Genomic DNA, 55,041 nt, shown 5'->3' with positions numbered 1-55,041 from the left:
AGGCGCTCGGGGTGAGTTTCGGCGAGATCTGGTTCAACGGCTACGTGCATCTGAGCGCCGGTGGGGTCGTCCCGACTCGCGAGTCGCCCGACATCCTCGGCCCGGAGCAGGGTGAGCAACTCACCGAACTGATCGTCGGCGCCGATCCGCGCAAGTGGAACGCGGTGGTCGGTGGCGGCGCGCTGGTCGTCCCGCCGACCGGGCCGCTGCAGCCGCTCGTCCGGCTGCCCGGCGGCATGCAGCTGACGCTGCTCTCGCCGGGCCAGGAGCAGCTCGACCGTCTGAAGCCGGTGTGGGACTCGGCGTGTCGCAAGGCCGGGATCACCCCCGGTGCGGCGACCGCCGCCGACAGCGAGCGTCTCGGCGAGGTCGGCACGCGCGGGGAGGAAAGCGATCTGCTCGGGGATCCGGATGTCGTGCAGCTCGCCTCGGCGCCGTTCGTCCCCGACCGGGCGCGGCCGAACGGGTCGAGCATCGCGCTGCTCGCCGAGTACGGCGGCCGGCGCGTGCTGCTCGGCGCCGACGCGTACGCGGCGGTGCTCGGCGCTTCGCTCGCCCGCCTGCCCGAGGCGGCCGGCGGACGAATCGCCGTCGACGCGGTCAAGCTCGCGCACCACGGCAGCAGTGGCAACACGAGCAGCGAACTCGTCCGGGCGCTGAAGTGCCGCAACTGGCTGGTGTCGACGAGCGGGCAGCAATTCGGTCACCCCGACCAGGAGGCGATTGCCCGGCTGATCCGCGACGGCGGCTCCGGGGTCGGCCTCGTTTTCAACTACCGCAGCGAATTCAACGAGGTCTGGGCTTCGGCCGGGCTGCGCCGCAAGTACGGCTACACCGCTTCATACCCGGCCGCAGGAACGGCCGGAGTGGGCTTCGACGTCGGCCGGGCGAAGCGCTGAACCGAACGAATCCGGATGCCTCAGCCGCTGGCCGGGGGTGCGCCGCGATCGACGCGCAGCGCTGTCGGGATCGCCGTCAGCTGGAGCACGGCGATGCCGACGAGCACGGCGGCGAAACGGCCTTCGTCCATCAGCACGCCGAAAACGATCGGCGCGAGCGCGAGGCCGGCGTCGAGTCCCGAATAGACGAAGCCATAGACGCGACCGTACGCCGCCTGGCCGAAGCGCGTCGTCGCCGCCCGGCGGACGAGCAAGTCGCGTGACGGGCCGGCGAGGCCGGTACACCAGCCGATCGCAGCCATCATCGGGAGCACGCTCCAGCCGGGCAGCGGCAGCAGCGCCAGGCCGACGGCGAGCGTCGCGGCGCTGCCCAGAGCGATTGCGATCAAGCGTTCGTGTCGCGCCTTCCGCGCGAGGAAGCCGCCGCTGAGCACGCCGGCGGCGCCGCCGACGAGATACGCCGAGAGCGCCGTCGCGCCACCGGCGACGCTCATCCCGTGGAGATTCTGGAGGATCGGCGTGGCAAAGTTCTGGATCGCTCCGAAGGCGGTGGTGATCAGCAGGAAGAAGGCGAAGCAGAGCCAGACGGCCGGCGAACTGAGGAAGGCGAAAGGCGAGGGCGCGACGGTGGAGGCGCCCGGAGCGTTCGGCGCGCCGACTGTCGGCGCTTCGGCGAGCGCCTGCCGGCGCCAGGCGAGCAGGGTCAGCGCGAGCACGGCGACGGCAGCGGCGGCCAGCGCAGCGCTGCGCCAGCCGGCGGCCGCGGCGACGCCGGTCAGCAGTACCGGCGCGAGCGCCCAGCCGAGGTTGCCCGAGACGCCGTGGATCGAGAATGCGTGGCCCAGGCGCGAGGGCGAAACGCGCCGGTTGAGCACGCTGAAGTCGGCCGGGTGGAAGACGCTGTTGCCAAGGCCGGCGAGCGCGGCGACCAGTGCGAGTCCGGCGTAGTCTCTGGCCAGCGCGAGCAGCAAGGTGGCGACCAGGAAGCAGCCGATGCCGCCGGCGAGCACGCGCGCCGCGCCCAGACGATCGACGAGAAAGCCGGCGAGTGCCTGCCCGAAGGCCGAGACGACGAAGAAGACGGTCATCGTCGCGCCGATGCCGGTGAAGCTCAACCCGAAGTCGCGCATCAGCCAGGGAAACAGCGGCGGCAGGAGCAGGTGGAAGAAGTGCGAGACGCCGTGCAGGAAGCCGATCAGCGAGATCGTCTCGAGGTCCTGCCCGACCGCAGCCGGTTCTGCGGCGCCGCTCATCGTCTGGTCCCGCCGCGCGGTCGAGCGGCCGCGGCAACATCGCCGGTGACTGCCGGCTCGAGGGTCTGCTGGCGCGACGGGCTCATCCGTAGCGCTGGCGGATCGCGTAGCCGCCGCCGGCGACGGTTTCGACGAGCGCGTAACATCCGACCTGCCAGCGGAGCGCCGGGGGATCCTCGGGGGGCAGTGCGCCGGCAGCCGAGCGGGCGAGCGTGACGTGGGGCAGGAAGGCGCGGCGTTCGGTCGGCAGGCCGAGCGTGCGCAGCGCTTCGCCGAGCCGGGTGTGCAACTCGCCGAGCGGACCGGGCACCACGGGGGCGAGCAGTACGGCGAGACCGCGCGACCAGATCGCCGCCCGGGTCAGCGCGAGTTCGCAGGGCGCCAGCCCGACTGCGAGTCCGGCGCCGATTTCGGGCAGGCGCGGCCGCGGCACGGTACCGATGAAGTGCAGCGTCAGGTGGATCCTCTCGCTGCGCACGCGCGCCGCGGCGGCCGGCCACGACCAGCGGCGCTGGTAGTCGTCGAGCGCGGCGACCTCGTCGCCGCTCGGCCAGATGGCCAGGAAGAGGCGCGCGCTTCCACCGGCCTCGCGCACAGTCCGGCGCGAATCTCCGCGTCGCACAGGCCGGTCAGAGTCCTGCGCGGCGAGCGCGCCGCCCGGGGCGTGACGGTCGGCCGCTGCGGCCATCAGAAGAGCCTCATCCCGACACTGCTCGGCTTGCCGCCCGCGGCCTGGAGGTTCTCGCCGACGACGACCGTGTCGCCCTCGCTTAGATCGCCGCCGACGATCTCGCTGTTGCGGTTGTCGGTGATCCCGAGCTGAACGCTGACCGGTCGCAGTCCGCCCTTTTCGAGACGATAGACCGTCCCGCTGGCCGTGTCGCGCTTGCGCCCCTTGGCGCGCGCTTCGGCGCCGCCTTCGGCGCCGCGCTGCGCCGCCGGCTGGCCGCCGTTGGCCGGTCGTTGCCCGCCGTTGCCCGCCGCGGGGCGTTCGCCCGCGCCGGCGCTTTCGGGGGGACGGAAGCGCAGCGCCGCGTTCGGGACGAGCAGCACGTCCTTCCGGCTGGCGACGGCGATCGTCACGTAGGCGGTCATTCCGGGTAGCAGGATGTGCTCGGGGTTGGACAGCGAGACGCGGACGTTGTAGGTCACGACGTTCTGCTGTGTCGTCGGGTTCAGCCGGATCTGTTGCACCTCGCCCTGAAAGCTGCGGTTCGGGAAGGCGTCGACGGTGAAGCGGACCTTCTGGCCCTCGCGGATGCTGCCGATGTCGGCCTCGGCGAAACTGGTGTCGATGCGCATCTCCGAGAGATCCTGGGCGATCTTGACCAGCGTCGGCGTCTGCAGGCTCGCGGCGACGGTCTGCCCGAGGTCGACGACGCGGTCGACGACGACGCCGGAGACCGGCGAGCGGATCACCGTGTAGCCGAGATTGACCTGGTCCTTGTCGGCGGCTGCCCTGGCCTGGGCAAGCTGGGCCTCGTTCGAGCGGCGTTCCTTGATCGCCTGTTCGAGTTCCTGCCGCGAAACGTACTCCTCGGCGAACAGCGCGCGCATCCTCGCCTCGTTGGCCTGGGCGAGTTCGAGCGCGGCGGCGACGTTGCGCACGTTGGCCGCCGACTGTCGGGCCTGCGCGGCGAGCAGCGAATCGTCGAGCGCGAGCAGCGCCTGACCCTTCTCGACCGAGTCGTTAAAGTCCACGAACAGCTTGCTGACCGTTCCCGAGACCTGCGTCCCGACGTTGACCAGGACGACGGGGTTGAGCGTGCCGTTGGCCGACACCGTCTGGGTCAGGTCGCCGCGTTCGATGGTCTGGAGGCGGTAGCGCTGTTCGGGAGATTCGCCGGCGCTCTGGCGCCAGGCGTAGAAGCCGCCGGCGGCGAGGACGACGGCGAGCAGGGCGACGAGGATTCGCGAGCGGAGACTTTTCATCGGAGCGTGGTTTCCAGCAACGAGCCGTCGAGCGCGCCGAGCGACCGGGCCAGCGTGGCGCGCGAGACCTGCCAGTCGAGCGTCGCCTGGATGCGCTGCAGGCGTGCGTTGGCCAGTGCGCTCTGCGCGTTGAGCACGTCGAGGATCGTCCCGACTCCGGCCTTGTAGCGGCCGAGCGCGACACGCTCGGACTGTTCGGCGCTGGCCAGCAGGTCGGTACTCGTGCGTGTCGTCTGGGTCGCCGTCTGCAGGTTCTGGTACGCCTGCCAGACGTCGAGCGCGACCTGCAGGCGGACGTTGTCGAGGCGTTCGCGGCTCACATCGCGGCGCGCGCGCGCCGCGCGAACCGAATAGAGCGTGTTGAAACCGCTGAAGATCGGCACGCTGAGGGTCAGCCCGATCGAAGCGTTCTGGCCCGAGACCAGCGCCGGGTCCTGCCACTGCCGGAGCGCGTTGACCGAAAGCGTCGGCAGCCCGGAGGCGAGCGCGTAGTCGATGTTCGCCTCGGCGGCCTTCACGTCGGCCTCGGCGGCCTTCAGTTCCGGACGGCGCTGCCGGGCTTCGGCGATCAGCGCGGCAACGTCGCTTTCGAAGCCGGAGTTCGGCTCGCGCGCCGGCGGATCGTCGAGGACGACCGGATGGTTGGCGTCGAGCCCCATGACGTTGGCCAGGCGCCCAAGGGCGTTCCGGGAGACGCCTTCGGCCCGGATCCGCGTCAGCGTGGCCTGCGACCACGCCGTCTGCGCCTGCAGCCGGTCGGCCGGAGTCGCGGTGCCGACCCGATAGCGAACCTCGGCGGCAGTCAGGCTTTCGCGGCTGGCCCTCTCCGATTCGCTCGCCGCGACGACCGCCGCGCGCGCTGCCTGAGCTTGGTAGTAGGCCTCGACAGCGGCGAGGAAGACCGTCTGGACGGTGCCGTCGAGCGTCGAGACGGCTGCCGCCAGCGTCTGGCGCGCGGCTTCGAGGTTCGCCGAACGCGCGCCGAAGTCGAAGAGCAGCCATGAGAAGCCGACGTCGGCGCTGCGCCGCGAAGTCGTCTGCGCCTGGCTGCGCAGACGACTCGCCGTCGCGGCGGCGTCGAGCAGCGGCAGGAACTGGCCTTGCGCGAGGCCCACCTGGGCGGCCTCGACGCGAGTTGCCGCCCATACTTCGCGAGTCGTCGGGTTCTGGCAGAGCGCCAGGTCGACGACTTGGGCGAGACCGTACGCGGTCCCCGGCGACGGTTGCCGACACGGCATGACCTGGCCGTCGACGCGCAATACCGGACGCGGTGGCGTCACTGTGTCGGTATCCAGCGGGTCCCCGAGCGTGAAGGCGAGCGCATCAGGAGCCAGCACGGCGAGCAACAGCGGCAGCGAAAGGTACCGGGTAGCGCATGCGGCGGGTGCGTCCGGCGCGGTCAGGCGGAAGCAGCGGAAGATCATCGCCGCCAGTATACCCGGGTCGCGCGGCGATCTCGTGCCGGCTGAGCTGCGCACGCCGGATTGACGACCGGGAACGGATCCGGGGATACTCCGGAAGTTGCCCACCTCCGGCCAAGCGACTGGCATGGTCATGACTGCCGACCCGAATAAGCCTGATCCGTCGCCACCGTCACTCGTCGCTTCCGGAAGTCCCTGGTACGTGTGCTTCACCAAGCCGCGTCAGGAGGCTGTTGCCGTGCGCAAGCTCGAAGAGCAGGGTTACGAGGTCTTCCTGCCGACCTTCGTCGAATGGATCAGCGGCCCGAAGGGCTGGCGAACGAGACGGCAGGCGATGTTTCCGCGTTACGGTTTCGTTCGCTGCGGCCGGCCCGGGCAGAGTGTGGCTCCGATCCGCAGCACGCCCGGGGTCACCGGGCTGGTCCGCTTCGGTTTCATCCTCGCGACGCTCGACGAGCGGACCGTCGCCGCGATCCGCTCGCTCGTCGAGCGCCTCGAGCGCACGGCGCAGAACCGATCGACGCCATTCGCTGCCGGTGACGTCGTCGAAATCCGCGACGGGCCGCTCAAGGGGCTTCCGGGAATCGTTTCGGCGGTCGCCGCCGAGCGCGTCATCGTCCTGCTCAGCCTGCTCGGCCGCGAAAAGCCGGTGGCCATTCCGATGGCTCACGTGGCGCGGAGCGCAGGCAGCTGACCGTAGCGCCTGCGGCGTCGATGGTCGGTCCCGGAGAGCCAGTCATCGGCTGCGGGATCGGCCCGGGGGACGCTTTTCGGCAAGGATCCAGCGGAGCGAGAGGCGAAACGGGCCAGCCTGGCGGTCGGCGATCAGCAGACCGACGCAGCGGATTCGGGCCGGGTCGAGTGGCGGCGCAGCGACCGGACGGCCCCGGCAGCGCGCACGAAAGGCGTCGAGCGGGAGTACGATCTCGGCCCACGCATCGGTCGGCGGCGTGAATGCCGCGTGCCAGCTGATCCCGTCCGGTGCATCGTCGGTGCGGAGTGTCAGCCGGTAAGTCCGCCCGTCACCGCGAGCGCAGACGCGCACCTCTTCGGCTCCGGGCGCCGAGTAGTCGAGCGCAGCCGTGCGGACCGAAGCGAAGCCGCCGTTGTTGGCCAGCGACACGCTTCCGGTGAATTCGGCGTGACCGCCCGAGTGCACGAGGCGGCTGTTCGAAAGGCCACCCATCACGACGTCGTCGACGGGCGACCAGACGGCCACGCTGGCCGGGTCGTCGAAACCGAGATGCAGAGCGGCGTGTTCTGCTTGGCCGCGGCTCGCGCCCTCAGGCATCGGGTCGGTCCTGGGTCACCCAGATCAGTTCGTCGGTGGCGAAGCCGAGACGCCGCGCAGTGTCGACCAGTTGCTCGCGCACGCCGGGCGGCAGGCTCCGCTCACGGGCGAGGATCCACAGGTAATCCCGGCTCGGCCCGACGACGAGCGACCAGCGATAGCCGGTCTCGTCGAGCGCGGCGACGTGATAGCCGCCGTAGAACGGGCCGAAGAAAGAGACTTTCAGCGAGCCGACCGTCTGATCGCCAATCGGCAGCGCCCTGCCCACGGCCTCCTTCCACTCGCCACGGGCAGCGCTGTAGCCGCGGTTGATGACCTCGATGCTGCCGTCCGGGAGCAACCGGTACTCGGCAGAGACGTCGCTGAGGCCGCGCTCGAAGCGGTGGTCGAGACGGGCGATTTCGTACCACTTGCCGAGGTAGCGGTCGATCTGGAAATTGCCGACCGGGGCGACTCCTTCGGGGACGCCGGTGCACGCACCGAGCAGGAGGATCGCACCAATCGACAACAGGCTGCGCAGGGCGGACATCGGCATTCACCGGGAACAACTAGAATTCGGAAGACAGCGCCTGGCCGATGAAGTTCCAGTCATCCATCGCCGGCCCGCTGGAAGACGGCAGGCTCCGGCGCACCCTGCGTGCTAGAATCGCTGCCCATGGAAATCCTGATCAACGGCCAGCCGCGGCAGTTTGCCGGGCCTCTGACGGTCCGTGAACTCGTCGATGCGCTGAAGCTCGCCGGCAAGCGGATTGCCGTCGAACGCAACGGCGAGATCGTGCCGCGCGGAAGGCATGCGCAGACGGTGCTCGCCGACGGCGACCGGATCGAGGTGGTCGTCGCGGTCGGCGGCGGCTGAACTGTCGCACGGCGCCCGACCGGTCCGCACCGAGCTGCCGTGAATCACTGATGGTCAACACCGATGCCTGCTGATCCTTCCCCGCACAGCCTGACCGTCGCCGGCCGGACCTATCGCTCGCGCCTGCTCGTCGGGACCGGCAAGTACCGCGACTTCACCGAAACCCGCGCAGCAATCGACGCTTCGGGGGCCGAAATCGTCACCGTGGCGATCCGCCGCACGAATATCGGTCAGAAGGAAGGCGAGCCGAACCTGCTCGAGGTGCTGCCGCCGTCCGAGTTCACGATCCTGCCGAACACCGCCGGGTGCTACAACGCGAGCGACGCGGTGCGCACGCTGCGTCTAGCCCGCGAACTGCTCGACGGCCACAGCCTGTGCAAGCTCGAAGTCCTCGGCGACCCGACGACACTGTTTCCGAACATGCCGGAAACGCTCGCGGCGGCCAGGACGCTGGTCAGCGAGGGTTTCCAGGTGATGGTCTACTGCGCCGACGATCCGGTCCAGGCGAAGATGCTCGAAGAGATCGGCTGCGTCGCGGTGATGCCGCTGGCTTCGTTGATCGGCTCGGGAATGGGCATCGTCAATCCGTGGAATCTGCGCCTGATCATCGACAACGCCCGCGTGCCGGTGCTCGTCGACGCCGGAGTCGGGACCGCTTCGGATGCGGCGCTGGCCATGGAACTCGGTTGCGACGGCGTGCTACTGAACACGGCCATCGCCCATGCGCGAAATCCGCTGCTCATGGCCAGCGCGATGAGGAAGGCCGTCGAGGCGGGCCGCGAGGCCTTCCTTGCCGGGCGGATGGCCCGCAAGTACTACTCGGCCGACCCGTCCTCGCCGACCACCGGGCTCGTCGGCTCGTAGCCATGGACGACGAGGGCGTCTACACGGCCGGGCGCGCCGGGCACATCCGCAGCTTCGTGCGCCGCCAGGGAAGGCTGTCGAACGCCCAGGAGCGCTATCACGAGCAGATGATGGGCACGATCGGCGTGCCCTACGTCGCCCGCATGCTCGATCTCGACGCCGTTTTCGGCCGGCGGGCGCCGAGGATTCTCGAGATCGGCTTCGGCATGGGCGAGACCTCGGCGGAAATCGCCGCCCGCCATCCCGAGAACGACTACCTCGGCGTGGAAGTGCATACGCCGGGAGTCGGCAGCCTTTGCAAACTGGTCGCCGAGAACGGTCTCGGCAACGTGCGCATCGTCCAGCACGACGCCGTCGAAGTGGTCCGCGACATGATCGCTCCCGGGTCGCTCGCCGGCGTGCATCTGTTCTTCCCCGACCCGTGGCCGAAGAAGCGCCACCACAAGCGGCGTCTGCTCCAGGCACCTTTCGTCGCGCTGCTCGTCAGCCGGTTGCAGCCTGGCGGCTACGTCCATTGTGCGACCGACTGGGAAGACTACGCGCAGCAGATGCTCGCCGTGCTCGCCGCCGAGCCGCTGCTCGAGAACACCGCGGCCGACTTCGCCGCACGTCCGTCGGGTCGCCCGCAGACGCGCTTCGAGGCGCGCGGTCTGGGTCTCGGGCACGGTGTGCGCGATCTCGTCTTCCGCCGGCGGGCGGGGTCATTCGAGCCGGAAGACGACGGGCAGGATCAACTCGCGTGAATGGGCCCAGTTCACCCGGCCCATCTTCTGCGCAGCCTTGAGCGCAGCCTGGTCGAGGATCGCGTGGCCGCTGCTCGCCGCGACGCTGACGTCGACGATCCGGCCGTCGTCGGCCAGCGTCAGGAGCAGGCGGACTTCGCCTTGGATGCCGCGGGCGACCGCTTCCGGAGGGTAGTAGAGGTGCTCGGAGATCTTGCGCTGCGCGGCTTCGACCCGTCGTCTGGCGGTCTCGCGGTTGGCCGGGCCCGGACGCAGCACGGGCGGCGTCGCGACCGGCGGGCGATCGCCAGCGTCGAGGGTGTTCTTGAGCAGCGCGTCGTCGCGTTCGTGCCGGGCCGGCTCGGGCAGGCGCAGATCCCCGGCGATCACCCGGGGCGCCGGCGGGGGGCTCAGTCTGATCGCGTTCCAGAACAGCAGGCCAGCGTGCATGACGAGCGAGCAGGCAAGGGCGAGGAGCAGGCGGGATGACATCGACCGACATTTTGAAGCAAAAAGCGGCGCACGAGGGCGGCGTTCCGGTCTGCCGGTGCGCTTCGCGGCGGTCTCCGGAGAAGATCACGGAGGGACTCTTCGCCACGCTGGCCCGGTGGCTCGTCGGGCTCTGCTGGTTGATCGCCGCCGGCGCGTCGGCACAGGTCCCGGCGCCCGACCCGTTGAGCTTCGAGTTCGCCATCGAGCGCGGCGATCTGCGCAAGGTCCGCGACTGGCTCGACGCCGGGCTCAACGCCGAATACCAGGCCGCGCACATCGGCACCGGCCTGATGGTTGCCGCCTGGTACGGCAACATCGAGATGATGGCGCTGTTCGTCGAGCGCGGCGCCGACGTTCGGCGGGCCAACCGCTACGGCGAGCAGCCGCTGCAGCTCGCCGCCTGGAACGGCCATCACGACGCCGTCCGCTGGCTGCTCGATCATGGTGCGCCGCTCGAACGCGAGGGACGGCAGTGGGGAGCGCTGCACTACGCGGTGTTCAACGGGCATGGAAAGGTCGCCGACGACCTGCTGGCGCGTGGCGCGAACGTCAACGCGCGCGCGCCGAATGGCGCAACACCGCTGATGCTCGCTGCGCGCGAGGGACAAGAAGCTCTGGCCCGGGTGCTGCTCGAATCGGGTGCCGACGCGAAGCTGCAGAGCGACTGGGGAGACACGCCGCTGACCATGGCGATGCGCTACGATCACCTGCGCATCGCCAGGATGATCTCCTCGCCCGAGGAGTTCGCGATCGCCGTCAAGGCGCCGAAGGAGAGCTTTGGCGAGGCGACGCGCTCGGCGGCGGTGCCGGCGGCCGTCGAGGCGATTCTGCGCGAGATCCGCCTCGCCGAGTCCGAAGGGCGACCGAGCGAGGAGCTGCACCGCAAGCTGCGCGAGGCGATGAGCGAACTGCGCCGCGCGTCACCGGCAGTCGTCCAGCGGCCGATGCCGCGACCGTATCAGCCACCGTCGATGGTCATCACCGCGCGCCGCGCGCAGCCCGGTGCCGAGCGCGCGCAGCTGGTCGTCGACGGCGCACCGGGGGCCGTCCCGCGCGCTGCGCCTCCCGGCAAGGCGACCGACCCGGCAGCGGTCGCGCGCACGGCGGCCAGCGCCCGGGCGGCCGAACTGCTGCGGCAGATCCGTGTCGCCGAAGCTCAGGGAAAGCCGACCGACGAACTCAGGCGGCAGCTCGCCGAGACCGTCGAGACGCTCAAGCCCTGATCCCTGCCGATCGTTCTACGGGCGATCGGCGAGGAACAGCTGCAACAGCCGGTTCAGGAAACGTCGCCCCCGGTCGGTCGGCGCGATGCGCTGTTCGCTGCGCGCGATCAGTCCGGAGCTTTCCGCTGCGTGCAATTCCTTCCCGATCTGTGACAGCGGGAGTCCGGTACGCTGCTCGAAGAGGGCCGGAGCGAAGCCGTCGATCAGCCGCAGCGCGTTGAGCATGAACTCGAAGGGCAGGTCCTCGACGGCGACGACCGTCTCGTCCTGCAGCGGCGCGCCGCCGGCGACCCGGCTCAGATACTGCCCGGGATTCTTCCAGCGCATCTGGCGCAGGATCCGGTCGTGGAGCGTCAGTTTGCTGTGGCCGCCGGCGCCGATTCCCAGGTAGTCGCCGAAGTGCCAGTAGTTCAGGTTGTGCCGGCATTGCGCACCGGGTCGGGCGAACGCCGAGGTCTCGTAGTGGACGTAGCCGGCCTCGGCGAGTCCTGCCTCGATCGCCTGCTGCATCTCGGCACCGGCATCGTGGTCGGGGAGGGCCGGCGGCCGCGCGGCGAAGGCGGTGTTTTCTTCGATGGTCAGCTGGTAGCACGACACGTGCGGCGGCGAGAAGGCCAGCGCCGCTTCGAGATCGGCGACCGCGTCGTCGACAGTCTGCCCGGGCAGGCCGTACATCAAGTCGAGGTTGAAGTTGTCGAAGTGGCGCCTGGCGAGGTCGATCGCCCGGCGCGCTTCGCGCTCGTCGTGGATCCGTCCGAGGGCCTCGAGTTGCCGGCCGGCGAAGCTCTGGATGCCGAGCGACAGCCGGTTGACCCCGGCTGCGCGATAGTCCGAGAAGCGGCTGGCCTCGGCCGTTCCGGGGTTGGCCTCGAGGGTGATCTCCGCGCCGGCGATCAGCGGCAAGCGGCTGCGCAGCGCAGCGAGCAGCTCGTCGACGGCGCGTCCCGAAAGGAGGCTCGGCGTCCCGCCGCCGATGAACACGCTGTCGACGCGTCGCCCCCAGACCACCGGCAGCGCGCTCTCAAGGTCGGCGACCAGCGCCGCGAGGTATTCGGCCTCGTTTGGCAGCGCGTTTCGTGCTCGGCCACTGTCGTCCAGTGACAGCGCATGCGAATTGAAGTCGCAGTAGGGGCACTTGCGCACGCACCACGGCACGTGGACATAGAGCGACAGCGGTGGCGGGCCGCGAAAGCGGAGCGGTGTCGCAGCCGGCGTGCCGCCAGCGACCTCGGCGACCAGCGGGATGACCCGCCGGGGCCGGTCGGCGGGCATCAGCGCCGCGTCTGCAGGCGCTCGACGAGCCGGGCCAGCGCCTGACCGCGGTGCGACCGGCGGTTCTTGTCAGCGGCGTCGAGTTCGGCGGCGGTTCGGTCGAGGTCGCGGAGGTAGAATACCGGGTCGTAGCCGAAACCGTCTTCGCCGCGCGGCTCGCTGCAGATCTCGCCGGTCCATTCCCCCTCGGCGATCAGCGGCTGCGGATCGTCGGCGTGGCCGACGAAGACGATCACCGCGACGAAGCGTGCCTTGCGGTTTGCCGTACTGCCCAGTTCGTCGAGCAGCTTCCGGTTGTTGCGCGCGTCCGAGCGCGGCTCTCCCGCGTAGCGCGCCGACTGGACTCCCGGAGCGCCGCCGAGCGCATCGACGCACAATCCCGAGTCATCGGCCAGCGCCGGCAGACCGCTGAGCCGCGACGCGTGCCGGGCCTTGGCGAGCGCGTTTTCGACGAAAGTGCAGTGGGGTTCGTCGGCTTCCGGAACGCCGAGCTCTCCCTGGGCGACGAGTTCCCAGCCGAGTGGCGCGAGGATCGCGTCGAGTTCCCTGAGCTTGCGAGCGTTGTTCGAGGCGAGGACGAGTTTCATGGGCAGAGTGCCGCTTTCTGGTGGTCGATCAGTTCGGCTATTCCGGCGCTGGCCAGGTCGAGCAGCCGATCCATCTGCTGACGCGAGAAGGGCGTGCCTTCGGCGGTCGCCTGGACCTCGACGATCCCGCCGCGGCCGGTCATCACGACGTTCATGTCGGTGTCGCAGTGCGCGTCTTCGGCGTAATCGAGGTCGAGCACCGGCGTTCCCCGGTAGATGCCGACCGAGACCGCGGCGACCTGGTCGCGGACCGGGTTGGCGGCAATCTTCCTGCGGCTGACGAGGTCGGCGCACGCCTCATGGAGGGCCAGCCAGGCGCCGGTGATCGCCGCGCAGCGCGTACCTCCGTCGGCCTGCAGCACGTCGCAGTCGAGCGTCACCTGGCGCTCGCCGAGAGCCCGGAGGTCGATCACCGCGCGCAGCGCGCGACCGATCAGCCGCTGGATCTCCTGCGTCCGGCCGCTCTGCCGGCCGTTGGCCGCTTCGCGTCCGGTGCGCGTATGCGTCGACCGCGGCAGCATCCCGTACTCGGCGGTCACCCAGCCCTGACCCGAGCCGCGCAGGAACTGGGGAACGAGTTCCTCGACGCTCGCCGTGCACAGGACCCGTGTGTCGCCGACCTCGATCAGCACCGAGCCTTCGGCGTGACGCGTAAACCGCCGGGTGATCCGCACGCTGCGCAACTGGCCGGGCAGACGGTGACTCGGGCGCATGACCGTTCCGCTCGGCTAGCGGGAGTACTTGTGGATCGTCGAGCGGATCTCGTCGATCGCCCGCTCGATCTCCTCGTCGGTCAGCTCGCTGCGCCGCTGAGGATGGCGACCGAACTCGTTCATCCGCGTGGTCACCGTATGGCGCGGCATCGTCTTCGTCGAGATCAGACTACTGTCGCTGTTCGTCTCTTCGGAGTAGCTGTCGCCCCAGCGGACGGCGATGATCGACAGGTTGTCGGCCGTCGGGCCGCCGCGTGCTTCGGCTTCGGTGAGCAGATCCGGAACGGCGTGCAACGGGTCGGCCGACTTGAAGGCGAGCGCCAGGCGGTCTGCGCTCAGCGAACTCCAAACGCCGTCGGTGCACAACACCAGAACGTCTCCCTCCTCGAGCGTCGCCTTGCGCGAGAAGTCAATCTGCGGATTCTGTTTGCCGCCGAGGCAGCCGTAGATCTTGTTGCGGTCGGGATGGCCGATCATCTCTTCCTCGCTGATCATCCCCTGATCGAACAGCAGACGAACGCGCGAGTGATCGCGGGTCTGCATCGCGATCCGGCCATTGCGCATCAGGTACAACCGCGAATCGCCGGAATGGGCCCAGTGCGCGACGCTGTTCTGGACGATGCACGCGACGCAGGTGGTCCGCGGCGAGTCGGCCAGGCGGTGCCTGCCGGCGAAATCGACGATCCCGCGATGGGCATTGAGCAGGCCGGTCTGCAGGAAGAGGAAGGGGTCGTCGATGCGCGGTTTCGCCTCGCGCGAAAAGGCCTCGGTCAGCGTCTGGACGGCGATCTGTGCGGCCACTTCGCCGTAGTAGTGGCCCCCCATGCCGTCGGCGACGACCATCAGCAGGGCGTCGCGTGAATAGCAGTAGGCAAGGCGATCCTCGTTGTTGGCCCGCTTGCCGATTCGCGAATCCTGATAGATCGTGAACTTCATGCGTCGCGCGCCCTCTTCAGCCGGCCGACCACCTGTCCGAGCCACGACTCCCTGACCGCTTCTGCCGGAGGCGGAGTCGGCGAGACGACCGGCTCGGTCAGCGCCTTCTGCAGGGCGAAGGCGCTCTGCGGGCGATAGCGATGGTTGAGGCACATGCACCAGTCGATCGTTTCGAGCAGTTGGTCGGAATACCGTCCCTCCCAGCGGACCATCGCCGGGACCATGCGGTCCTTCTCCATGCGCTCGTTGGCCGGCTGGGGCGTCGCTCCGGAGATGCACGCATACATCGATGCTCCGACGCTGTAGATGTCGCTCCACGGACCGAGCAGATCGCGCTGGTGATAGTGTTCCGGCGAGGCGAAGCCGGGCGTATACATCGGTTTGAGCATCGGCGTGTCGCAGGCCAGTGTCTGTCGGGCAGCCCCGAAGTCGATCAGTACCGGAATGTGGTTGTTGCGCATATAGACGTTCGACGGCTTGAGGTCCAGATGCAGCAGGCGGTGCGTGTGGACTTCGCGCAGCCCGTTGAGCATCTTGGTGAATACGTTGCGGATGAAGTTCTCGGTGACCGTCGCCCGGTTCTTCTGGATCATGTCCTGCAGCGTCCGGCCATGTTCGTACTCCATGACCATGTACACGGTTTCGTTGGCGCGAAAAAAGTTGAGCACGCGGACGACGTTCGGATGCGAAAGGCCGGCCAGCGCGCGACCTTCTTCGAAGAAACACTTCATCCCGTAACGGAATGCAGGCAGATGCTCCTCGGAAATGATCGGCGCCGTCTGCCCCTCCTTGCGCAGCGCCAGCGTGTTCGGAAGGTACTCCTTGATCGCCACGCGGCTGCCCTCGGAATCCCTGGCCAGATAGACGATCGAGAACCCACCTAGCGACAGTTGCCGCTCGATGAGATACTCATCGAGTTGGAAACCGGCGGGAAGAGGGTGGTTCGCTTGTTGCGCCATCCGGGTCAGGGCTATCATTCGCGTGGTCCGGCATTGTCCGGTTTTTGTGGGGACGCTGTAAAGGCGCCGGTTTGCCACAACACTCTTCGTGGTCAGGAGTCCGATGATCTTCAGCATGACCGGCTATGCCGCGAGGACGCGGAACGTCAGGGGAGGCGCGGTGCATGTCGAGTTCAGGGGCGTCAATTCCCGCTACCTCGACTGCTACTTCCGGATTGCCGACGAATTGCGTCTCGCCGAACCGGCGTTGCGCGAACTGATCGCCGGACGCCTTTGCCGGGGCAAGATCGAGTGCCGGGTCAGCTTCGTCCCGGCTTCCGGCGACGAGCATCCGGTGACCCTGAATGCCGGGCTGCTCGAACGTCTGAAGGTTTTCGAGGGCCAGGTGCGCAGCGTATTGCCGCAGGCCGCGCCGCTCGCCGTCGTCGATGTCCTGCGCTGGCCGGGAATCTTCGGCGAGGAAGCGATCGACATCGGCACGGTCGTTCCGGCGTGCCTCGCGGTGGCCGGCGAAGCGCTCGCCGACTTCGTTGCCAGCCGCGCGCGCGAAGGCGAAAAGCTCGCCGCGGTGATCCTCGACCGCGTCGCGCGGATGCGCGTGCTCGCCCGTGAAGTCGCGCCGCTGATCCCGTCGGCGCAGGCCGCGTTCAACGAGAAGCTCCGCGAACGGTTGCTCGAAGCCGTTCAGGCCGTCGACGACGAGCGGATCCGCCAGGAAGTCGCCGTCTTCGCCGCGCGGATCGACGTCGCCGAGGAACTCGCCCGGCTCTCGGCGCACCTTGACGAGGTCGAGCGGGTGATCGGCGCCGGCGGAAGCTGCGGCAAGCGCCTCGACTTCCTGATGCAGGAACTCAACCGTGAAGCAAACACACTCGGCGCAAAGTCGCTGGTCAGCGAAGTCTCGCAGGCGGCGATCGAGTTCAAACTGCTGATCGAGCAGATGCGCGAGCAGGTGCAGAACCTGGAGTAGTCGCTTGCCGACTGCCGGACCATCAGCGCCGGCACGAAGGGGCGAGCGAGGGGGTCAGGTCTTGACTTTTGCGCGGACGACCGGATTGGCGGTCGCGGCCTGGCCGGCCGCGCAGCAGCCGGTGCAGTCATTCAGGGGCACCGGGCGCTCGGCCTGAGGCGACGGTATTTCGAGGAGTTCCAGGCCGGGTTCACGGCACAGCGCCTCGGCGCCGCAAGCTCTGACGCTTTCCGTGTCGGAGACTTCTTTCGGATAAACGATTCATCCGGTCGAAGTCAGTAGTCATCGAATGCATCGTTATAGACTTCGGGCGGCTCGTTGCATGCAGGTCAGCAGATGCCAGGCGACGGGCGGCGGCGATGATCTCTGGATCGCAGCGCACGCTTTGGCCGAGGGCGCCGTGCTCGTCACGAACAACGAAGGCGCGTTCGGCCGGACTGGAGCTCCGGCGATCGACGACTGGTGCGCAAGAAGGCGACGAGGGCCGCCGTCTGGCCGGACCACCCTCATAGCCACATGGCGCGCATCCGTGCGGCGAGGTCGAGCACCTGCTGCCTGGCGTCCTCGACACCGGGCGCGGCGTCGGCCGGCTTTGGCCAGGTGATCTGTGCGAAGTGGCCGAGCAGCGCATGCGGAATGAAGCGCGTGCGGCTGGCGTAGACGTGGCGATCGCCGAGGCCGGGCTGGTGGCCGGTGTAGAAGCGCTGCGGGACGATCAGGTCGAGTTCGTCGCGCGCGCGGGTCATCGCCACGTAGAGCAGGCGGCGTTCCTCCTCGATCCCGGCGGTCGAGCCGGTGGCCATGTCCGACGGAATGCAGCCGTCGACGGCATTGAGGATCGTCACCGCGGTCCATTCCTGTCCTTTCGCCGAGTGGATCGTCGACAGGACGAGGTAATCGTCGTCGAGCAGTGGTGGCCCGGCTTCGTCGCTGGTCGCCTCGGGCGGATCGAGTGTCAGCTCGGTCAGAAAGCGTTCGCCGGCGGGATAGGTCATGGCGATGCGCGCGAGTTGCTCGATGTCGGCCAGGCGAACCGCCGCTTCGTCGTGCAGGCGGTCGATCTGCGTCGCGTACCAGGCGCAGATCCGGTCGAAGAGCGCCGGCCAGGGTGGGCCGTCGGGCCCGCAGGTCGCGATCAGCGCGGCGAACTCGAGCCAAGCGACGCGCGCGCCTTCGGGGACCGGCTGGTCGGCGAGCAGCGTCGAACCCGGGGCGGCGTCGGCGACGTTGGCGAGCACGCGGCTCGCGGTCTTCGGACCGATCCCGGCGACGAGCTGGACGGCGCGGAAGCCGGCGATCCGGTCGCGCGGGTTCTGTGCCCAGCGCAGGATCGCCAGCACGTCCTTGACGTGCGCCGCTTCGAGAAAGCGCAGCCCGCCGAACTTGACGAACGGGATGTTGCGCCGGGTCAGCTCGATCTCGAGGCGCGCGCTGTGGCTCGCCGTGCGGAAGAGAACCGCCTGCGCCTTCAGCGGGATGCCGCGCTCGCGGCGGGCGAGCGTCTGGTCGACGACGAACTCGACCTGGTCGGCGTCGTCGCGGAGCGAAACGAGCCGCGGCTTCGCCGATGACGGTCGGTCGCTCCACAGGTTCTTGGCGTAGCGCTCGGCCGCGAGCGCGATGACCGCGTTGGCCGCGGCGAGGATCGGCTGCGTCGAGCGGTAGTTGCGTTCGAGCGTCAGGCGCTCAGCCGGCGGGGCGAACTGCGCGGGAAAGTCGAGGATGTTGCGCACGGTCGCGCCGCGGAACGCGTAGATCGCCTGCGCGTCGTCGCCGACGACGGTCACGCCTCGGCCGTCCGGCTTGATCCCCAGGAGGATGCTCGCCTGCAGCCGGTTGGTGTCCTGATACTCGTCGACGAGCAGGTGAGTGAAGCGCTCGCCGATCTCGGCGCCGAGCTCCGCGTCGCCGACCATCTGCGCCCAGTAGAGCAGCAGGTCGTCGTAGTCGAGCACCTGCTGGCTCTGTTTCGCTTCGACGTACTGCTGGAAGAGCTGGCGCAGTTCGGATTCCCATTCGCTGGACCACGGAAAGCGCCCCTGCAGCACGTCGGCGAGCGAATCCCGGGTGTTGATCACCGCCGAGTAGATCGCCAGGCAGCTTCCCTTGAGCGGGAAGCGCCGGGTCTTCGCCGAGAAGCCCAGCTGGTGGCGGACGAGGTTGATCAGGTCGGCCGAGTCCTGCCGGTCGTGGATCGTGAACGCCGGGTCGAGGCCGATCCGTCCGGCGTACTCGCGCAGCAGGCGCGCGCCGACGCTGTGAAAGGTTCCCGCCCAGGGCAGCGCGGCCGAGCCCGGCCGGCGGACGAGCAGCCGCTCGACGCGGCGGCTCATTTCCGCTGCGGCGCGCCGCGAGAAGGTGAGCAGCAGGATTCGGCCGGGATCGACGCCGCCGGCGACGAGCTGCACAACGCGCTGGGCGAGGGTGCTCGTCTTGCCCGAGCCGGCGCCGGCGATGATCAGCAGCGGTGGGTGTGCGGTCGCCTCGCCGGCCTGCCCGCGGCCAGCGACCCCAAAGGTCGCCGCGAGTCGCTGGGCATCGTTGAGCGTCGCCAGCGGGTCTGCGGACTGGCCGCTCGCCCGGCCGAGCCGTGACGCGGCCGCGCCCGGAGGCAATGACCCAGGCGACGACTTACGCTTGTCGATCGGCAACGGCGGCTTCTCCGATACTGTCCTTATCGACAGTATAACGCGCTCGAACGAACGGCGACTGTGTCCGTCGCCCGATCTCGCACGCAGCTGTGGCGCCGCCGGGCTCCGCTCGGACCCCGGCGGTCCGATCAGTCGGCCGAGGCGACGAAGCGCTCGCGCAGCGTCTCGATCCGTTGCCGGTTGACCTGGAGGTCGTGATAGCCGAGACGCGACGCCGAGCGGACATGGATCACGCCCTGGCGAGCGTCGAGCCAGAACTCGGCGTCGTCGACGAAGCCGAGCAGGCGCGAGCGGTACTGCGCGTACAGGTAGTCGGGCCGGCTTTCGACGACCGTCGCGCCGGATTGCGCCTCGACGATCGCCTTCAGCCTTGCGAGCTTCGCCTGGCCGTCGCCGGGCGCGGGCAGCGGGGCGATGTAGGCGTCGTCTCGCCGCGGGTGATCCGGCCAAAGACGAGCCTGGCTGCTGACGCTGTTCGGCGTCGTCGACGGCGCCTTGAGTCGCCCGTCGCGCACTCCGAGGTCTCCGGGAGGCGTGCCGGCGAGCAGCCCGAACTGTCCGACGGCGAGCAGCAGCGCGCCGACCACGCCGAGCGCGATGGCCAGCCGGTTGAGGATTCTCGTCACCTGTTCTCCAGAACGGTTGGCAACAGCACGCCGGGACTCCGCTGGCGAGCAAGCGAGCTTGGCCCGCGACCGTGCGCAAGAGTATAGTCCGGTCACTTGCCGAGCGCAGCCGAGCTCGGCGGGAGCCAAGCGCGGGCGATCGACCCGAACAAGCAACTGCCGGACGTCGCGGCCGGCTCGGGGCTGTCTTGCGTCTGGCGGCGGGCTGCCGATGGTCGATTTCCGGGAGAGATCCAGATGGTGCTCGAAGACGAATCCTCGCCGGATCGGCTGATCGCGCGCGTCGCGAGCGGGGACTCGTGCGACGGGCGCACGATCATGCTCGATCCGGGTCGTCTCGCCGGGCTCGTCGCGCAGCGGACGCGCAGCGCGATCGACGAAGGCGCTCTGCAGCGCATCGAAACCGGCGAAGAGATCGTCGAGGACCGGGGAGTGCGCTTCGTCGTCCGCACGGCGTCGAGCCTGCGCCGCAAGAGCGTTGCCGCGAGGCTGCCGACGGCCGGCGAAACGCCGCGCAACCCGTTCCTGCCGCCCGAGCCGGCGCTGACCGTCGCCGAGGTCTCGCCCGGCCACATCGCCGTGCTCAACAAGTTCAACGTCCTCGACGGTCACCTGCTGCTCGTCACGAGCGCCTTCGAGGACCAGCGGACGCTGCTCGGTCCGGCGGACTTCGCCGCGTGGTGCGCCTGCCTCGCCGAGTATCCGGGGCTCGGCTTCTACAACGGCGGACCCGAGGCCGGGGCGAGCCAGTCGCACAAACACCTGCAGATCGTCCCGTTACCGCTGTCGATGGCTGAGCCGGGCGTGCCGATCGCCGCGCTGTTCGGCGGCGAGGGCCCGGCGTGCCCGGCGATTCCGTTCGCCCACGGCTTCGCCAGGCTGCGCTCTGCGCGCGCAGGCGACCTCGTGTCCGTGGGCAGCGAGGCGCATGCGCTCTATCGACGGCTGCTCGCCGACCTGGGCATCGGCGCGATCCGCCGCGACGGTCGCGAGTGGCAGTCGGCGCCGTACAACCTGCTCCTCACCCGGGACTGGATGCTCGTCGTCCCGAGGCGCTGCGAATCGTGGCAGGGAATCTCGATCAATGGCCTCGGGTTCGCCGGTTCGCTTTTCGTTCGCCATACGGGCGAGCTCGAGCGGATCCGCCGGCACGGCCCGATGGGCGTCCTGCAGACGGTTTCCGGGCGCTGACCCACAGCACCCGGGGGGCATGCAGACTGCCACGCGCTCGCTGCGCAGGCTCGTCGCCCGCTCAGTCGCCGGCAAATGCCCGCTGAAGTTCTTCGCGCAGTTCCGCTTCGCGCCCGGCGTAGCGCGGCGAGAAGTGGAACGGGACGACGCTGCGTACGCCGGCGGCCCGCGCGATCCGCCCGGCCTGACGCGCGGTCAGGTGGAACTTGCGGGCGGCGTGCGCGGCGTCGGCGTCGAGGAAGACGGCCTCGATGTACAACACGTCGGCGTGATCGGCGAGCCGCGCGATTCGCCGGGCGTTCTCCTCGTGGTCGACGACGTCGGTGACGTAGGCGATGCGCGTTCCCGGGACGACGCGAAGCGCCGGTTTCAACTCGCCGAGGGTCAGCGTCGGTTCGCCGCCCCCGGCCCCGGTCGCGCGGATCGGCGTGTCGTCGTCGAGGCCGCTGATCACCGCGCGTTTGAGTTTCTGCAGCCACGGCCCGACGACCAGCCCCATTTCGCCGAGGCGATTCTTCCAGAGGTTGACGTGCGCGTGTTCCTCGAGCAGAAAGCCGAGGACCGGAACCTCGTGGTCGAGGAAAACGGCGCGCACGCGAAAGCCGCCGGTGTCGATGAGCACCCCGCCGGTCTCTTCGCTGGCTTCGCCGGCTTCGCGCCGGAAGCGCTCGCGGCACGCGAACTTTGCGCGTTCGAGTCGGCCGTCAGGCCACAGCTCGCCGACCTCGAGCGTGAAGTTGCCCGCGTAGTTGTGCACCAGGTTCCAGGTATAGGCAGCGAGCTTGGCTTCGACCTGGGCAAGGATTCCCGGCGGACCGTACAGCTCGACGGCGTTCGGCCGGCCGAGCGAGACGCGCAGCAACCAGTCGAAACCCATGAAGTGGTCCAGGTGCATGTGCGAGACGAAGACGTGGCTGGTGCGCAGGATCTTGCGTGGGGCCAGCGCGCGCAGGTCGCCGAGGTCGAAGAGCAGTGCGCGCTTCTCGAAGAGGAAGTCGACGAGCAGCGCCGGGTCGCCGGAAGGGGGGTTGACGAGTTCGACGCGGAACGAAGGGCGCATTCAGGCGGACGAGGCTCGCGGTCAGGGTTCAGTCGGCGAAGCGCGCGCGCCGCGACCGCCGGTCGAGCCGCCGCAATCCATTCGCTTCGGCCATGGCCAGCGCCTCGCGGTATTCGTCCGAGGACAGCGGCCGCGAAAGTTCGGGGAAGTCGTCGGCGCGGTAACACGGGCGGTACTGGTCCATCAGGTTGAGGTAGGTGTTCCGCGAAAGCTCATCGGCGACGAAGCGGAGCACCTCGCCGGTTCCGGAGATTCCGTTGGGCAGGACCAGATGGCGGACGAGCAGCCCGCGTCGCGCGAGTCCGCTCTCGTCGACGACGAGGTCGCCGACCTGCCGGTGCATCGCCTTGACCGCCGCGCGATTGACCGCGACATGGTCGCGCACCCGCGAATAGCGGCGCGCGAGCAGCGGGTCGCCGTACTGCATGTCCGGCATGTAGATGTCGATGATTCCTGCGAGCAGCGCGAGCGCTTCGAGGCTGTCGTAGCCGCCGGTGTTGTAGACCAGCGGCAGGCGTAGCCCGTCGTTGGCGGCGAGGGCGACGGCGGCGATGATCTGCGCGACGACGTGGCTCGGCGAGACGAGGTTGATGTTGTGGCAGCCCTGCGCCTGCAGCGAGAGCATGATCCGCGCGAGTTCGGCCGGATCGACCTCGCGCCCGCTGCCGCGCTGCGAGATGTCCCAGTTCTGGCAATACACACAGCGCAGATTGCACCAGGAGAAGAAGATCGTGCCCGATCCCGCCCAGCCCGAGAGGCATTCCTCTTCGCCGTGATGAGCGCCGTAGCTCGCCACGACCGCTCGTTCGCCGGAATGGCAGGCGACGCCGGCGAGCGTCTCACGGCGATTGACTCGACAATGGCGCGCGCAGAGGTCGCAATCCTCGAGACGTTGCCAGGCCTGCTCAGCGCGGCTCGTCAGCTCTCCGGAAGCGAGCAGCGCTCGATAGGCGGGAAGGGCGGAAGGCTTCGTGCTCATCGCTGTGAGTCAGTTTATACAAGCTGGCGCACGACGAGAAGACCCGCCGACGCGGGCGCCGTGCCCGGACCGACTGGCGCGGTCGCGGCGAGTCGATCGATAATCGCGCCTGTGGGTGGAATGGCTCCGCCGCGTCGGTGCAGCGGAGTGAGCGCATGGCAGGAGCGGTTGACGAAGACTCCGACGCCTTTCTCTCCCACCGTTCGAGAGGACAAGCCGATGGTCGAACGGCTTGCCGAGAAGCTCGTATACGTGCGCAAGAGCGTTCCCGAAATCATCGGCGAGCTGCTGCCGCGCGACGGCATCGAACTGCCGCCGGTGTCCCAGCTGATCGGCGCGACGATCACCCAGATCATCCGGCAGTGTCAGATCATGCACCCCGATCGCGACCCCGACGAAGTCGCGGGGAAGATCGGGGCCGCACGCGCGCCTACGAGGAGAAGTACTCGGCGCGCAGCGAGAAGGAGGACGAACGCCACCGCGCCTTCGATGACTGGGAAGCCGAGCTGCACGCGCTGCTGGGCCAGATCGGCATGCGCGATCTCGCGCACTCTCATGCGATCAACGTCGGGCTCGGCCACGGGCTCGAAAGACCGTTCTTCCATCGGGATGTCCAGGAACTCGTCGGCGTCGATCTCTCAGGCAAGGCGCTCGGCGAGGCCGCGCGGGTGCTGCCCGGCCTCGTCCCGCTTTGCGCTGCGGCCGAGCGAATGGCCGGAGTGGCGAGCAACGCGTTCGATCTGCATCTTTCCCGCGGACCTTGCAGTCGAGTTTCTTCGACATCGGCGAGGCCCTGCTCGAGGCCTGGCGAGTCCTGCGCAGCGGCGGGCGAGCGGTGGTTTCGGTGCCTCCGTCTATTTCGACCAGGGGCGCCTGCTCACCGGGCTGCAGCGACCGGGCGGACAGGATCTCGATCCGGATCTGCCGTACGCGATCGCCGAGCGGGTCGGGCGTAGCCTGTAGAGCCTCGGTTTCGAGCAGCTGGGCATCCGCACCGGCCTGTTCGAGATCTACGTCTAAGGCGCGAAGCCCTGACGGGAATCTTCGCCCCCCGTCGCGCCGCTGTGCCGCGCCGGTCCTGCGCACGCCGCAACGCATCGGTGCTGCCGGAGTGCTGTCGGGGTTCGTTTCAGCCGAGGTCCGGCCGACCGGGAGTCTGCCTTCGACAGCTCGCCAGGAAGCCTCTCCGCGCTGACCCGGTGGCGATCGGGGAAGCGCAAGGGCCGTCCCGTGTTTCGTCGTCGCGCCGGCCACTGGGTCGACAAGGCATCGAGCGGGTGTGGGCGCGATCGCCGACTGCCTGCTGGGAGTCGTGATTCGGCGCAGCGATTCGGTGATGAAACCGCTTTGGGCAAAAGTCAAGACCTGACCCCATCCACGTTGTCGCCGGGGTCAGACGACCCGTTCCCGCCGCCAAAGAGTGATCGTCGCCTGATCCCAGCCGAGTTCGCCGAGGATCGCGTCGGTGTGCTCGCCGAGGGCGGGAACCGGATCCATCCGCGGGGCGAAGACGTCGGCAGTGCCCGGTGGCAACAGCGCCGGAACTTCTCCGGCTGAAGTTTCAACCCGCGTCCAGCGCTGGCGGGCAGCGAGTTGTGGATGCTTCCAGACGTCGTGCATGTCGTTCATCTGGGCGCTGGCGATCCGCGCCGCGTCGAGACGGGCAGCCAGTTCGCTGGCCGTCAGCCGCGCGAAGGTTGCGGAGAGAATCCGGTCGAGCTCGCCGCGCGCCGCCGTGCGCAATGCGTTGGATGCGTAGCGGGGGTCGTCGGCGAGATCGGGCCGTTGGAGCACCGTGCTGCAGAACACGCGCCATTCGCGTTCGTTCTGCAACCCGAGCACGACGGTGCGGCCGTCGCCGGTGGCAAACGGCCCGTACGGGTAGATCGTCGCGTGACTCGCGCCGGCGCGCGGCGGCGGTGATGCGCCGTCGAACGCGTAGTAGAGCGGGAAAGTCATCCACTCGACCATGCTCTCGAGCATCGACACGTCGATGCGGCAGCCGAATCCGGTCTTTCCTCTGTGGAGCAGGGCGGCGAGGATCTGGCTGTACGCGTACATCGCTGCGGCAATGTCGGCGATCGAGCAGCCCGCCTTGGCCGGGGCTTCGGGGGTGCCGGTGACTGAAAGGAAGCCCGCTTCGGCCTGGATCAGCAGGTCGTAGGCCTTGCGGTCACGGTACGGACCGTCGCTGCCGTAACCCGAGATGTCGCAGACGATCAAGCGCGGGTGGCGAGGTCGCAGCGCCTCGTACGCCAGACCGAGGCGGGCAGCCGCGCCGGGCGCGAGGTTCTGCACGAGCACGTCGCTGCGCTCGAGCAGTCGGCAAAGAACCTCGGCGGCGAGCGGATGTTTCAGGTCGAGCGTCAGGCTCTCCTTCGAGCGGTTGGTCCAGACGAAATGCGAGGCGAGGCCACGGACGCGGGTGTCATAGGCGCGCGCAAAGTCGCCGCTGCCCGGGCGTTCGACCTTGATCACCCGCGCGCCGAGATCGGCGAGCTGGCGCGTGCACAACGGCGCGGCGATCGCCTGTTCGAGTGAGAGGACGGTGATTCCGTCGAGTGGGCGCATCGGGTCAGCCCTCAGAACGAGCGCGGCAGGCCAAGCACGTGCTCGGCGACGTAGGAGAGAATCAGGTTCGTCGAGATCGGCGCAACCTGGTAGAGCCGCGTCTCGCGAAACTTGCGCTCGACGTCGTACTCGGCGGCGAAGCCGAAGCCGCCATGGGTCTGCAGGCAGACGTTGGCGGCCTCCCACGACGCCTTGGCGGCGAGGTACTTGGCCATGTTCGCCTGCGCGCCGCAAGGCTGATGCGCGTCGAACAGGGAGCAGGCCTGGAAGCGCATCAGGTTGGCGGCCTCGACTTCGATATACGCTTCGGCGATCGGAAACTGCACTCCCTGGTTGCTGCCGATCGGCCGGTCGAAGACGATGCGCTCGCCAGCGTAGCGCCGCGCCCGGTCGATGAACCAGTAGCCGTCACCGATGCATTCGGCGGCGATCAGCACGCGCTCGGCGTTGAGTCCGTCGAGCAGGTAGCGGAAGCCCTGGCCTTCTTCGCCGATCAGGTTTTCGGCGGGCACCTCGAGGTCGTCGAAGAACAACTCGCTGGATTCGTGATTGACCATGTTGGCGATCGGACGGACGCCAAGGCCGTGCCCGATCGCTTCGCGGAAGTCGACGACGAAGATCGACAGGCCCTCCGAGCGGCGCCTGACTTCGGCCAGCGGTGTCGTCCGGGCGAGCAGGATCATCAGGTCGGAGTGCAGGACGCGCGAGATCCAGACTTTCTGGCCGCTGATCAGATAGCGGTCTCCCTTGCGCGTCGCCGTCGTGCGGATTCGCGTCGTATCGGTCCCGGTGGTCGGCTCGGTCACCGCCATCGACTGGATGCGCAAACGGCCGGCGGCGATCTCCGGCAGGTACTTCTCCTTCTGCCGGCCGCTGCCGTGGCGCAGCAGCGTGCTCATGTTGTACATCTGGCCATGCACCGCCGCCGAATTCGCACCGCTGCGGTTGATCTCTTCCATGATCACGCTCGCTTCGCTCAACCCGAGCCCCGATCCGCCGTACTCCTCGGGAATCATCGCCGCCAGCCAGCCGGCCTCGAGCAGCGCGCCCACGAAGGCGTCGGGATACGCCCGTCGGGCGTCGATCTCGCGGAAGTACGCGTCGGGAAACTGATTACAGAGTGCGCGGATCGCCTCGCGGATCTGCTGATGTCCGTCACTCGCATCGCTCATGGAGATCTCCTCTGGCCGGGTGGTCTGCGGCGCGCGGCCCGCTCGCCGGCCGCCGGTGTCTGACGACCTGCTGTTGCGTCGCAGCAGCGGAGCGTAGCAATCCTGAGTGGTTTTGCAAGGCGCGCGTCAATCTGACGGCGACCGGTGGTGGTGCCGGCTGCGCCACCGCCAGATCAGCCAGGCGGCGGCCAGTGTGGCCAGCCCGCAGGCGCTTTCGGTCGGCTGGCGGAAGATCGCTCCGAGAGTCATGCCGAGAACCGCGAGGAGGAAGATCGCCGGTACGAAAGGCCAGCCGGCAACCGGCAGCCGCGTCCCCTCGCGCAAACGCAGGCGGATCAGGCCGACGACGGTTGCCGCCGAGCAGAGGTTCAGCGTGAACCCGATGTAGGTCAGCAGGCTGCGGAAGCTCGAGGTCCACAGCATGAGCAGCGCGAGCGTGCACTGCAGGGCGAGCGCAGCGCGTGGCGGCCGGTCGCCTGCGGCCAGCCGGTGTGGCAGCTCGCCATCGGCGGCCATCTGCGCATGGACGCGCGCACCGGCGACGGTCATCGCTGAAACCGAAGCCGCCAGGACGACGGCGATCAGCAGCGTCAGCGCGTCGGCCCAGGGCTGGCCGCCGAGCGCGGCAGCGGCCAGCCGGCCGACGTCCGCCTGCCCGGCCAGTCGCGCCGGCGGAGCGGCGAAGACGAAGGCCGCGTTGAGCGCGAGATAGAGGCCCGTGATCAGCGCGGTGCCGAGGAACAGTGCTCGCGGCAGTGCCCGTTCCGCATCGCGAACTTCGCCGCCGACGTAGACCGCGGCGTTCCATCCCGAGTAGCTGAACGACACCCAGATCAGGGCGAGCGCAAAAGCCGACAGGTCTGCTCGAGCGCTCGGTGCATGAACCGCAAGCTCACTGGGAACCCGCGCCAGAGCCAGGGTGACGAAGACGACGACGAGCAGCACCTCGGCGACGACGGTCAGGTCGTGCAGCCGGGTGCCCCGATGCTCGCCGAGCGCATGGACTGCGGCGAAGGCGACGAGCAGCGTGCTGCCGAGTGCCTGCGGCGCGACCCCCGGGAACCAGTCGCCGACGTACTCGGCGAAGGCCAGCGAAGCGGCGGCGAGCGGGGCGGCAAAGCCGGCGACGATCGAGATCCAGCCGGCGACGACTCCCGCTGCCGGATGCAGCGTTCGTGACAGGAAGTAGTACTCGCCGCCCGATCCGGGCAGCTGCCTGGCCAGTGCGCCGTAGCTCAGCGCACCGCAGGTGGCGAGCAGTCCGCCAGCCAGCCAGGCGAGCAGGACGAGCCACGGTGAACCCAGTTCCTCGAGCAGGAAGCCGCTGGTCGTGAACACGCCGGTGCCGAGCATGCTCGCGACGACCAGCGTGGTCGCCGAGAGAAGGCCGATCCGCCGCGCCGGCGCGGCAGCCGGATTCACGGTCTGGCGCCTTCGGCAGTGCCGGTCATCGGCACGAAGCGCACCGGCAGGACGGCTTCGCGGCGCAGCTTGCCGGCCTGCTTGCGCAGCAGGAAGAGCTCCTGCTGGCCTGAACCGCCGACCGGAATGACCATCCGTCCGCCGTCGCGGAGCTGATCGACGAGCGGTTGCGGCACGTGATCGGGCGCACAGGTGACGATGATCGCATCGAATGGCGCCGCCTCGGGCCAGCCCTGGTAGCCGTCGCCATGGCGCACCCGGACGTTGCGATAGCCGAGTCGGTTGAGGTCGCTCTCGGCTCTCCGGGCCAGCGCCTCGACGATCTCGACGCTGTAGACCTCGCGGACGAGGCCGGCGAGGATCGCCGCCTGGTAGCCCGAGCCGGTGCCGATTTCGAGCACGCGGTCGCCCGGGCGTGGCTCGAGCTTCTCGGTCATGAAGGCGACCACGTAAGGCTGCGAGATCGTCTGTCCATGGCCGATCGGCAACGGGTTGTCGTCGTAGGCGTAGCGGCGAAGCTCTCGCGGAACGAACTCGTGTCGCGGCACCGTGGCCATCGCCCTGAGCACCGCCGGATCGCTGATCCCTCGCCAGGGCGAGCGCAATTGCTGCTCGACCATCCGGCTGCGCGCTGTCGCGTAGTCCTCGTCGGCGGCGATCGCCGGCGCGCCGACCAGCACCGCGAGCAGCGCTGACGGCAACAGCTTGCGCACCAGGGTGCGCCACGCGCCGGCCGTCCGCGGTCGCTCAGCTTCGCTGGACATCGACGTCCTGCAGGCCAGGACGGACGCTCGCCGCGCGGCGCTGCTCGCTGGCGGCGATCGGCGGCAGCGCGTGGGCGTGACGCGCGTGGATGCACTTCGCGTCGCCCGGCTGAAGTTCGCGGCAGGGCACCGGGCGCTGCGCATAGACCGTGCAGCGCGCCTCTCTGCCGAGTTCGCCGGCGAGCGCCAGGCAACGCGGTGCGCGGCGACCGGTTCCGGCCATGCACGCGTGCCACGGCGAGACCTGTTCGAGCAGGTGGTCGGGAAGCCCAACGGCGAGAGCCTCGGCCCAGTAGAACGAGACACGGAAGAACGCGCAGCACGCGCCGCACTCGCGGCAGTCCACTTCCGCGTGCGCCCTGGTCGCGTGACGTTCTGGTGGAGCAACTCGGGTGTCGGTCAGCATGTGGTGCGCAGCAGCCGCGAATCGTATCGGTCAGAATTGCAAAGGACCATCAGCATACGCCTTTGGTCGGCAAAGCGTTCTGCCGGGGCGACGAACCTGCCGCGCACCGGAACGTCATGAGCTGCTGCGCGACGCCGGTCGGATGCTGCATCGCCCGATGGCCATCCTGCAGCGAAATTATAGAGGCTGAAATGAAGTGCGATCGCATCCCGTAGGCGCCAGCGAACTCTTGGCGGCGACGGCAAGGCGCCGACGCTCCTGAGCTTCGGGCGGGCCGCCGGGCTGCAACATACGCAGCGGCCAGGTTCGCTTGAGCTAGAATTCGCAGGCAGCGACCGGCGCGCCGGCCTTTGCTGGTCAGCTGTCGCAGCAGGGCGTAGAGTCCTGACCCTGCTGCTCGCTGCGTGGGACGACTTCCCGGCCAACGAACCATCGAGTTTCGGAAGGCGCCGCGGCGTTCATGGCGGCGACAACCGCCGACACATTTGCAGCAAGGGACAACCAGCGATGAAAAGACGATTCTGCTACTACTTCGTGGCCAGCCTCCTGCCGTTGGCGACTCAGGCGGCCGACGTGCAGGTCAATATCGGCAGTGTACGGGTGCAGACCGGCAACACGACGATCAGCTTCGGTGACCGCGACAAGCGCGGTTACTACTGGGATGGGCAGGTCTGGCGTGATCCCGCGTACTGGGAGAAGCATTACGGGAAAGGCCAGGGGCACGGGCAGGAGAAGGGGCGCGGTTACCATTGCCCGCCGGGCCAGGCCAAGAAAGGGAACTGCGCGCCGCCGCCGCCAACGCCCTATCGCTGACCGTCGTGGCGCGCTCGGCGTCGTGTAGCGGCGCCGGGCCTCAGGCCTGCGCGGAACAGAATGGGCCTGGCCCTTGCGTCAATCCGGAGACGGGATCGAGGTCAGCCGACGACAACACGCCAAAGGACAGCCGGTCGTCTTCGCTGATGTGCCGCTCGAACCAGTACTCGCAGTAGCGGAGGAACGAGTGTGCGTCGCGTCCCGAGCGAATCAACTCGTCGAGCGCCTTGCGCAGCAGCGCCAGCGTCTCGGCGTGGATTCGCGCATGATCGACGAAATCCAGGCCGACGGCGTCGGCAAGCCGTTCTTCGGTGGCGAAGTGGAACGCGAAATAGGCGAGCAGCGACTCGAATTCGTCGATCGGCGTGAGCGTCGACTCGAAACACGCGCTTTTCAGGGACTCGATGCGGTTGAAAATCTCCTCGTGCTGGGCGTCGATCTCCGGCAGATCGACCAGCAGTGATTCCGGCAGCAGGCCGGCCGAACCGACTTCGCCGATTTCGATGTCCATGACGGGTCTCCTTTGGTGATGTCAGGCCGCTCTCGCGCTCTTCTAGTCTCGCCAGTATAACCGAAGGACGCAAAAAACTCCAGACAAATCAGGGTTAAATCAGTCCGGTGCAGGCGCCTCTGCGAGTCCTTCGCGCGCTTGCGGCGCAAGCCGGCGAATTCCGGGGGCTGCCGGCAGCGATTGTCGCGTACCCGCGCCGCGGGGGCGGTGAAGTCCGTCACGCTGCTCCGGTGCCCGGATCCGCACTGTCTCGGTCGCCGCGGCCAGCGGCCGCGCGGGGTGGATCGGCTAGAATGGCATCGTCGGTGGAGCGTCGGAGAAAGGAAGCGCCATGACACGGATCGAGAGAGATTTCCTTGGCGAGAAGGAACTGCCGGACGGCGCCTATTACGGCGTCCAGACCTTGCGTGGCAAGGAGAACTTCCACATCACCGGCATCCCGATGTCCGCCGAGCCGTACTTCGTCAGGGCTTTCGGCTACGTCAAGAAGGCCGCAGCGATGGCCAACCGCGACCTCGGTGTCCTCGATCCGCGGATTGCCGACGCAATCATCGGAGCCTGTGACCGGCTGATCGCCGGCGAAATGGCTGATCAGTTCGTCACCGATTTCATCCAGGGGGGAGCCGGGACGTCGACGAACATGAACGCGAACGAGGTCATCGCCAACCTCGCGCTCGAGAGCATCGGCCGCTGCAAGGGTGAATACCAGCACATCAGCCCGAACGATCACGTCAATTACGGGCAGTCGACGAACGACACCTATCCCACGGCGTTCCGGCTCGCGCTGATCCTCCGCCTGGCCAGCTACATGGACGCCCTGAGACGCCTTCAGGATGCCTTTTTTGCGAAGGCCAGGGAGTTTGATCAGGTGCTCAAGATGGGCCGCACGCATCTTCAGGATGCCGTGCCGATGTCGCTGGGGCAGGAGTTCCACGGTTGGGGAACGACGATCGGCGAGGAGGTGAAACGGCTTGCCGAGGTCCGCGCGCTGCTCCATGAAATCAACCTCGGCGCGACGGCGATCGGCACTTCGGTCACCGCTGCGCCTGGCTACCCCGAGCTGGTCACGCGTCACCTGTCGCACCTCACCGATATCGGCTTCGTCCTCGCCGCCGACCTCGTCGAGGCGACGTCCGATACCGGAGCCTATGTCCAGTTGTCCGGAGTGCTCAAACGCACCGCCGCGAAGCTGACCAAAATCTGCAACGACCTGCGCCTGCTTGCGTCGGGTCCGCGCTGCGGTCTGCACGAGATCAATCTGCCGCAAGTCCAGCCGGGGTCGTCGATCATGCCGGGCAAGGTCAACCCGGTCATCCCCGAGGTCGTCAACCAGACGAGCTTCCTGGTCATCGGACTCGACCTGACGGTGACCCTGGCCGCTTCGGCCGGCCAGCTGCAGCTCAACGTGATGGAGCCGGTGATCACCTTCGCCTTATTCACGTCGATCTTCACGATGGAGAACGCGGTCAACAGCCTGCGGGTGAACTGTGTGCAGGGCATCACGGCCAATGTCGAGCATGCGCGGGCGATGGTGCTCAACTCGCTGGGCATCGTCACCGTCCTCAAGCCGCTGCTCGGCTATCGGCAGTGCGCCGAGATCGCCCGCGAAGGCTATCGCGCCGGCAAGTCGCTGCACGACATCGTGGTCAGCGAGCGCGGGCTGATCACTCAGGAGAAATGGGACGAGCTGTTTTCGTTCGAGAACCTGGTCAGCCCGGGAAGCAACTGACCAGCAAGATCGCCACCGGGTCCACACGGGCTCACCGGTGGCGGCGCTTGCGCGTTCAGGCTTCCGGTTCTCAGACGCGGGCGACGCCGATCATCGCCGCGACGTCGCCGTGCCCGGGCCAGGCCCTCCTGGCATTGAGGTAGGCCCGCCACGCGCCGAAAGCCTTGGGCGGTCGGGTGAGCAGCTGGCTGAACGCAGGCCTCGAGTGCTCGACGTCGAGCAGCGCGAAGTGGCGGAATCCCGCTCGCCAGGTCATCGCCTCGAGGCTGGCCGGGCTGAAGTAGAACTGGTGCTCGAAACCGTAGGCGGCCCATTGCCGGCCCTCGACGACGCGTTGCCAGCTCTCGTAATTGGCGGTTGCGATGACCAGCATGCCCCGTTCAGAGAGCCTGCGGCGCAGGCTGCGCAGAATGGTGGGCGGATCGTGCAGCAGACCGACGACGTCCCACAGGGTGATCACGTCGAAACATTCAGCGGTGTCCGGATTCGTCGTGTCGTCTGCGCGAGCCCCGTGATCGCCGGGCTCGAGGGCGTAGTCGATGCGCACCGCCTCCCAGCCGGCAGCCCGGCACGCGTCGACGAAGACCTCCGACCGACCGCCGAAATCGAGCAGGCGGCCGGCCGCCGGACGGACGGCCCGGACGTACTCGAGCCGCTCGAGGGCCCGCGGTCGCTCGTCCGCCGGGTCGACAGGCTGCTCGCCAGCCAGCTTGCGGCGCCACCGCGCGTAGGCCAGCGCAGCTTCGCTCGACGGCCGCGGGGTCTGATAGGCGAGCCGACAGGAAACGCATTCGGCGACCGGGATCTTCATGCCCATTGCCAGGGCAATCCGCCGCGGCCGATTGAGTTGGCCACAGAGCGGGCAGGGAAGCGGAGCAGGACGCGCGTAGTCGACCCCTTCGATCACGTCGACGATCTGAGTTTCGCAGCGGTCGGTCTGGTCGACGCGGGGTTGCCGGGAACCCTTCGTCAAGCGCGGGAGAATGAGCTTCACTCTTCGGATTTGCCGTGGATCGTGACGGGCTCTGTGCCGATTGGCGTGGCCGCCCTGCTGATCAGTCTACACGGGCTGGCCCGGCCTGTCCCGGTATCGAGCAAGCGGGATGTGCAATAAATCAGGGATCGGTCTTCTTTCCGGACGAGTATCGCGGATCTCCGCCGGCGCCGTCAATCGCCCGCCGTCCCGAGTCGGTCGCCGACCGGTCGAAGGCCCAGCCGCTCGGTGTCCGGGAAGGTGGTTCGCGCGGAAACGAGTTGACCGCGCGCACGGCCGCGTGGCGAACTCATCGTCGGTCCAACGGTCGAACGGCCTGTGTCGGGGTGGCCCGACAGCAAATGGATCTGGAGAGCAGCGATGATGCGAATACGCAGGGCTGACCAACGGGGACACGCCGACCGCGGCTGGCTCGACAGCCGTCATACTTTCTCGTTTGGCGACTACCACGATCCGGCCGAGATGGGCTGGGGCGTTCTGCGGGTGATCAATGAAGATCGCGTCCAGCCCGGCGAGGGCTTCGGCACTCACGGTCATCGTGACATGGAGATCATCAGCTACGTACTCGAGGGGGCGCTCGAACATCGCGACTCGCTGGGCAACGGAACCGTCATCCAGCCCGACGAGGTGCAGCGAATGAGCGCGGGCAGAGGTGTGACGCACTCGGAATTCAACGCCTCGCGCGAGGCCGTCGTCCATTTCCTCCAGATCTGGTTGCTACCGCGGGAATTCGGGATCCCGCCGGGTTACGAGCAGAAGTGCTTTCCGCCCGAGGAGAAGCGCAGTCGACTGCGCCTGGTCGCTTCCGGCGACGGGCGCGATGGCAGTGTGACGATGAACCAGGAGGCCGACCTCTATGCGAGCCTCCTCGACCCAGGTCAGCGAGTCAGCCACCGGCCGGCAGCCGGACGACTGACTTACGTTCACGTCGCCCGCGGACTCGTCCGGGTCAATGGCCAGTCGCTCGCGGCCGGAGACGGCGCCCGGATCAGCGACGAAGCGGAGATCGGCATCGAAGCTGAAGCCGCGAGCGAGGTCCTGCTCTTCGATCTGCCGCCGGCGGATCGACCCGACGAAGCCAGCTCACTTCGGGCAGGACAATCGTCGTGAGCAGGTCAGCCGGCAGGGCTCCCCCGAACGGTTCTCAGGCGCTGGCAACCCGGAGAGCTGGCTGCGCGCGGACCGCGCGCCTCTTGCGCCGCGCCCGCGTTGTCGCCTAGGATTCCTGGCGTGCAGGCGTCGGGACGGTCCGCCGGAGCGGACCGTGCGCCTGTCGAGCGGAGCCATGAGGTGGATCATATGGGCAGTCACACGGCTTCCCAGCCGTGGGTCGATCGGCGTCGCACCGCCGATCCGTGAGTGAGGGGATTGCGGGGCAGGGCCCGGCGCGCGAAGAGATTGGCCGGCAGCGCGTCGAGCAGGCTCTGGCCGGCTTGCTGCCCGCGCTGCAGCGGCTCGACCGACTGCTCGAAGGGGCGGTTCGTTCGGCGCGACTGGCCTACGGCGCCGAGGCTGCCGCCGATCCTTACCGCGGGCTGCACATCGCGCCGGGCGACGTCGAGCGGCTCCTGTCAAGGCCATTCGGCGTCCCGCTGTTGCGCGAGGATGCGGCTGTGTTGCCGCTCGTGGACGGCGTGGCGGACGATTCGCGGCTGCGGCGCGTCGGGCGGCTGTTCGGGCTGTCGAGCTTCGAACTCGACCTCATCGTCGTCGCGCTGGCTCCCGATCTCGACCTGCGCTACGAACGGCTGTACGCCTATCTCCAGGACGACGTCACGCGCCGCAGGCCGAGCGTCGATCTGATCCTCAATCTGCTGTGCACCTCGCCGGCGGACAAGCTCGCGCGACGCGCCCATTTCGCGCCGACCGCGCCGTTGCGGTGGCACGGTCTCGTTTCGCTGGTCGGCGATGCGCAGCAACTGCAGCCGCCACTGCTCGCGCAGTTCTTCAAGCTCGACGAACAACTCGTCGCCCACCTGATCGGCAGCGGGTTTCCGGATGTCCAGCCTGAGGGGATCGACGAGTGCCCGGCATCGTTCGACATGCTGCCGATCGCCGGGAACGCTCGCCGGAACCTGCGCCTGATCGTCGCCGAGGCCAGGCAGGCTGGCCGGTCGCCGAGGATCTACCTGCAGGGCCGGCGCGGGATCGGCAAGCGGCGCGTCGTTGCCGCGGTCGCCGCCGAACTCGGGACGCGATTGCACATCGCCGACGGGGCGTCGCTGCCGGCGGATCTGGCCGAGTGGGAGACCACGGTCGTCGGGCTGCTGCGCGCAGCCTTGCTCGACGAAGCGACGTTCTATCTCGCCGGCGTCGACCGACTGCTGGGCAGCGAAGGCTTTCGGCAACGGGAGATCCTCCTCGATCGGCTCGCCACGCATCGAGGGCCGGCGATCCTCGGCGGGTCGCTGGCCTGGAACCCGAGCCCGGAGTCGGCGGCGGGCTTCGAGGTCGTCGAATTGCCGTCGCTCGACGACGCGCAGCGGCTGGCCTGCTTCAAGGCGGAGTTCGCAGTTGCCGGCATCACCCTGCCCGAGGCCGATGTCGAGGCGCTGGCCGGCCGTTTTCGCCTGACCCCCGAGCAGATCGCGACGACCGTCAAGACCGGCGTGAGGCAGTCCCGCCGCTGCTCTGGCCCGCCGCCTGGCGGGCAGGATCCGCCAGTAATGCCTGGTGAGCCGAGCGCCGTCGATTTCTTCGCCAGCGCCCGGGCGCAATCGCGACAGTTGCTCGCCGACCTCGCGCGCGAGATATCGCCACGCTATCGATGGGAGGACATCGTCCTGCCCGAGGATCAGTTCGCTCACCTCAGAGAGATCTGCGCACAGGCGAAGAACCGACACGTGGTCTACGGTCGTTGGGGTTTCGCGAGCAAGCTGGCTCGCGGCAAGGGCCTGAACGTGCTCTTCTCGGGGCCTCCGGGTACCGGCAAGACGATGGCCGCCGATGTCCTGGCCAATGATCTATACTTGTCGTTATATCAGATCGATCTCTCGCAGGTGGTGAGCAAGTACATTGGCGAGACGGAGAAGAACCTCGAACGGATCTTCGCCGCCGCGGAAAGCGCCAATGCGATCCTTTTCTTCGACGAGGCCGACGCACTGTTTGGCAAGCGCTCCGAAGTGAAGGATGCGCACGACCGCTACGCGAACATCGAGGTCGGCTACCTGTTGCAGAAGATGGAGGAATACGAGGGCGTGGCGATTCTGGCGACCAATCTGCGCAGTCACCTGGACGAGGCATTCGTCCGCCGGATGCAGGCGATCGTCGAGTTTCCGTTTCCCGACGAAGCGCATCGGCGGCGCATCTGGGAATCGCTGTTTCCGGCCAAGGCGCCACTCGCCGACGACGTCGACTTCGCCGCGCTCGCGCGCGAGGTGAAACTCGCCGGAGGGAACATCCGGAACATCGGACTGGCCGCGTCGTTCTTCGCGGCCGAGGAAGGCCGATCGATAACCATGGTGCATCTGCTGCATGCAGCGAGAAGGGAGCACCAGAAGTTGGGTCGAACATGGAATGAAACGCTGATCCGTCCCGGCGGGCCGGCGTCGTGAGGTGGAAAGGGAGCGACGATGACAGTCAGGAAGACACAGGAACCCGACAAGGACAATCAGTCGCCCGGCAGAGGCACCGTGCACGCAGCGCATCCGACGACCGTTGCCGACCGGTCGGGTCAGGGGCATGCGCTGCTTGCGTTGCAAAGAACCCACGGTAACCGCTTTGTCGACAGCCTGCTCCGCGCTCCCGGCGAGCGCCCGCCGGCAGCGGGTCAGCACCCTCCGCGCGCCGAAGCGTCGGAGCGGCGAAGCTCGCGGATCGAGCGGATCATCGCCAACCTCGCCCCTGCAGACCATTCTGGCGGCGTTGCGCTGGCTGCTGGCTACCGCCAGGCCCCGCCTTCGGCGCCGTACCGGCCGGTTCGGGCAGGTCTGGAGCGCTACGCCGAGGACGAGGGCGCGCCGGAGCCCGACGAGAACGTCCGGCGATCGCTGGGTGACGGCGGCGCGGGCGATGCGGGGCCGGCAGCTGGACCCGCCGACGCCGGAGTTGCGGCCGCACCTTCGGCGAGCCTGACGATCACCGGCGACGGCTCGTATTCGGACACGGCCAGCGAATCCCGCAAGAACGTGCGCTTCAATGCCACCTGGTCGGGAGGAAACAAGGAAGACTACATCATCGTCAACTGGCTCAAGGGCTACCTGAAGAAGCCCGACGGGACGCCCTTCAAGGTGACCATGTACGGATCTTCGGTGGACTTCAACTTCGCCGACTACCAAGTCGATTCGATCGACGAAGATCCGGCTTACTGGAGCTCGGGCGGCGTCCGCTGGCGATACAGCGTCGATGGAGCGAACAAGTTCAGCGCCACCGACAGTCCGGGGCCGATGTACGACTCGGACGGCGCGGGCGCCAAGGCTCGGGTAGATTTCAAGACCGCGGTCTACAAGAGCAGCGACGTGCCTTCGAAGACCAGCGGATCGCTTTCGGCAACGCCGCTGAGTTCGTTCCAGGCCTGGACGTACTACGTCAATGTCCTCGGCGGCGGGAAGTTCGACCACAAGTGAGCGCTTGCAGATTTTGCGAAGGAAGCGGCTGGTGAACGATTCCGACCGTGCCGAGGCCTTGCGGCTGCTCGGCGAGCTGACCGTCTGGCAGAAGAGTAGCGGCATCGACCCGGGGCGACCTTCCGACGTCCGTAGTACCGGCGAGTCGAATTCGGCGATTGATGATTTGAAGCGCCGGATCGAAGTACTCGGAGCGTGCTACGACTGGTTTCCCGAAGCTGCCGAGTACCGGCTGATCGACCCCGCGGACTGTCCGGGGGCCGGCGAGGCGACACGGTGAACGGGTCCGGAGGCAGCAGGCTGCCCGGTGACGGTGTTGCGCGGGAAACGCCTGCGGACGATTCGCCGGCAATGATTCGGCGATCGCCAGGGGAAGCAGAGACGCTCCGGCAACTCGAACTCGGCTTCATGTTCACCCATAGCCTGCTCAGCGACGCGGGCAGGAGGATTCTGTCCGCGGCCACCGCCGTTTTCGCGCTCGCCGATCTGCTCGTCGAGAAGGGCGTACTCTCGGAGAAAGAGCTGAAGTCGCGCCGTGACGAGGTCGAAAAGCTGCTCGTCGAGCAGGAAGCGCGTGAAGGGCTCGGCCTCTTCGTCAACGATGAGCACCCGGACAAATACGCGCTGGCCGAATTGCCGGCCATCGATTGTCCGACGCGCGTGCATCTCTGCCGGGCGGCCTGCTGTCTGCTGCGCTTTCCGCTTTCCCGGCAGGACGTCGAAGAAGGCGTGGTTCGCTGGGATTTTGGGCGACCCTACTGGAATCTGCGCGACTCCCGCGGTTACTGCGTGCACAACGACCCGCAGACGCTCGGCTGCCGGGTCTACGGATCGCGCCCCGGCCCGTGCCGCCTCTTCGACTGCCGCGAGGATCGGCGGATTTGGGTCGATTTTGCCGCGCGAGAACCAAACCCCGAGCTCGTGGCCAGTCTTGTCGGGCTGGCGAGTTAGACGATGACGGTTTGCGCGATCCCCTCGGCCGAAATGTTCTGCGGGCGCCGGCAGCGGCCCCGGGCAGAGCGTCGCTCCATCGGTGGCCGTCGTGTGGCCCGTCTGCGGGCGCCGAGCTGCCGATGATCCGCGACCTTAGCCTGAGCCTTCGCGGATTGCTCGACGATCCGGCGCTGGCCCCCGACTTCCCCGAACTGGCCACGGCGCAGATCGCCTTCGATCGTCCTGCGGAGCAGTTCAGCCCGTCGCAGACGACGATCGACCTGTTCCTTTACGACGTGCGCGAGAATCTCGAACTGCGCAGCAACGAGACGCTGCTCGAGCGGCAGAACGGTCAGGCGGTGATCCAGCGCCCGCCGTTGCGCGTCGCCTGTACGTATCTGGTCACCGCCTGGCCGGTCGGCGGAATGGACCTGCCGCTGCAGGAGCACCGGCTGCTCAGTCAGGCGCTGCAGGTGCTCTCGCGACATCCGACGATTCCCGCGGCGTACCTGCAGGGCAGTCTCGTCGGCCAGAAGCCGCCGTTGCCGATGCTCACCGCGCAGACCGACGGAATCAAGGACCCGGCCGACTTCTGGACGGCGATCGGCGGCAAGCTGCGCCCGTCGATCCAGGTCACGGCGACGCTGGCGATGGCGCGTTTCCCGGCAGTCACCGCGCCGCTGGTGATCACCGAACAGCTGGCCCTCGGCGAAAGGCTCGGCGCCGGCAGCGAAGCACTCGCTCCGGCAACGCGCCTGTCGCTGCTGCGCATCGGCGGCCGGGTGACCAATGCGGCCAGCCAGCCACTGGCCAACGCCCGGGTGACTCTGGTCGATTCCGGCGTCGCGGCGATCACCGACAGCAGCGGACGCTACACGCTGGCCGTGCCGCAGGCCGGCAGCTTCGTCGTAAGAGTCGACGCCGGAGCGAGCTCGAAGACGCTCACCATCACCGTCCCGGTCGGCGCTGGGGACGATTACGACGTGGACCTTTAGGCTTCCCAACCTAGCAAGCAAGGAGATAGGCGTATGGCACAGTATCTTTCACCCGGTGTCTATGTTGAAGAAGTCCCATCGGCGATCAAGGCCATCGCCGGGGTCAGCACGAGCACCGCCGGTTTCATCGGCATCGTGCCGAACAAGATCCACCTGGTCGCCAGGGATCCCGCGGCAGCGACCCCCGGCACGACGAAGTTCGTCGATTTCAGCTTGCCGACTCCCGCGGAAACGCCCCGGCTGATCACCAGCTGGAGCCAGTTCACCCAGGCCTTCGGCGACCTCGTCGGCAGCGAGACCACCGCGGCGACGAGCGACGCGAGCCCGGCCGTCGACGCCGGCCATCAGCATCTCGCGCATGCCGTCTATGGTTTCTTCAACAACGGCGGGAGCCGCTGCTACGTCGTGCGGATCCTCTCGGAGACCGACCTCGACGATGCGCTCAAGGCTTTCGCGGCGATCGACGAGATCGCTCTGGTCGCCGCGCCGGGAATCATCGACGATGCCACGCGCGACAAGTTGGTCACCCACTGCCTCAACACCGCCGACCGCTTCGCGATTTTCGACGGGCCGGACACCGCCAGCGACCTGACTACGCTGACCCGCACGCCGGCCGATACGACGCCCGGGGTGATGCCGAAGAAGACCGACTTCGCCGCCTGGTACTTTCCATGGATCAAGGTCTTCGACCCGGCGACCAAGATGCTCGCGCCGGCTGGTGACGGGGCGATCAGCGTTCCACCGAGTGGCCATCTCGCGGGAATCTACGCGCGCGTCGACAACCAGCGCGGTGTGCACAAGGCGCCGGCCAACGAGGCCATTCTCGGCGCGTTGAACGTCACCCAGCCACTGAGCAAGGCCGATCAGGACGGGCTGAACCCGAAGGGCGTCAACTGCCTGCGCGTGCTCAACGACAGCATCCTCGCCTGGGGCGCGCGGACCGTCGGCGGCGACGCCAACGCGGATCTCAAGTACATCAACGTCCGGCGCACGCTGCTCTTCCTCCGCGAGTCGATCGACGAAGGGCTGCAGTGGGCGGTGTTCGAGCCGAACACGCCGGCACTCTGGCAGAAGATCACGCGTAACGTCTCGGCGTTCCTGACCAACGTCTGGCGCTCGGGCGCGCTGTTCGGCACGACGGCGCAGGAGGCGTTCTACGTCAAGTGCGACGCCGAAACCAACCCGCCGGAGCTGCGCGAACTTGGCCAGGTGGTCACGGAAATCGGCGTGTCGATCGTCCGTCCCGCCGAGTTCGTGATCTTCCGGATCAGCCAGTTCGTCGCCAGCGGCAAGTGATCGGCTGCGCGGCCTGCTGGCCCGACCTCTGAGGCGATGGCATTGGCCTACCAGAGCCCCGGCGTCTATCGGGAAGACGTCTTCGTCGGGCCGTCGACGGCTTTGCCGACCGGCGTGCCCGGCTTCGTCGGGCTGGCGACGGTTGCCCGAAGCGGGGTGAACTCGCCGATCGAACTGCACCGCGACGACGAGTTCGGCGCGGCACTCGTCGCCTTTGCCGAGGGATACCTCGCCGATGCGGTGCGCGGCTTCTTTGCCAACGGTGGCAGCCGCTGTTACGTCGCGGTCGCCGATCCGGCGGCGGCGGACCGGCCTGCTGCGCTGCGCGCGGCGTTGGCCAGTCTCGGTCCACTGGCTGACCTCGATCTCGTGGCGATCCCCGACGCCGTACAGCTCGCTGACCTCGACGTGTTCCATGCGCTGCAGGCCGATGTCATTGGACACTGTCACGAGCACGGCGACCGCCTGGCGATCCTCGACACCCGCCGCGGCGCTACGCCGGATACCGTGCTCGACCAGCGCCGCGCGCTGCTTGCCGGCCAGGCCGAGCCGGTCAATGGCGCGCTGTACTATCCGTGGCTGCGCACGGAGGGAAACCGCTGGGTTCCACCCTGTGGTCATCTGGCGGGTATTTTTGCGCGCACCGACAGGCGCGGCGGCGTGTTCAAGGCCCCCGCCAACGAAGATCTGGCCGACGCGCTCGACCTGGAGACGGCGATCGGCAACGCTGAACAGGACCGGCTCAACCCGGCCGGAGTCAACTGTCTGCGCGCGTTCCCCGGCCGCGGCATCAGGGTCTGGGGTGCGCGCACGCTGAGCCGCGATCCGGACTGGCGCTACATCAGCGTGCGCCGGCTGTTCCTGACGGTCGGTCGGTGGATCGAGCGGAACATGGCCTGGGCAGCCTTCGAGGCCAACGAGCCGCGTCTCTGGCTGCGCATTCAGCGTGAGCTCGGCAATTACCTCGGCGGCTTGTGGCGGGCCGGCGCGCTGCACGGCGGCACTCCGGCCGAAGCCTTCTTCGTCCGCTGCGATGCGGAGACCAACCCATTGGAGAGTCGTCAGGTCGGGCAGGTGGTCAGCGAAATCGGGCTGGCCGCCACGGCCCCGGCCGAGTTTGTCGTCGTCAGGATCATTCACCGTGCGGGAGCGACGGCCAACGCCTAGCCCGCAGGAGTGAAGGAGTTTCTTCTTACTTAACTCTACGCAGGAGGTTCCATGCCTACCGGAACACGTACCGACCCCTATCGTGGCTTCAACTTCATGGTCGAGATCGACGGCATCACGCAGGCCGGCTTCCAGGAGTGCAGCGGGCTCGACGTCACGACCGACCCGGTGGACTACCGTGAGGGCACCGATCCGAACCATGTGCGCAAGCTGACCGGCCTGAACAAGTACGTTCCGGTTACCCTCAAGCGGGGCATCACCGACTCGGACGAGCTCTGGAAATGGCGCCAGACGGTGATCGACGGCAAGGCCGAACGCAAGAACGGCTCGATCGTCCTGCTCGACGAGACCGGCGCGGAGAAACTGCGCTGGAATTTCGTCAGCGCGTGGCCGTCGAAATGGACCGGGCCGGCGTTCAACTCGACGAGCAATGCGGTGGCCATCGAGTCGCTCGAGATTACCCACGAGGAGCTCAAGAAGGCTTAGCCGGCTGATCGGCGTGCGCGCCCGCGGCTGCGCCGCAGACAGGCGACCCGTCCGGGTCGCGAGCGTACCGGCCAGCGGCGACGAGAAGCAGCCGGCTGGAGGCTTGCGGCTGCTCGGCCGCAAGCCGGGCGCGACACGACGTGACAGGAGTGGCGATGTTGCAGACCGAGTTTCCGTTTACGCTGCCGCTCGGCTATGTGGACAGCGAAGGCAATCTCCACCGCGAAGGCGTGATGCGCCTGGCAACGGCGTTCGACGAGATCGCACCGCTGAAGGATCCCCGAGTGCACAACAATCCGGCGTACCTGCTGATCATCCTCCTCGCGCGGGTGATCACGCGCCTCGGCCGGCTCGAGCAGATCAACCCGAAGATCGTCGAAGGCTTCTTCGCCGCCGACCTCGCGTACCTGCAGGCGCTTTATCGGCGCCTCAACGACCACGGCGGCAACCGCGTACACACGCAGTGTCCGTACTGCGAGAAGGCGTTCGACGTGGAGCTCGGCGAGCCGGGGGAGTCTGGCGCTACCCCATAGAGCGGCTCTATGAAGAGGTAGCGTACATTGGATACCACTTGCATTGGCCGCACCAGGAGATCATGAACCTCGACCACCTCGAACGTCGCCGGTGGGTCACCGAGATCGCCAAGATCAACCGGCGGCTCAACGAACAGTCGGAGAACGGTTGAGCGTGGAGAGAGCGGTATGCCAGAACTGGGATTGAACGCCGCCTTCAGCCTGGCGACGAACCTCGCCGGGGTCCGGGCGGATCCGTACCGGGCCTTCAATTTCCTCGTCGAGATCGAGGGAATTCTGGCCGGAGGTTTCTCGGAATGCACGGGCCTGCAGGTCGAGACCGAAACCTACGAGTACCGCGAAGGTGGACTCAACGCCTATGCCCACCGTTTCGCCGGCCCGACCCGCTACCCGCCGCTGCTCCTCAGGCACGGACTGACGGCGATCGACGGCCTCTGGGGGTGGCACCAGGATGTCGTCGAGGGTCGGATCGAGCGCCGCAACGGGACGATCTACCTGCTCGACAGCCAGCGGATTCCGGTCATCTGGTGGGATTTCAGGGAGGCATTCCCGTTTCGCTGGAGCGGTCCCTCGCTGGTCGCCAGTTCGAGCCAGGTGGCCGTGGAATCCGTCGAGATCGTCCACTGCGGGTTGAGCCGCCCGCGGCTGGCGACCGCGCTGGCCGGAATCGGCGCGGCGATCGGTGGGTCGCTGAGCATCTCCGGAGGGATCTTCTGATGCCGCCGCGCTACGGCTTGACGACGCCGGACGTCGGGCGGGGCGCAGCCGGGCGACAGACCACGGCGAGGCGAAGCACGTGCTGATCGACCTGCAGTGGCCGCAACGCCGCTACGCCCGGAATACCGGCTGGGGCAGCCAGCGTTTCCCCGTCGTGCAGCGCCTGCTCGCACGCGCTCAACCAGGCGATGCGCCGCAGGGCGGGGATGGACGCCTGGTCGTGCGCGCAACGGCGAGACCCCGTGCCGCTGCCGATGAAGACGCCGAGGGCCGCCAACCTCGCGCTGGTCCGGCATTGGCGCCGGACACCGATCCGCTGGTCGACCGCCTCGCGCGTCGGGGCGTCGGGACAGTGGGTGTGATCGACGTCCGGCGCGCGCGGCACGAGTACGAGCGGCTCAGTCGCGGGCCTGGCGATTCCCCGGGCCTCGGCGCGCTGCTTGCCCGCTCGACGGACACTGCCGTGCGCCGGGCGAGCGCTCAGGGGCATGCCGTGGCAGCGAGCCACCTCGCGGCAGCGAAGCCGCTTGGCGATGCGGGTCTCGCTCGCGAGGCGAGCCGTCTTGCCGGCGCGCTTCGCCGGGACAGCGTCGCCGGCCGGGCAGGCAGCGCGAGCGGCGGCAGTGTCGCCGGATCGCCGCCCGAAACGCCTCTTGGGAGCAGCCCGCGAAGGCAGCCACCGATCGCGTCGGGGCCGATGATCTTCGCGGCCGGCGACGCGCAGCGCGAGGTCGCCGGATCGCTCCTCGCAGATGGTCGGCTGACGGGCGGATCGCCGGCGCCGGCTTCTCGGCCGGTTGGCGAAAGGGGCGCTGATTTTCGCTCAGCGGTCGGGTCGGCAAGCGCGGGCGCCGAAGTGCCGGCCGGCGACAATCGCGCAACCGCCACACAGCGAGGAGAGCCAGCCAGCGCGAGCAGCGACGGAGGCGCTGCCGTGGTCCCTGGGCGGAGCGCGAGCCTCGCCTCAGCGGGTGCCGGGTCGGGCGACGGACTGGCGGGCGAAGCGGGTCGCGCACTCGCGGGTTGGCCGCGCTCGCCCACGAATCAGGCGGCCGCGTCGTCCGAAGCCGTCGCCCGGTTGGCGTCGCCTGGTCCGCCGGTGCTCGCCCCGGCGCGCAGCGCCGCTTCCCCGGTAGACCTCGACCCAGGCGAACAAGCGAGTGGATCGCCCGGCGCGGCACGCACGGCAGCGAGCGCCGGACGAGCCGACGAGGCGTCGCCGGGCTCGTTCGCGATCCGGCCCTCTGGGGGCGATCGCCGTCCTTCGACCCCTGCACGCGAAGCGGGTGGAGCGAGCGATGCCGGTCGCGGCGATTTGCCGGGCTCTCCCCTGGTGACCGATCGATTCCCCACCGCGACGAACTCGTCGCCGGTGGCCACCGAACGGTCGCGGCCCGCGACCGGCGAATCGTGGCCCGGGCCGGTGACCGTGCGCGTCCGCCGTCCGACGCTCGCCGAGGCGAACCTCGCCGCGCAGGCAGGCGCGACCACTGCGCGCCCGAGCGGGCCGCAATCGGCCGAGCGGGCGCCAGCAGGCGGACAGAGGCGCGACGACCAGGCGCACGGGGGCAATTTGCGCGAGTCGTCGATCGATGCCGCTCGGCTTGTCGAGGTGTCGCCGCTTGCGCGGATCGCGCGGCGTTTCGCCGGCGCGCCGCCTGCTCGGGCTGCGGAGGAGGCCGTCGGCTCCCGGGTCGCCCGGGGTGACGGCGCTCAGCCGCGCGCGATCCATCCGGCTTCGGCATCTGCGGCGGCTCGGCCGGCGCCGGCGGACGGTTTGCCGCCGGAACGCTTCGCGGAAGCGACCGGCGGTGCGACAGCGGCCAATTCGGGTGGGCCGGCGGCTGGCGCTGCGCTCGCTCGCCCGGCGGATCGCCAGGTGCTGGCCAGCCTGCCGCCCGCGCGGCCGGTGGCGCGCGCGATCCCGACGGCGAGCCAGGAGAAGACTTCGCCGGCCGGCTCGCTGCGCGGCTGGCGCGGGTTCAGCGACTCGCCGGTCGAGCGACCGCCGTCACCCGGTCGACCGAGTCTGTCTACCGGCACCGCGAGCCCTGCCGCCCGGGCCGACAGGGAAATTGTCCGCGCGGCCGACAACGATGGCGGGCTGGTCTGGCGCAAGCCGGCGGCTGTCGCAGGGGCGTTGGCCGGCGAGGCGGTGGTCGCTCCGCGGATGGCCGACGCTCGGCCGGATGCATTCGCGGCATCTGCCGCTGAGGCCGCTGTGTCGCCCATGCCCGCGCCATGGCCTGAAGCCGCCGCCGGGTCGCCGGCCGTCGCGGCGATCGACTGGGAGCAACTGGTCGGCGAACTCAGCCGCCGGATCCGCCGGGAGCTGACGATCGAACGCGAGCGCAGGGGTCTAAGAGGATGGCATTAGCCAAGATCGAAATCACGCCGCTCGACCGCAGCGGCGGCCGCGTCGAGGCGAAGAAGTTCAGGGTGCTGTTCAATCCGAACAGCTACTCGATCACCAAGAACGTCACCTGGACGGCGTTGGCCGCCGGTGGTTCGAGCGCCAAGGCAACCGACCGGGCGGTCAATGCGCCGACGCTGAGCTTCGGCGGTGGCGGCAGCCGGTCGCTGACTCTCGAGCTGTTCTATGACGTCACCGAAGCGATCAACGGCGTGGCGATCGACGACGTACGCAAGGAGACGAACAAGGTCGTCGAGCTGACGCGCATCGACAAGGATCTCCAACGACCGCCGGCCGTCGAGATCGGCTGGGGTGCTGCGCCCCCGGCGAACTCGGACTTCCCGTTCACCGGGGTGGTCAGCAACCTCGTCCAGCGCTTCACGCTCTTCGGCAGCGACGGCAAGCCGCTGCGCGCGACGCTGACCGTGACGCTGATCGAGTTCCTCGACCCGGAGCTCGACCGTCGGCAGACCGACCCCGAGTTCACCACCCGGAGGATCAGGCGTGGCGATACGCTGAGCAGCATCGCCGCCGAGACCTACCGTGACCCGGCCCTGTGGCGCGTGATTGCCGAAGCCAACCAGCTCGACGATCCGCTGCACCTCGTCGTCGGCCAGACTCTGGCGATACCCAAGCGGGGCTAGGAGCATTCACCGTGTCGACCGCCAAACCGCGCAGCCCGCTGGTCGCCGACTTCGAGATCGTCGTCAATGGTTCGCCACTGCCAGTCGGCGTTTCTCTGCACGTCGTCGGCGTCGAGGTCGACGACAGCGTCGAGCTGCCGTCGATGTTCGCCGTCCGGCTCGCCGCTTCCGAGCACGCCGACCAGATAGGCGACTGGATCGACGACCAGAAGCTGTTTGCCATCGGTCAGGGCGTCGAGGTCAGGCTGGGCTATTCCGACGGGCTGGCCAGCCTGCTCAGGGGAGAAATCACTGCCGTCGAAGTCGACTTCCAGCGCGACCGGCTGCCGCTTCTCACGCTGCGCGGCTATGACCGGCGGCACCGGATGCTGCGCGGCCGCAAGGTGCGCAGCTTCGTTCAGCAGAAGGACAGCGACATCGCCGCGCAGATCGCCGCAGACGCCGGACTGACTGCCCAGGCCGAGGACAGCGGCGTCGTCCACGACTATGTGCTGCAGGCGAACCAGAGCGATCTCGAGTTTCTCGTGCAGCGGGCGCGGCTGATCCAGTACGAAGTCGGGGTTGACGACCGCACCCTGAACTTCCGCCCGGTGGCCAACGCGGGCGGTGAAGTCCTGACGCTGACCCTCGGCGACGAGCTGCTCGAGTTCCATCCGCGGCTCTCGTCGGCAGGGCAGATCAGCGAGGTCGAGGTGCGCGGCTGGAGCGTCAAGGACAAGGCGGCGATCGTCGGCAAGGCTGCCAGCGGGGCCGAGGTGTCGACGATGGGCGGCCAGCAGAGCGGCGCGGCGCTCGCCGAGGGCGCCTTCGGGGCGGCCGTCGGGATGCTCAGCGACCATCCCGTCGCCTCGCAGGCCGAGGCCGACCAGATCGCCCGTGCCCGCTTCAACCGCAACGTGCTCGAGCTGATCGAGGGCGAGGGCGCGTGCTGGGGAAGGACCGACCTGCGCGCCGGACAGGTGATCCGGATCGACGGCCTCGGCCACAAGTTCAGCGGTGCCTACTACGTGGTCTCGGCGAATCACGGCTATACGCCGCAGGACGGCTATCGGACGCGTTTCGTCGTGCGGAGGAACGGATCATGAATCCTTTCGATGGCCTGCTCGAGCGGGACGCGGACAGCCGGATCAGCGGCGTCGTCGTCGGCGTGGTGACCAACAACCAGGACCCCGACGGTCTGGGTCGCGTCAAGCTCAGGTTTCCGTGGCTCAGCGACGCCGACGAGAGCTTCTGGGCGAGGATCGCCACGCCGATGGCGGGCAGCGGGCGCGGCGCTTTCTTCCTGCCGGAAGTCGATGACGAGGTGCTCGTCGCCTTCGAGCACGGCGACCTGCGCTTCCCGTACGTCCTCGGCGCGCTGTGGAACGCCAGCGACAAGCCGCCGGCCGACAACGGCGACGGCAAGAACAACCTGCGCCTGATCCGCTCGCGCAGCGGCCACCTGATCCGCCTCAGCGATGAGGACGGCCAGGAGAAGATCGAGATCATCGACAAGAGCGGAAAGAACAGCGTCGTCTTCGACACGGCGAACAACACGATCACGATCACCGCCGACAAGGACATCGCCCTCTCGGCGCCGCAGGGGACGATCAGTCTCGACGCACAGAAGCTGGAGATGAAGTCCTCGGCCGGCGCGAAGCTCGAAGCAGGGGCAGGAATGGACGTCAAGGCGAGCGCGACGCTGAACATCAACGGCGCGACGGTCAACATCAACTGAAGGATCGAGCGAGGAGGAGCCAGCATGGGTCAGCCTGCCGCCAAACAGGGCGACCAGGTCGTCGCCACCGACACGCATATCGTGATGGTGCCGGCGCCGCCGGCGCCACCGGTGCCGACGCCGTTGCCGCATCCGTTCACCGGGATCATCGGTGGCCAGCTGAGCAGCGACGTCAACATCATGGGCAAGCCGGCGGCGACCGTGGACAGTACCGCCGACAACACGCCGCCGCACATTCCGACGCCACCCGGTACGGCTTTTCAGAAGCCGCCGGCGAATCAGGCGACGATCGTCGTCGGCAGTCCGACGGTGAAGATCAACGGCAGGATGGCCGCGCGCAACGGTGACCTGGCCAGGACCTGCGACGACCCGGCCGACCTGCCGGTCGGGCAGGTGGTCGCCGCCGGCACGGTGTTCATCGGGTAGGGGGATCGGATGTCCAAACCTTTTCTCGGCGTTGGCTGGGCCTTCCCTCCGGGGCTCGACGCGCAGGGCTTCCTCAGCCGTGCAGAGTACGAGGAGAGCGTCCGCCAGTCGATCTGGATCATCCTCGGTACGGCGAAGGGCGAGCGGGTCATGCGCCCGGACTTCGGCTGCGGGATCTACGACCTGGTCTTCGAGGTGAACAACGCTTCGACCGCCGGTAAGGTCGCGCAGACGGTCCGCCAGGCGCTGCTGCTCCTCGAGCCGCGGATCCAGGTCCTCGACGTTGCCGTGCGTCCGGCCAACTCCAGCGAAGTGCTGCTGATCGACATCGATTACCAGGTGCGCGCGACGAACACGATGTTCAACCTGGTCTATCCCTTCTACCTCGAGAGGAGCACTGCCTGATGGCCCGTGTCGCTCCACCGGTCGACCGACGAAGCGCCGCCGACGTCGCCGCGCAGGTGCGCGCGCTGCTCGCCGTCTACGTCCCTGCCTGGCGCGAGACGGTCAGCGACGCGCAAAGCGGCGAGACGCGCCGTGACCCGCTGGCCGGGGCGCTGATCGCGATTTTCGGACGCTTCGCCGAAATCATCCTGCAGCGGCTCAACCGCGTCCCCGAGAAGAATCTGCTCGCCTTCCTCGACCTGCTCGGCGAAGCGCGCTTGCCGCCCGAGCCGGCGCGCGTTGCGCTGCGCTTCTCGCTGGCGCCGGGGAGCGTCATCGATGCGCTCGTTCCGCCCGGGACGCAGGTCGCCGCTCCGCCGGCCGAAGGCGAGAAGGAACCGGTCGTCTTCGAGACCGAGCGTGAACTCGTCGTCACCGCCGCAGAACTCGCCCACCTGTTCGTTCGCGAGCCCGGAGAGGACCGCTACGCCGAGCGCAGCGGGTTCCTCGTCTCGTCGCTCAACGACGCGCGACCGGCGGCGATTCCGGTCTTCGCCGGCGACGAGGCCATTGTGCACGCCTTCTACCTCGGTCACGACAGCCTGTTCGCCCACTCCGACCTGCGCGAGCTGCGCCTTTTCTTCAGCATCGAGAACCCGATCTCCGACCCCGACACACGCGAGTTGCGCTGGGAAATCGTCGACGGCGGCCAGGGGATCCCGGTCGATCCCGACGACGCTACGGACGCGTTCACCCACGATGGCCAGTGGATGATCCGCGCGAGGCCCGGGGATTTCCCGATTCCGCGTACCGTTCGGGCCGGCATGACGAGCCGCTGGCTGCGCTGCCTTCTGCTGACCCCGCTGACCGTCTCCGCCGGGCGCCAGCCAGGCAAGCTGCGCGTCGCCCAGCTCCCCCAGGTCCGCCGGGTGACCGCGCAGGTCGAGCTTGGCAGCAACGAGCAGCGCGCCGAGTTCGCCTTCTGCAACCAGTCGCCGATCGACCTCGGGAAGGACTTCTTCCCGTTCGGCGAAAGGCCCAAGTTCGGCGACTGCCTCTACCTCGCCGCGGGCGCCGCCTTCGCCGAAAGCTTGGCGAGCGTCACGCTGTCGGTCGAGCTGACCAATCCCAGCCAGACGAGCCCGTCGCCGATCCCGCCGGTTCAAGCGTCGGAAGACATCGCGCTTGCCTGGGAATTCTGGAATGGCCGCGAATGGACGGCGGTTGGCGGGCTCCAAGACGACACGCAGGCGTTCAGCCAGTCGGGGAAGGTCGCTTTCCGGCTGGGCAAGGGTGTCGCCGTGTCGATGGTCAATGGCCTCGAGCGGCCGTGGCTGCGCGTGCGCCTCGCCGCGGGCAACTACGGCAGCGACGCGCATTACGACGGCGACCGGCTGATTCCCGCGAGCTTCGCTCCGCCGGCGATCCGCCGGCTCACCGTCGACTATGGCGTCACCCTCCAGGATGACTCCGGACTGTCAGTGGTCACCGACAACGACTTCGTCACCGCTGCGGTCGGCGCAACGGCCTTCACGCCGTTCCAGGCGGCTGCCGACGCCCGGCCGACGCTCTACCTCGGTTTCTCGCTGCCCGCCGCGCGCAGCCGTTTCCCGAACCGCAAGCTGAGCCTGCACGCCGCGGTCGGCGAGACGACGGTCGCCGCGGGTCAGTCCGGTGGAACGGCGGACACTTCGGCCACGCCGCTGCAAGTCGCCTGGGAGTACTCGACCGCGGCCGGCTGGGCGGCCTTGCCGATCGCCGACGGCGCCGAGAACTTCACGCGCTCGGGGTTGATCGAGTGGCTCGCCCCGGCAGACATCGTTGCGCGCAGCGAGTTCGGCCGGAGCGCGTACTGGCTGCGCGCGCGCTGGGAAGCCGGCGACTACGACCGGCCACCGAGGCTCGGCCGGCTGCTTTTCAACACCACGCCGGCCGTTCAGGCGGTTACCGTGCGCAACGAGATCCTCGGATCGAGCGACGGCAGCGAGAGCCAGCGCTTCGCGTCGGTGCGCGCGCCGCTGCTCGCCGGCGAGCGGCTCGAAGTACGCGAACCCGAATTGCCGCCGGGCGCCGAACAGCAGCTGATCCGCCAGGCGAGCGGCGACGACGCGATCACCGTCGCCGGCGGCGTGAGCGGCCGCAGCCCAGAGATCTGGGTGCGCTGGCTGCGCGTCCCCGACTTCTACGGATCGGGCCCGCGTGACCGGCACTACGTCCTCGACCCGCTGAGCGGCGAGATCCGCTTCGGCGACGGGCGCCACGGGCTGATTCCTCCGCCCGGCGCCGGCAACCTGCGCCTCAGCCATTACCGGACCGGCGGCGGCCTGCGCGGCAACAGGCCGGCGAACACGATCGTCCAGCTGAAGACGACCGTTCCCTACGTCGACAAGGTCGTCAACCCCGAAGCGGCGAGCGGCGGAGCCGAGGCCGAAACGATTGCCTCGCTGCTCGAGCGTGCGCCCCGTGCCTTGCGCCATGGCCATCGCGCGGTAACCGTCGAGGACTACGAGGACCTCGCCGTCGTCGCCTCGCCCGAAGTCGCGCGGGCGCGCTGCGTGCCGCTCTACGACCTGGCGAGCGACCCCGATGCGACGACGGTCAGGCCTGGGGTGATCAGTCTGATCGTCGTCCCGCGCAGTACCGACGCCCGGCCGCTGCCGTCGCTCGCGCTGCTCGACGGCGTGCGCAGTTTCCTCGCCGACCGGCGGATCCCGACGGCCGACCTCGTCGTCGTCGCCCCCGAGTACGTCCGCGTCGACGTCTCGGTGGAGGTCGCTCTGGCTTCTCCGGAAGGCGCAAGCGCAGTGGCCAGCGACGTGGCCCAGGCGCTGGCGCGCTTCCTGCACCCGCTGACCGGTGGGCTCGACGCCGACGGCTGGGACTTTGGCCGGCAGCCGCACCTTTCCGACCTCTATGCGCTGCTCGAGGCCGTCCCCGGGGTCGACCATCTGGCCAGCCTGCAGGTGACCGCCGGCGAGGAACGTCCGGGGTTGCTCGCTGGCGGGCGTTTCCTCGTCCATTCGGGAAACCACGACATCCGTCTGAGCTTTGCCGAGGGCTGACCGACATGCCACTGACCCTGCCCAACCTCGACGACCGGCGCTACCTCGACCTCGTCGAGGAAGCCCGCGCGCTGATCCCGACTCACGCCCCCGAATGGACGAACCACAACGCGTCGGACCCGGGGATCATGCTCATCGAACTCTTCGCCTGGTTGAGCGAGATGCTGATCTACCGCCTGAACCGGGTCACCGACGAGAATGCGCGCAAGTTCCTCTGGCTGCTCAACGGAGAGGACTGGCAGCCGTCGGGTGACAGCCGAGAAGCGCTCGCCGACGACATCCGGCAAACCGTCCTCGCGCTGCGCCGGCGCGAACGGGCGGTCTCGGCCGACGACTTCGAGGCACTCGCGCGCGAAGCCGACGAGCGTGTCGCGCGCGTCCGTTGCCTGCCGCGGCGCAACGCGCTGATGGACTTCGAAGCCGATCAGCCCGGCCACGTCAGTCTCGTCGTCGTCGCCAGTGAAGCGGCGCAGACGCCGGCGGTACTCGCTGCCGTCGCCGCCTACCTCGAGCCGCGCCGGCTGCTGACCACCTTCATCCACGTCGTCGAGGCGCCGTTCGTCCCGGTCGACGTCGCGGCGACGATCGTCCCGCTGCCCGACGTCACTCCCGGCGAACTGCAACCGAAGGTCGACGCCGCGCTGCGTGCCTTTCTCGATCCGCGCCGCGGCGGCGAGCAGAAGAGCGGCTGGCCCTTCGGTCGCAACGTCTACGTCTCCGAGATCTACCAGTTGCTCGACGAGCTGCCGGGCGTCGACTACGTGAGCAGCGTCGGGCTGGCGACGGCCGATCCCGCGCGCCAGCTGAGCAACGCGCAGGGCAATCCGCTCGGCCTCGCAGTCAAGCCCCACGAGCTGGTCGGCGCGAGGACCCTCGCGCTGACGGTCACCCCCGTCTAGGAGGCAGAGATGGCCATCGGCGAAACGCAGACCAGCAGCTACCTCGGCCACCTGCCGGCGATCTTCTCCGAGGACCCGCTGCTCGGCCGCTTCCTGCTCGCCTTCGAGCAGGTGCTCAGCGGGCTTCCGGGAAGCGAGGGCGAGCCGCGTCGCGGTCTCGAGGAGATCGTCGCCGCGATTCCCTCGCTCTTCGATCCGCTCGAAACGCCACGCGAGTTCCTCGACTGGCTCGCCGGCTGGGTCGCGCTCGGCCTGCGCGCCGACTGGCGCGAGGAGCAGCAGCGCAGCTTCCTGGCGAACATCGTTTCGCTCTACCGCCGCCGCGGCACGCGGCAGAACCTGATCGAACTGCTGCGCATCTACACCGGGCTCGAACCCGAGATCGCCGAAGGGCAGAACACCGTCTTCCAGATCGGCGAGCACTCGACGATCGGCGTCGATACGCAGATCAACGGCAGCCCGCCACACTATTTCCGCGTCACGGTGACGATTCCGAATCCCAACCCGGCGACGCTGCAGCGCCAGAACCAGATCGTTCGCGCGCTGATCGACCTAGAAAAACCGGCGCACACGGCCTACGACTACCATCCCACACACACCACGATGCAGATCGGCGTGCATTCCCAGGTCGGCGTCGACACGCTGCTCGGGGATGTCGCGCACTAACCTCGGAGGCAAGGACTACCATGGCTGACATCAAGCGTTTGCACTACTTCAATCACCAGTTCCTGGTCGAGGCCGATTTCACCGACGAGCAAAGCTATCACCTCGAGATGCGCCGGCGGCTCAACGCCGCGCTGCACGGCTTCGGTGCCGGCGACGGCCTGGCGGTCACGCGCAGCGGCGACACGGAAGTCACGGTGACTGCAGGGACGGCGATCGACCGCTCGGGACGCGAGCTGGTCCTGCTCGACGACCGCGTGCTGAGCCTGGCCGATTCGGCCGTCTACCCGGCCGGCGCGACCGTGCACGTCACGATCGCCTACCACGAGGAGCAGAGCGACCCGAGCACGGCGACCGGAGTGACCGGCAACACCCGCGTAACCGAGCGGCCCGAGGTGCGCGCGGTGACCAGCGTCCCACCCGGGGACGGCAGCGTAATCCGTCTCGGCCAGTTCACGCTCAGCGCCGCCGGTCAGGTCCCGGGCAGCAGCGGAGATGTGTTCGCCGACGGGCGGCAACGGGTCAGCGCGGCGCTGGCGCCGGCAGCGGTGACGACGGGCGAACTCGCCGACGGCTCGGTGACCACGGACAAAGTCGCCGACGAAGCGGTGACGGCCGCGAAGCTTGCCGACAATGCGGTCAGCGCGGCGAAAATCGTCGATGGCAGCGTCGGCACCGCCGAACTCGCGGCCGGCGCGGTGACCAGCGACCGGATCGCCGATCAGGCGGTCACCGGCGTGAAGCTTGCAGCCAATTCGGTCGACGCGGCGAAGATCGTCGACGGCAGCGTCGGCACCACCGAGCTCACGGCCGGCGCGGTGACCAGCGACCGGATCGCCGATCAGGCGGTCACCGGCGTGAA

56 protein-coding genes and 1 pseudogene (1 of these 57 only partly in view) are annotated in these 55,041 nt (G+C 68.5%); 32 read left to right on the top strand and 25 right to left on the bottom strand.

Going from position 1 to position 55,041, the window contains the following annotated elements:
• Positions 1-899 carry the 3' portion of an MBL fold metallo-hydrolase gene (locus NFW05_RS15595; protein ID WP_295308956.1) on the top strand. 235 nt of this gene lie to the left of the window's left edge, so 899 of the gene's 1,134 nt are visible here — the last part of the coding sequence; its start codon lies beyond the left edge, outside the window; its stop codon occupies positions 897-899.
• A gap of 20 nt (positions 900-919) precedes the next feature.
• On the opposite strand, the gene NFW05_RS15590 is transcribed toward NFW05_RS15595, so the two are convergent.
• The 4 genes from NFW05_RS15590 to NFW05_RS15575 form a co-directional block, all read right to left on the bottom strand.
• Positions 920-2,152, bottom strand: a complete 1,233-nt coding sequence (locus NFW05_RS15590; RefSeq protein ID WP_295308953.1) for an MFS transporter — start codon at positions 2,150-2,152, stop codon at positions 920-922.
• An 82-nt stretch (positions 2,153-2,234) separates the two neighbouring features.
• Positions 2,235-2,840 carry a 2'-5' RNA ligase family protein gene (locus NFW05_RS15585; RefSeq protein WP_295308950.1) on the bottom strand — a complete coding sequence of 202 codons (606 nt, stop codon included), beginning with the start codon at positions 2,838-2,840 and terminating at the stop codon, positions 2,235-2,237.
• Positions 2,840-4,084, bottom strand: a complete 1,245-nt coding sequence (locus NFW05_RS15580; RefSeq protein WP_295308948.1) for an efflux RND transporter periplasmic adaptor subunit — start codon at positions 4,082-4,084, stop codon at positions 2,840-2,842. Before NFW05_RS15580 ends, NFW05_RS15585 begins: the two co-directional genes overlap by 1 nt.
• The gene (locus NFW05_RS15575) at positions 4,081-5,508 is read right to left on the bottom strand and encodes a TolC family protein (RefSeq protein WP_295308946.1); all 1,428 of its coding nucleotides are present in this window, start codon (positions 5,506-5,508) and stop codon (positions 4,081-4,083) included. Before NFW05_RS15575 ends, NFW05_RS15580 begins: the two co-directional genes overlap by 4 nt.
• A gap of 124 nt (positions 5,509-5,632) precedes the next feature.
• Here NFW05_RS15575 and NFW05_RS15570 point away from each other — a divergent pair, with 124 nt between their 5' ends.
• A complete protein-coding gene (locus NFW05_RS15570) occupies positions 5,633-6,199 on the top strand; it encodes a transcription termination/antitermination NusG family protein (protein WP_366918270.1) in 567 nt (188 codons plus the stop codon).
• Positions 6,200-6,241: 42 nt separating this feature from the next.
• Here NFW05_RS15570 and NFW05_RS15565 read toward each other — a convergent pair whose 3' ends face one another.
• Together NFW05_RS15565 and NFW05_RS15560 are read right to left on the bottom strand one after the other, a co-directional pair.
• Complete coding sequence (locus NFW05_RS15565) at positions 6,242-6,796, bottom strand: CIA30 family protein (protein WP_295308944.1); 555 nt, start codon at positions 6,794-6,796, stop codon at positions 6,242-6,244.
• Positions 6,789-7,331, bottom strand: coding sequence for a lipocalin family protein (locus NFW05_RS15560; RefSeq protein WP_295308942.1), 543 nt, complete (start codon positions 7,329-7,331; stop codon positions 6,789-6,791). The genes NFW05_RS15565 and NFW05_RS15560 overlap by 8 nt, the downstream gene beginning before the upstream one ends.
• 120 nt (positions 7,332-7,451) lie before the next feature.
• Here NFW05_RS15560 and thiS point away from each other — a divergent pair, with 120 nt between their 5' ends.
• The 3 genes from thiS to trmB all read left to right on the top strand — a co-directional run bounded on the left by thiS (position 7,452) and on the right by trmB (position 9,259).
• A complete protein-coding gene (gene thiS / locus NFW05_RS15555; protein WP_295308939.1) occupies positions 7,452-7,652 on the top strand; it encodes a sulfur carrier protein ThiS in 201 nt (66 codons plus the stop codon).
• Positions 7,653-7,715: 63 nt separating this feature from the next.
• Positions 7,716-8,516, top strand: coding sequence for a thiazole synthase (locus NFW05_RS15550; protein WP_295308936.1), 801 nt, complete (start codon positions 7,716-7,718; stop codon positions 8,514-8,516).
• A gap of 2 nt (positions 8,517-8,518) precedes the next feature.
• Positions 8,519-9,259, top strand: coding sequence for a tRNA (guanosine(46)-N7)-methyltransferase TrmB (trmB, locus tag NFW05_RS15545; RefSeq protein WP_295308933.1), 741 nt, complete (start codon positions 8,519-8,521; stop codon positions 9,257-9,259).
• On the opposite strand, the gene NFW05_RS15540 is transcribed toward trmB, so the two are convergent.
• On the bottom strand, positions 9,218-9,730 hold the full coding sequence (locus tag NFW05_RS15540) for an energy transducer TonB (protein WP_295308931.1): 513 nt from the start codon (positions 9,728-9,730) through the stop codon (positions 9,218-9,220). The two genes, trmB and NFW05_RS15540, sit on opposite strands and share 42 nt — an antisense overlap.
• On the opposite strand from NFW05_RS15540, the gene NFW05_RS15535 reads away from it, so the two are divergent.
• Positions 9,724-10,953: an ankyrin repeat domain-containing protein gene (locus NFW05_RS15535; RefSeq protein ID WP_295308928.1), complete on the top strand. Its 1,230-nt coding sequence runs from the start codon at positions 9,724-9,726 to the stop codon at positions 10,951-10,953. The genes NFW05_RS15540 and NFW05_RS15535 overlap by 7 nt on opposite strands.
• A 15-nt stretch (positions 10,954-10,968) precedes the next feature.
• Here NFW05_RS15535 and hemW read toward each other — a convergent pair whose 3' ends face one another.
• The 5 genes from hemW to NFW05_RS15510 are packed head-to-tail and all read right to left on the bottom strand — an operon-like array spanning position 10,969 to position 15,420.
• Complete coding sequence (hemW, locus tag NFW05_RS15530; RefSeq protein ID WP_295308925.1) at positions 10,969-12,225, bottom strand: radical SAM family heme chaperone HemW; 1,257 nt, start codon at positions 12,223-12,225, stop codon at positions 10,969-10,971.
• Positions 12,225-12,812, bottom strand: a complete 588-nt coding sequence (gene rdgB / locus NFW05_RS15525) for an RdgB/HAM1 family non-canonical purine NTP pyrophosphatase (RefSeq protein WP_295308922.1) — start codon at positions 12,810-12,812, stop codon at positions 12,225-12,227. The genes hemW and rdgB overlap by 1 nt, the downstream gene beginning before the upstream one ends.
• A complete protein-coding gene (rph, locus tag NFW05_RS15520; RefSeq protein WP_295308920.1) occupies positions 12,809-13,525 on the bottom strand; it encodes a ribonuclease PH in 717 nt (238 codons plus the stop codon). The genes rdgB and rph overlap by 4 nt, the downstream gene beginning before the upstream one ends.
• A gap of 15 nt (positions 13,526-13,540) precedes the next feature.
• Positions 13,541-14,461: a protein phosphatase 2C domain-containing protein gene (locus tag NFW05_RS15515; protein ID WP_295308917.1), complete on the bottom strand. Its 921-nt coding sequence runs from the start codon at positions 14,459-14,461 to the stop codon at positions 13,541-13,543.
• Positions 14,458-15,420 carry a serine/threonine-protein kinase gene (locus NFW05_RS15510; protein WP_295309008.1) on the bottom strand — a complete coding sequence of 321 codons (963 nt, stop codon included), beginning with the start codon at positions 15,418-15,420 and terminating at the stop codon, positions 14,458-14,460. The genes NFW05_RS15515 and NFW05_RS15510 overlap by 4 nt, the downstream gene beginning before the upstream one ends.
• Before the next feature lie 103 nt (positions 15,421-15,523).
• Between NFW05_RS15510 and NFW05_RS15505 the strand changes: the two genes are divergently transcribed.
• Entirely contained in the window at positions 15,524-16,390 is an 867-nt protein-coding gene (locus NFW05_RS15505) for a YicC/YloC family endoribonuclease (RefSeq protein ID WP_295308915.1), read from the top strand.
• A gap of 506 nt (positions 16,391-16,896) precedes the next feature.
• Here the strand turns inward: NFW05_RS15505 and NFW05_RS15500 are convergent.
• Positions 16,897-18,945, bottom strand: coding sequence for an ATP-dependent helicase (locus tag NFW05_RS15500; RefSeq protein ID WP_295309005.1), 2,049 nt, complete (start codon positions 18,943-18,945; stop codon positions 16,897-16,899).
• A 224-nt stretch (positions 18,946-19,169) separates the two neighbouring features.
• Entirely contained in the window at positions 19,170-19,667 is a 498-nt protein-coding gene (locus NFW05_RS15495; protein ID WP_311104713.1) for a DUF1499 domain-containing protein, read from the bottom strand.
• A gap of 237 nt (positions 19,668-19,904) precedes the next feature.
• On the opposite strand from NFW05_RS15495, the gene NFW05_RS15490 reads away from it, so the two are divergent.
• The gene (locus tag NFW05_RS15490) at positions 19,905-20,858 is read left to right on the top strand and encodes a phosphorylase (protein ID WP_295308912.1); all 954 of its coding nucleotides are present in this window, start codon (positions 19,905-19,907) and stop codon (positions 20,856-20,858) included.
• Between the two features lie 61 nt (positions 20,859-20,919).
• Here the strand turns inward: NFW05_RS15490 and NFW05_RS15485 are convergent, their stop codons facing one another.
• The 8 genes from NFW05_RS15485 to NFW05_RS15450 form a co-directional block, all read right to left on the bottom strand.
• The gene (locus tag NFW05_RS15485) at positions 20,920-21,918 is read right to left on the bottom strand and encodes an MBL fold metallo-hydrolase (protein WP_295308910.1); all 999 of its coding nucleotides are present in this window, start codon (positions 21,916-21,918) and stop codon (positions 20,920-20,922) included.
• A 28-nt stretch (positions 21,919-21,946) separates the two neighbouring features.
• Positions 21,947-22,897: a radical SAM protein gene (locus NFW05_RS15480; protein ID WP_295308907.1), complete on the bottom strand. Its 951-nt coding sequence runs from the start codon at positions 22,895-22,897 to the stop codon at positions 21,947-21,949.
• 14 nt (positions 22,898-22,911) lie between these two features.
• Positions 22,912-23,253 (bottom strand): hypothetical protein, encoded by a 342-nt coding sequence (locus NFW05_RS15475; protein WP_295308904.1) that lies wholly within the window; start codon positions 23,251-23,253, stop codon positions 22,912-22,914.
• 1,036 nt (positions 23,254-24,289) lie between these two features.
• A complete protein-coding gene (locus NFW05_RS15470; protein WP_295308901.1) occupies positions 24,290-25,468 on the bottom strand; it encodes a CaiB/BaiF CoA-transferase family protein in 1,179 nt (392 codons plus the stop codon).
• 11 nt (positions 25,469-25,479) lie between these two features.
• The gene (locus tag NFW05_RS15465) at positions 25,480-26,640 is read right to left on the bottom strand and encodes an acyl-CoA dehydrogenase family protein (protein ID WP_295308898.1); all 1,161 of its coding nucleotides are present in this window, start codon (positions 26,638-26,640) and stop codon (positions 25,480-25,482) included.
• Between the two features lie 126 nt (positions 26,641-26,766).
• The gene (locus NFW05_RS15460; protein WP_295308895.1) at positions 26,767-28,062 is read right to left on the bottom strand and encodes an amino acid permease; all 1,296 of its coding nucleotides are present in this window, start codon (positions 28,060-28,062) and stop codon (positions 26,767-26,769) included.
• Complete coding sequence (locus tag NFW05_RS15455; RefSeq protein ID WP_295308892.1) at positions 28,059-28,826, bottom strand: protein-L-isoaspartate(D-aspartate) O-methyltransferase; 768 nt, start codon at positions 28,824-28,826, stop codon at positions 28,059-28,061. The genes NFW05_RS15460 and NFW05_RS15455 overlap by 4 nt, the downstream gene beginning before the upstream one ends.
• Positions 28,810-29,232 (bottom strand): YkgJ family cysteine cluster protein, encoded by a 423-nt coding sequence (locus NFW05_RS15450; protein ID WP_295308889.1) that lies wholly within the window; start codon positions 29,230-29,232, stop codon positions 28,810-28,812. Before NFW05_RS15450 ends, NFW05_RS15455 begins: the two co-directional genes overlap by 17 nt.
• A gap of 507 nt (positions 29,233-29,739) precedes the next feature.
• Here NFW05_RS15450 and NFW05_RS15445 point away from each other — a divergent pair.
• On the top strand, positions 29,740-30,045 hold the full coding sequence (locus NFW05_RS15445) for a DUF2502 domain-containing protein (protein WP_295308886.1): 306 nt from the start codon (positions 29,740-29,742) through the stop codon (positions 30,043-30,045).
• 40 nt (positions 30,046-30,085) lie between these two features.
• Here the strand turns inward: NFW05_RS15445 and NFW05_RS15440 are convergent, their stop codons facing one another.
• Complete coding sequence (locus NFW05_RS15440; RefSeq protein WP_295308883.1) at positions 30,086-30,556, bottom strand: hemerythrin family protein; 471 nt, start codon at positions 30,554-30,556, stop codon at positions 30,086-30,088.
• A 331-nt stretch (positions 30,557-30,887) separates the two neighbouring features.
• Between NFW05_RS15440 and NFW05_RS15435 the strand changes: the two genes are divergently transcribed.
• Positions 30,888-32,285 (top strand): aspartate ammonia-lyase, encoded by a 1,398-nt coding sequence (locus tag NFW05_RS15435; protein WP_295308880.1) that lies wholly within the window; start codon positions 30,888-30,890, stop codon positions 32,283-32,285.
• 70 nt (positions 32,286-32,355) lie between these two features.
• Here the strand turns inward: NFW05_RS15435 and NFW05_RS15430 are convergent, their stop codons facing one another.
• Positions 32,356-33,279 carry a methyltransferase domain-containing protein gene (locus tag NFW05_RS15430; protein ID WP_295308878.1) on the bottom strand — a complete coding sequence of 308 codons (924 nt, stop codon included), beginning with the start codon at positions 33,277-33,279 and terminating at the stop codon, positions 32,356-32,358.
• Between the two features lie 360 nt (positions 33,280-33,639).
• On the opposite strand from NFW05_RS15430, the gene NFW05_RS15425 reads away from it, so the two are divergent.
• The 12 genes from NFW05_RS15425 (at position 33,640) to NFW05_RS15375 (ending at position 43,971) form a co-directional block, all read left to right on the top strand.
• Positions 33,640-34,389: a pirin family protein gene (locus tag NFW05_RS15425; RefSeq protein WP_295308874.1), complete on the top strand. Its 750-nt coding sequence runs from the start codon at positions 33,640-33,642 to the stop codon at positions 34,387-34,389.
• A 245-nt stretch (positions 34,390-34,634) separates the two neighbouring features.
• Positions 34,635-36,833 (top strand): ATP-binding protein, encoded by a 2,199-nt coding sequence (locus NFW05_RS15420; RefSeq protein WP_295308871.1) that lies wholly within the window; start codon positions 34,635-34,637, stop codon positions 36,831-36,833.
• 18 nt (positions 36,834-36,851) lie between these two features.
• Positions 36,852-37,844 carry a hypothetical protein gene (locus NFW05_RS15415; protein WP_295308869.1) on the top strand — a complete coding sequence of 331 codons (993 nt, stop codon included), beginning with the start codon at positions 36,852-36,854 and terminating at the stop codon, positions 37,842-37,844.
• A 31-nt stretch (positions 37,845-37,875) separates the two neighbouring features.
• Positions 37,876-38,124: a hypothetical protein gene (locus NFW05_RS15410; RefSeq protein WP_295308866.1), complete on the top strand. Its 249-nt coding sequence runs from the start codon at positions 37,876-37,878 to the stop codon at positions 38,122-38,124.
• Positions 38,125-38,195: 71 nt separating this feature from the next.
• A complete protein-coding gene (locus NFW05_RS15405; protein ID WP_295308863.1) occupies positions 38,196-38,795 on the top strand; it encodes a YkgJ family cysteine cluster protein in 600 nt (199 codons plus the stop codon).
• A 122-nt stretch (positions 38,796-38,917) separates the two neighbouring features.
• Positions 38,918-39,772 carry a Pvc16 family protein gene (locus tag NFW05_RS15400; protein WP_295308860.1) on the top strand — a complete coding sequence of 285 codons (855 nt, stop codon included), beginning with the start codon at positions 38,918-38,920 and terminating at the stop codon, positions 39,770-39,772.
• A gap of 33 nt (positions 39,773-39,805) precedes the next feature.
• Positions 39,806-41,068, top strand: coding sequence for a phage tail sheath subtilisin-like domain-containing protein (locus NFW05_RS15395; RefSeq protein WP_295308857.1), 1,263 nt, complete (start codon positions 39,806-39,808; stop codon positions 41,066-41,068).
• A gap of 36 nt (positions 41,069-41,104) precedes the next feature.
• Positions 41,105-42,235, top strand: a complete 1,131-nt coding sequence (locus NFW05_RS15390; protein ID WP_295308854.1) for a phage tail sheath subtilisin-like domain-containing protein — start codon at positions 41,105-41,107, stop codon at positions 42,233-42,235.
• A 51-nt stretch (positions 42,236-42,286) separates the two neighbouring features.
• On the top strand, positions 42,287-42,721 hold the full coding sequence (locus tag NFW05_RS15385) for a phage tail protein (RefSeq protein ID WP_295308851.1): 435 nt from the start codon (positions 42,287-42,289) through the stop codon (positions 42,719-42,721).
• Between the two features lie 155 nt (positions 42,722-42,876).
• On the top strand, positions 42,877-43,254 hold the full coding sequence (locus NFW05_RS15380; protein WP_295308848.1) for a phage tail assembly protein: 378 nt from the start codon (positions 42,877-42,879) through the stop codon (positions 43,252-43,254).
• On the top strand, positions 43,185-43,406 hold the full coding sequence (locus tag NFW05_RS18590) for a DUF6760 family protein (RefSeq protein ID WP_311104714.1): 222 nt from the start codon (positions 43,185-43,187) through the stop codon (positions 43,404-43,406). The genes NFW05_RS15380 and NFW05_RS18590 overlap by 70 nt, the downstream gene beginning before the upstream one ends.
• Before the next feature lie 16 nt (positions 43,407-43,422).
• Positions 43,423-43,971 (top strand): phage tail protein, encoded by a 549-nt coding sequence (locus NFW05_RS15375; RefSeq protein ID WP_295308845.1) that lies wholly within the window; start codon positions 43,423-43,425, stop codon positions 43,969-43,971.
• 10 nt (positions 43,972-43,981) lie between these two features.
• On the opposite strand, the gene NFW05_RS15370 is transcribed toward NFW05_RS15375, so the two are convergent.
• Positions 43,982-44,461, bottom strand: a complete 480-nt coding sequence (locus NFW05_RS15370) for a hypothetical protein (protein ID WP_295308842.1) — start codon at positions 44,459-44,461, stop codon at positions 43,982-43,984.
• A gap of 843 nt (positions 44,462-45,304) precedes the next feature.
• On the opposite strand from NFW05_RS15370, the gene NFW05_RS15365 reads away from it, so the two are divergent.
• The 10 genes and pseudogenes from NFW05_RS15365 to NFW05_RS15320 all read left to right on the top strand — a co-directional run.
• The gene (locus tag NFW05_RS15365) at positions 45,305-46,348 is read left to right on the top strand and encodes a hypothetical protein (protein ID WP_295308839.1); all 1,044 of its coding nucleotides are present in this window, start codon (positions 45,305-45,307) and stop codon (positions 46,346-46,348) included.
• Complete coding sequence (locus NFW05_RS15360; protein WP_295308836.1) at positions 46,339-47,028, top strand: LysM peptidoglycan-binding domain-containing protein; 690 nt, start codon at positions 46,339-46,341, stop codon at positions 47,026-47,028. Before NFW05_RS15365 ends, NFW05_RS15360 begins: the two co-directional genes overlap by 10 nt.
• 11 nt (positions 47,029-47,039) lie before the next feature.
• Entirely contained in the window at positions 47,040-48,113 is a 1,074-nt protein-coding gene (locus tag NFW05_RS15355) for a contractile injection system protein, VgrG/Pvc8 family (protein ID WP_295308832.1), read from the top strand.
• Positions 48,110-48,745, top strand: a complete 636-nt coding sequence (locus NFW05_RS15350) for a phage baseplate assembly protein V (protein WP_295308829.1) — start codon at positions 48,110-48,112, stop codon at positions 48,743-48,745. The genes NFW05_RS15355 and NFW05_RS15350 overlap by 4 nt, the downstream gene beginning before the upstream one ends.
• Positions 48,746-48,769: 24 nt before the next feature.
• Positions 48,770-49,171 (top strand): PAAR domain-containing protein, encoded by a 402-nt coding sequence (locus tag NFW05_RS15345; RefSeq protein WP_295308826.1) that lies wholly within the window; start codon positions 48,770-48,772, stop codon positions 49,169-49,171.
• A gap of 9 nt (positions 49,172-49,180) precedes the next feature.
• Positions 49,181-49,576: a GPW/gp25 family protein gene (locus NFW05_RS15340; RefSeq protein WP_295308824.1), complete on the top strand. Its 396-nt coding sequence runs from the start codon at positions 49,181-49,183 to the stop codon at positions 49,574-49,576.
• The gene (locus NFW05_RS15335) at positions 49,576-52,617 is read left to right on the top strand and encodes a putative baseplate assembly protein (RefSeq protein WP_295308821.1); all 3,042 of its coding nucleotides are present in this window, start codon (positions 49,576-49,578) and stop codon (positions 52,615-52,617) included. The genes NFW05_RS15340 and NFW05_RS15335 overlap by 1 nt, the downstream gene beginning before the upstream one ends.
• Before the next feature lie 5 nt (positions 52,618-52,622).
• Complete coding sequence (locus NFW05_RS15330) at positions 52,623-53,516, top strand: baseplate J/gp47 family protein (protein WP_295308818.1); 894 nt, start codon at positions 52,623-52,625, stop codon at positions 53,514-53,516.
• A gap of 9 nt (positions 53,517-53,525) precedes the next feature.
• Positions 53,526-54,182 carry a phage tail protein gene (locus tag NFW05_RS15325; protein ID WP_295308815.1) on the top strand — a complete coding sequence of 219 codons (657 nt, stop codon included), beginning with the start codon at positions 53,526-53,528 and terminating at the stop codon, positions 54,180-54,182.
• A gap of 20 nt (positions 54,183-54,202) precedes the next feature.
• Positions 54,203-55,041 (top strand): annotated as a pseudogene (locus NFW05_RS15320) (hypothetical protein); the annotation flags it as partial.

This window comes from Accumulibacter sp., assembly GCF_023806625.1.
In the GTDB taxonomy this organism is placed as follows: Bacteria; Pseudomonadota; Gammaproteobacteria; order Burkholderiales; family Rhodocyclaceae; genus Accumulibacter.
The sequence above is the reverse complement of the archived record's forward strand: the minus strand, read 5'-3'. Positions and strand labels throughout refer to the sequence as shown.

What these genes read in the sequence shown, in the direction of transcription:
- NFW05_RS15565 (WP_295308944.1), bottom strand. Translation starts at nt 6,796, where the DNA reads ATGCCTGAGGGCGCGAGCCGCGGCCAAGCAGAACACGCCGCTCTGCAT.
- NFW05_RS15515 (WP_295308917.1), bottom strand. Translation starts at nt 14,461, where the DNA reads ATGAAGTTCACGATCTATCAGGATTCGCGAATCGGCAAGCGGGCCAAC.
- NFW05_RS15405 (WP_295308863.1), top strand. Translation starts at nt 38,196, where the DNA reads ATGATTCGGCGATCGCCAGGGGAAGCAGAGACGCTCCGGCAACTCGAA.
- NFW05_RS15395 (WP_295308857.1), top strand. Translation starts at nt 39,806, where the DNA reads ATGGCACAGTATCTTTCACCCGGTGTCTATGTTGAAGAAGTCCCATCG.
- NFW05_RS15585 (WP_295308950.1), bottom strand. Translation starts at nt 2,840, where the DNA reads ATGGCCGCAGCGGCCGACCGTCACGCCCCGGGCGGCGCGCTCGCCGCG.
- NFW05_RS15325 (WP_295308815.1), top strand. Translation starts at nt 53,526, where the DNA reads ATGGCCATCGGCGAAACGCAGACCAGCAGCTACCTCGGCCACCTGCCG.
- NFW05_RS15440 (WP_295308883.1), bottom strand. Translation starts at nt 30,556, where the DNA reads ATGGACATCGAAATCGGCGAAGTCGGTTCGGCCGGCCTGCTGCCGGAA.
- NFW05_RS15590 (WP_295308953.1), bottom strand. Translation starts at nt 2,152, where the DNA reads ATGAGCGGCGCCGCAGAACCGGCTGCGGTCGGGCAGGACCTCGAGACG.
- hemW (WP_295308925.1), bottom strand. Translation starts at nt 12,225, where the DNA reads ATGCCCGCCGACCGGCCCCGGCGGGTCATCCCGCTGGTCGCCGAGGTC.
- NFW05_RS15345 (WP_295308826.1), top strand. Translation starts at nt 48,770, where the DNA reads ATGGGTCAGCCTGCCGCCAAACAGGGCGACCAGGTCGTCGCCACCGAC.
- rdgB (WP_295308922.1), bottom strand. Translation starts at nt 12,812, where the DNA reads ATGAAACTCGTCCTCGCCTCGAACAACGCTCGCAAGCTCAGGGAACTC.
- NFW05_RS15455 (WP_295308892.1), bottom strand. Translation starts at nt 28,826, where the DNA reads ATGTCCAGCGAAGCTGAGCGACCGCGGACGGCCGGCGCGTGGCGCACC.
- NFW05_RS15580 (WP_295308948.1), bottom strand. Translation starts at nt 4,084, where the DNA reads ATGAAAAGTCTCCGCTCGCGAATCCTCGTCGCCCTGCTCGCCGTCGTC.
- NFW05_RS15560 (WP_295308942.1), bottom strand. Translation starts at nt 7,331, where the DNA reads ATGCCGATGTCCGCCCTGCGCAGCCTGTTGTCGATTGGTGCGATCCTC.
- NFW05_RS15485 (WP_295308910.1), bottom strand. Translation starts at nt 21,918, where the DNA reads ATGCGCCCTTCGTTCCGCGTCGAACTCGTCAACCCCCCTTCCGGCGAC.
- NFW05_RS15535 (WP_295308928.1), top strand. Translation starts at nt 9,724, where the DNA reads ATGACATCGACCGACATTTTGAAGCAAAAAGCGGCGCACGAGGGCGGC.
- NFW05_RS15505 (WP_295308915.1), top strand. Translation starts at nt 15,524, where the DNA reads ATGATCTTCAGCATGACCGGCTATGCCGCGAGGACGCGGAACGTCAGG.
- NFW05_RS15490 (WP_295308912.1), top strand. Translation starts at nt 19,905, where the DNA reads ATGGTGCTCGAAGACGAATCCTCGCCGGATCGGCTGATCGCGCGCGTC.
- NFW05_RS15350 (WP_295308829.1), top strand. Translation starts at nt 48,110, where the DNA reads ATGAATCCTTTCGATGGCCTGCTCGAGCGGGACGCGGACAGCCGGATC.
- NFW05_RS15510 (WP_295309008.1), bottom strand. Translation starts at nt 15,420, where the DNA reads ATGGCGCAACAAGCGAACCACCCTCTTCCCGCCGGTTTCCAACTCGAT.
- rph (WP_295308920.1), bottom strand. Translation starts at nt 13,525, where the DNA reads ATGCGCCCGAGTCACCGTCTGCCCGGCCAGTTGCGCAGCGTGCGGATC.
- NFW05_RS15540 (WP_295308931.1), bottom strand. Translation starts at nt 9,730, where the DNA reads ATGTCATCCCGCCTGCTCCTCGCCCTTGCCTGCTCGCTCGTCATGCAC.
- trmB (WP_295308933.1), top strand. Translation starts at nt 8,519, where the DNA reads ATGGACGACGAGGGCGTCTACACGGCCGGGCGCGCCGGGCACATCCGC.
- NFW05_RS15575 (WP_295308946.1), bottom strand. Translation starts at nt 5,508, where the DNA reads ATGATCTTCCGCTGCTTCCGCCTGACCGCGCCGGACGCACCCGCCGCA.
- NFW05_RS15385 (WP_295308851.1), top strand. Translation starts at nt 42,287, where the DNA reads ATGCCTACCGGAACACGTACCGACCCCTATCGTGGCTTCAACTTCATG.
- NFW05_RS15370 (WP_295308842.1), bottom strand. Translation starts at nt 44,461, where the DNA reads ATGCCCCTGAGCGCTCGCCCGGCGCACGGCAGTGTCCGTCGAGCGGGC.
- NFW05_RS15480 (WP_295308907.1), bottom strand. Translation starts at nt 22,897, where the DNA reads ATGAGCACGAAGCCTTCCGCCCTTCCCGCCTATCGAGCGCTGCTCGCT.
- thiS (WP_295308939.1), top strand. Translation starts at nt 7,452, where the DNA reads ATGGAAATCCTGATCAACGGCCAGCCGCGGCAGTTTGCCGGGCCTCTG.
- NFW05_RS15435 (WP_295308880.1), top strand. Translation starts at nt 30,888, where the DNA reads ATGACACGGATCGAGAGAGATTTCCTTGGCGAGAAGGAACTGCCGGAC.
- NFW05_RS15475 (WP_295308904.1), bottom strand. Translation starts at nt 23,253, where the DNA reads ATGATCTGGGTGATCGTCGCGCCGATCAGCTGGGACACCGGCGGCAGT.
- NFW05_RS15470 (WP_295308901.1), bottom strand. Translation starts at nt 25,468, where the DNA reads ATGCGCCCACTCGACGGAATCACCGTCCTCTCACTCGAACAGGCGATC.
- NFW05_RS15465 (WP_295308898.1), bottom strand. Translation starts at nt 26,640, where the DNA reads ATGAGCGATGCGAGTGACGGACATCAGCAGATCCGCGAGGCGATCCGC.
- NFW05_RS15415 (WP_295308869.1), top strand. Translation starts at nt 36,852, where the DNA reads ATGACAGTCAGGAAGACACAGGAACCCGACAAGGACAATCAGTCGCCC.
- NFW05_RS15450 (WP_295308889.1), bottom strand. Translation starts at nt 29,232, where the DNA reads ATGCTGACCGACACCCGAGTTGCTCCACCAGAACGTCACGCGACCAGG.
- NFW05_RS15390 (WP_295308854.1), top strand. Translation starts at nt 41,105, where the DNA reads ATGGCATTGGCCTACCAGAGCCCCGGCGTCTATCGGGAAGACGTCTTC.
- NFW05_RS15550 (WP_295308936.1), top strand. Translation starts at nt 7,716, where the DNA reads ATGCCTGCTGATCCTTCCCCGCACAGCCTGACCGTCGCCGGCCGGACC.
- NFW05_RS15330 (WP_295308818.1), top strand. Translation starts at nt 52,623, where the DNA reads ATGCCACTGACCCTGCCCAACCTCGACGACCGGCGCTACCTCGACCTC.
- NFW05_RS15570 (WP_366918270.1), top strand. Translation starts at nt 5,633, where the DNA reads ATGGTCATGACTGCCGACCCGAATAAGCCTGATCCGTCGCCACCGTCA.
- NFW05_RS15380 (WP_295308848.1), top strand. Translation starts at nt 42,877, where the DNA reads ATGTTGCAGACCGAGTTTCCGTTTACGCTGCCGCTCGGCTATGTGGAC.
- NFW05_RS15400 (WP_295308860.1), top strand. Translation starts at nt 38,918, where the DNA reads ATGATCCGCGACCTTAGCCTGAGCCTTCGCGGATTGCTCGACGATCCG.
- NFW05_RS15445 (WP_295308886.1), top strand. Translation starts at nt 29,740, where the DNA reads ATGAAAAGACGATTCTGCTACTACTTCGTGGCCAGCCTCCTGCCGTTG.
- NFW05_RS15425 (WP_295308874.1), top strand. Translation starts at nt 33,640, where the DNA reads ATGATGCGAATACGCAGGGCTGACCAACGGGGACACGCCGACCGCGGC.
- NFW05_RS15335 (WP_295308821.1), top strand. Translation starts at nt 49,576, where the DNA reads ATGGCCCGTGTCGCTCCACCGGTCGACCGACGAAGCGCCGCCGACGTC.
- NFW05_RS15360 (WP_295308836.1), top strand. Translation starts at nt 46,339, where the DNA reads ATGGCATTAGCCAAGATCGAAATCACGCCGCTCGACCGCAGCGGCGGC.
- NFW05_RS15375 (WP_295308845.1), top strand. Translation starts at nt 43,423, where the DNA reads ATGCCAGAACTGGGATTGAACGCCGCCTTCAGCCTGGCGACGAACCTC.
- NFW05_RS15340 (WP_295308824.1), top strand. Translation starts at nt 49,181, where the DNA reads ATGTCCAAACCTTTTCTCGGCGTTGGCTGGGCCTTCCCTCCGGGGCTC.